This window comes from Nitrosomonas nitrosa (genome assembly GCF_003051105.1).
Lineage (GTDB): Bacteria > Pseudomonadota > Gammaproteobacteria > Burkholderiales > Nitrosomonadaceae > Nitrosomonas > Nitrosomonas nitrosa.
Window position 1 is genome coordinate 113,650 of sequence record NZ_QAOO01000006.1, and the last position, 54,341, is coordinate 167,990.

48 protein-coding genes, 2 tRNA genes, 1 other RNA gene and 1 pseudogene (1 of these 52 running past the window's edge) are annotated in these 54,341 nt (G+C 45.1%); 39 read left to right on the forward strand and 13 right to left on the reverse strand.

The features are described 5' to 3' along the window. From C8R30_RS04700 to C8R30_RS04735, 8 genes are all read right to left on the reverse strand, one after another. Nucleotides 1-89 carry the 5' end (the start) of a YggT family protein gene (locus C8R30_RS04700; RefSeq protein WP_338061143.1) on the reverse strand. The gene continues 487 nt to the left of window position 1, outside the view, so only the first 89 of its 576 coding nucleotides appear in the window; the start codon lies at nucleotides 87-89; the stop codon falls past the left edge of the window. 49 nt (nucleotides 90-138) lie between these two features. Then, nucleotides 139-951 (reverse strand): pyrroline-5-carboxylate reductase, encoded by an 813-nt coding sequence (gene proC, locus C8R30_RS04705; protein ID WP_107783362.1) that lies wholly within the window; start codon nucleotides 949-951, stop codon nucleotides 139-141. Between the two features lie 125 nt (nucleotides 952-1,076). Beyond that, nucleotides 1,077-1,358 carry a DUF2905 domain-containing protein gene (locus C8R30_RS04710; RefSeq protein WP_244888082.1) on the reverse strand — a complete coding sequence of 94 codons (282 nt, stop codon included), beginning with the start codon at nucleotides 1,356-1,358 and terminating at the stop codon, nucleotides 1,077-1,079. Between the two features lie 19 nt (nucleotides 1,359-1,377). Beyond that, on the reverse strand, nucleotides 1,378-2,193 hold the full coding sequence (gene mutM, locus C8R30_RS04715) for a bifunctional DNA-formamidopyrimidine glycosylase/DNA-(apurinic or apyrimidinic site) lyase (protein WP_090671056.1): 816 nt from the start codon (nucleotides 2,191-2,193) through the stop codon (nucleotides 1,378-1,380). Next, a complete protein-coding gene (locus C8R30_RS04720; RefSeq protein WP_107789662.1) occupies nucleotides 2,193-3,056 on the reverse strand; it encodes a DUF4340 domain-containing protein in 864 nt (287 codons plus the stop codon). Before C8R30_RS04720 ends, mutM begins: the two co-directional genes overlap by 1 nt. A gap of 3 nt (nucleotides 3,057-3,059) precedes the next feature. Next, a complete protein-coding gene (locus C8R30_RS04725; RefSeq protein WP_107789663.1) occupies nucleotides 3,060-4,415 on the reverse strand; it encodes a GldG family protein in 1,356 nt (451 codons plus the stop codon). Between the two features lie 39 nt (nucleotides 4,416-4,454). Then, complete coding sequence (locus C8R30_RS04730) at nucleotides 4,455-5,207, reverse strand: ABC transporter permease (RefSeq protein WP_338061144.1); 753 nt, start codon at nucleotides 5,205-5,207, stop codon at nucleotides 4,455-4,457. Nucleotides 5,208-5,213: 6 nt separating this feature from the next. Further along, complete coding sequence (locus tag C8R30_RS04735; RefSeq protein WP_258191933.1) at nucleotides 5,214-5,963, reverse strand: ABC transporter ATP-binding protein; 750 nt, start codon at nucleotides 5,961-5,963, stop codon at nucleotides 5,214-5,216. A gap of 413 nt (nucleotides 5,964-6,376) precedes the next feature. On the opposite strand from C8R30_RS04735, the gene C8R30_RS04740 reads away from it, so the two are divergent. The 20 genes and pseudogenes from C8R30_RS04740 to C8R30_RS04850 all read left to right on the forward strand — a co-directional run bounded on the left by C8R30_RS04740 (nucleotide 6,377) and on the right by C8R30_RS04850 (nucleotide 28,049). Then, entirely contained in the window at nucleotides 6,377-7,087 is a 711-nt protein-coding gene (locus C8R30_RS04740; RefSeq protein WP_090671067.1) for an OmpA family protein, read from the forward strand. Nucleotides 7,088-7,164: 77 nt separating this feature from the next. After that, nucleotides 7,165-8,487, forward strand: coding sequence for a TRZ/ATZ family hydrolase (locus C8R30_RS04745; protein ID WP_107789665.1), 1,323 nt, complete (start codon nucleotides 7,165-7,167; stop codon nucleotides 8,485-8,487). A 17-nt stretch (nucleotides 8,488-8,504) separates the two neighbouring features. Then, on the forward strand, nucleotides 8,505-9,209 hold the full coding sequence (gene ubiG, locus C8R30_RS04750; protein WP_107783367.1) for a bifunctional 2-polyprenyl-6-hydroxyphenol methylase/3-demethylubiquinol 3-O-methyltransferase UbiG: 705 nt from the start codon (nucleotides 8,505-8,507) through the stop codon (nucleotides 9,207-9,209). Nucleotides 9,210-9,239: 30 nt separating this feature from the next. Continuing rightward, nucleotides 9,240-9,887 carry an HAD family hydrolase gene (locus tag C8R30_RS04755; protein ID WP_090671077.1) on the forward strand — a complete coding sequence of 216 codons (648 nt, stop codon included), beginning with the start codon at nucleotides 9,240-9,242 and terminating at the stop codon, nucleotides 9,885-9,887. A 79-nt stretch (nucleotides 9,888-9,966) separates the two neighbouring features. Further along, nucleotides 9,967-10,327, forward strand: a transfer-messenger RNA (tmRNA) gene (gene ssrA / locus C8R30_RS04760). A gap of 730 nt (nucleotides 10,328-11,057) precedes the next feature. Next, nucleotides 11,058-11,348 carry a nucleotidyltransferase family protein gene (locus C8R30_RS04765; protein WP_107789666.1) on the forward strand — a complete coding sequence of 97 codons (291 nt, stop codon included), beginning with the start codon at nucleotides 11,058-11,060 and terminating at the stop codon, nucleotides 11,346-11,348. Next, a complete protein-coding gene (locus C8R30_RS04770) occupies nucleotides 11,341-11,697 on the forward strand; it encodes a HepT-like ribonuclease domain-containing protein (RefSeq protein ID WP_090671396.1) in 357 nt (118 codons plus the stop codon). Before C8R30_RS04765 ends, C8R30_RS04770 begins: the two co-directional genes overlap by 8 nt. 1,357 nt (nucleotides 11,698-13,054) lie before the next feature. Beyond that, a pseudogene (locus C8R30_RS04790) lies at nucleotides 13,055-16,156 on the forward strand (TonB-dependent receptor domain-containing protein); the annotation flags it as partial. Nucleotides 16,157-16,551: 395 nt separating this feature from the next. Further along, nucleotides 16,552-16,986, forward strand: a complete 435-nt coding sequence (gene gspG, locus C8R30_RS04795) for a type II secretion system major pseudopilin GspG (protein WP_090671406.1) — start codon at nucleotides 16,552-16,554, stop codon at nucleotides 16,984-16,986. Between the two features lie 6 nt (nucleotides 16,987-16,992). Then, nucleotides 16,993-18,177, forward strand: coding sequence for a type II secretion system F family protein (locus tag C8R30_RS04800; protein ID WP_090671409.1), 1,185 nt, complete (start codon nucleotides 16,993-16,995; stop codon nucleotides 18,175-18,177). Further along, entirely contained in the window at nucleotides 18,174-19,865 is a 1,692-nt protein-coding gene (locus C8R30_RS04805; RefSeq protein WP_107789668.1) for a GspE/PulE family protein, read from the forward strand. The genes C8R30_RS04800 and C8R30_RS04805 overlap by 4 nt, the downstream gene beginning before the upstream one ends. After that, nucleotides 19,846-20,685, forward strand: a complete 840-nt coding sequence (locus tag C8R30_RS04810) for a hypothetical protein (protein WP_258191935.1) — start codon at nucleotides 19,846-19,848, stop codon at nucleotides 20,683-20,685. Before C8R30_RS04805 ends, C8R30_RS04810 begins: the two co-directional genes overlap by 20 nt. Then, nucleotides 20,678-21,214 (forward strand): PilN domain-containing protein, encoded by a 537-nt coding sequence (locus tag C8R30_RS04815; protein WP_107783379.1) that lies wholly within the window; start codon nucleotides 20,678-20,680, stop codon nucleotides 21,212-21,214. Before C8R30_RS04810 ends, C8R30_RS04815 begins: the two co-directional genes overlap by 8 nt. Then, complete coding sequence (locus tag C8R30_RS04820) at nucleotides 21,196-21,750, forward strand: hypothetical protein (protein ID WP_107789669.1); 555 nt, start codon at nucleotides 21,196-21,198, stop codon at nucleotides 21,748-21,750. Before C8R30_RS04815 ends, C8R30_RS04820 begins: the two co-directional genes overlap by 19 nt. 1 nt (nucleotide 21,751) lies before the next feature. Continuing rightward, nucleotides 21,752-22,327, forward strand: a complete 576-nt coding sequence (locus C8R30_RS04825) for a hypothetical protein (RefSeq protein WP_107789670.1) — start codon at nucleotides 21,752-21,754, stop codon at nucleotides 22,325-22,327. Then, the gene (locus tag C8R30_RS04830) at nucleotides 22,327-24,582 is read left to right on the forward strand and encodes a secretin and TonB N-terminal domain-containing protein (protein WP_107789671.1); all 2,256 of its coding nucleotides are present in this window, start codon (nucleotides 22,327-22,329) and stop codon (nucleotides 24,580-24,582) included. Before C8R30_RS04825 ends, C8R30_RS04830 begins: the two co-directional genes overlap by 1 nt. Nucleotide 24,583: 1 nt before the next feature. Then, on the forward strand, nucleotides 24,584-25,090 hold the full coding sequence (locus C8R30_RS04835) for a type II secretion system protein (protein WP_090671430.1): 507 nt from the start codon (nucleotides 24,584-24,586) through the stop codon (nucleotides 25,088-25,090). Next, nucleotides 25,090-25,479 (forward strand): type II secretion system protein, encoded by a 390-nt coding sequence (locus tag C8R30_RS04840; protein ID WP_090671433.1) that lies wholly within the window; start codon nucleotides 25,090-25,092, stop codon nucleotides 25,477-25,479. The genes C8R30_RS04835 and C8R30_RS04840 overlap by 1 nt, the downstream gene beginning before the upstream one ends. Beyond that, nucleotides 25,473-26,129, forward strand: coding sequence for a type II secretion system protein (locus C8R30_RS04845; RefSeq protein ID WP_107783381.1), 657 nt, complete (start codon nucleotides 25,473-25,475; stop codon nucleotides 26,127-26,129). Before C8R30_RS04840 ends, C8R30_RS04845 begins: the two co-directional genes overlap by 7 nt. A 210-nt stretch (nucleotides 26,130-26,339) precedes the next feature. Next, nucleotides 26,340-28,049 carry a tetratricopeptide repeat protein gene (locus C8R30_RS04850; RefSeq protein WP_244888089.1) on the forward strand — a complete coding sequence of 570 codons (1,710 nt, stop codon included), beginning with the start codon at nucleotides 26,340-26,342 and terminating at the stop codon, nucleotides 28,047-28,049. A 22-nt stretch (nucleotides 28,050-28,071) separates the two neighbouring features. On the opposite strand, the gene C8R30_RS04855 is transcribed toward C8R30_RS04850, so the two are convergent. Together C8R30_RS04855 and C8R30_RS04860 are read right to left on the reverse strand one after the other, a co-directional pair. Then, nucleotides 28,072-29,256: a YfiM family lipoprotein gene (locus C8R30_RS04855; RefSeq protein WP_146162678.1), complete on the reverse strand. Its 1,185-nt coding sequence runs from the start codon at nucleotides 29,254-29,256 to the stop codon at nucleotides 28,072-28,074. A gap of 98 nt (nucleotides 29,257-29,354) precedes the next feature. Further along, the gene (locus tag C8R30_RS04860) at nucleotides 29,355-29,897 is read right to left on the reverse strand and encodes a Slp family lipoprotein (protein WP_090671444.1); all 543 of its coding nucleotides are present in this window, start codon (nucleotides 29,895-29,897) and stop codon (nucleotides 29,355-29,357) included. Between the two features lie 363 nt (nucleotides 29,898-30,260). Between C8R30_RS04860 and minC the strand changes: the two genes are divergently transcribed. The 10 genes from minC to ychF all read left to right on the forward strand — a co-directional run bounded on the left by minC (nucleotide 30,261) and on the right by ychF (nucleotide 37,801). Further along, entirely contained in the window at nucleotides 30,261-30,971 is a 711-nt protein-coding gene (gene minC, locus C8R30_RS04865; protein ID WP_258191936.1) for a septum site-determining protein MinC, read from the forward strand. 24 nt (nucleotides 30,972-30,995) lie between these two features. After that, on the forward strand, nucleotides 30,996-31,805 hold the full coding sequence (minD, locus tag C8R30_RS04870; RefSeq protein ID WP_107783385.1) for a septum site-determining protein MinD: 810 nt from the start codon (nucleotides 30,996-30,998) through the stop codon (nucleotides 31,803-31,805). Next, nucleotides 31,805-32,098, forward strand: coding sequence for a cell division topological specificity factor MinE (gene minE, locus C8R30_RS04875; RefSeq protein WP_090671455.1), 294 nt, complete (start codon nucleotides 31,805-31,807; stop codon nucleotides 32,096-32,098). The genes minD and minE overlap by 1 nt, the downstream gene beginning before the upstream one ends. 444 nt (nucleotides 32,099-32,542) lie before the next feature. Continuing rightward, nucleotides 32,543-33,181, forward strand: coding sequence for a lipoprotein insertase outer membrane protein LolB (gene lolB, locus C8R30_RS04880; protein ID WP_177182359.1), 639 nt, complete (start codon nucleotides 32,543-32,545; stop codon nucleotides 33,179-33,181). Nucleotides 33,182-33,224: 43 nt separating this feature from the next. Further along, nucleotides 33,225-34,067: a 4-(cytidine 5'-diphospho)-2-C-methyl-D-erythritol kinase gene (gene ispE / locus C8R30_RS04885; RefSeq protein WP_107783386.1), complete on the forward strand. Its 843-nt coding sequence runs from the start codon at nucleotides 33,225-33,227 to the stop codon at nucleotides 34,065-34,067. 6 nt (nucleotides 34,068-34,073) lie between these two features. Continuing rightward, nucleotides 34,074-34,148 (forward strand) — tRNA-Gln (locus C8R30_RS04890). A gap of 155 nt (nucleotides 34,149-34,303) precedes the next feature. Further along, nucleotides 34,304-35,254, forward strand: coding sequence for a ribose-phosphate pyrophosphokinase (locus C8R30_RS04895; RefSeq protein WP_090671464.1), 951 nt, complete (start codon nucleotides 34,304-34,306; stop codon nucleotides 35,252-35,254). Between the two features lie 69 nt (nucleotides 35,255-35,323). Beyond that, nucleotides 35,324-35,932, forward strand: a complete 609-nt coding sequence (locus C8R30_RS04900) for a 50S ribosomal protein L25/general stress protein Ctc (protein WP_090671467.1) — start codon at nucleotides 35,324-35,326, stop codon at nucleotides 35,930-35,932. A gap of 137 nt (nucleotides 35,933-36,069) precedes the next feature. Continuing rightward, nucleotides 36,070-36,648 carry an aminoacyl-tRNA hydrolase gene (gene pth / locus C8R30_RS04905; RefSeq protein WP_090671469.1) on the forward strand — a complete coding sequence of 193 codons (579 nt, stop codon included), beginning with the start codon at nucleotides 36,070-36,072 and terminating at the stop codon, nucleotides 36,646-36,648. A 61-nt stretch (nucleotides 36,649-36,709) separates the two neighbouring features. Beyond that, on the forward strand, nucleotides 36,710-37,801 hold the full coding sequence (ychF, locus tag C8R30_RS04910; protein ID WP_090671472.1) for a redox-regulated ATPase YchF: 1,092 nt from the start codon (nucleotides 36,710-36,712) through the stop codon (nucleotides 37,799-37,801). A gap of 83 nt (nucleotides 37,802-37,884) precedes the next feature. Here the strand turns inward: ychF and C8R30_RS04915 are convergent, their stop codons facing one another. The 3 genes from C8R30_RS04915 to dapF form a co-directional block, all read right to left on the reverse strand. Further along, nucleotides 37,885-38,631, reverse strand: a complete 747-nt coding sequence (locus tag C8R30_RS04915) for a DUF2490 domain-containing protein (protein WP_090671475.1) — start codon at nucleotides 38,629-38,631, stop codon at nucleotides 37,885-37,887. A 426-nt stretch (nucleotides 38,632-39,057) separates the two neighbouring features. Next, nucleotides 39,058-40,767, reverse strand: a complete 1,710-nt coding sequence (locus C8R30_RS04920) for an ABC transporter ATP-binding protein (RefSeq protein WP_090671478.1) — start codon at nucleotides 40,765-40,767, stop codon at nucleotides 39,058-39,060. A gap of 384 nt (nucleotides 40,768-41,151) precedes the next feature. Further along, a complete protein-coding gene (dapF, locus tag C8R30_RS04925) occupies nucleotides 41,152-42,009 on the reverse strand; it encodes a diaminopimelate epimerase (RefSeq protein WP_090671480.1) in 858 nt (285 codons plus the stop codon). 278 nt (nucleotides 42,010-42,287) lie between these two features. Between dapF and C8R30_RS04930 the strand changes: the two genes are divergently transcribed. The 9 genes from C8R30_RS04930 (at nucleotide 42,288) to C8R30_RS04970 (ending at nucleotide 54,271) form a co-directional block, all read left to right on the forward strand. After that, nucleotides 42,288-42,362, forward strand: a tRNA-Val gene (locus C8R30_RS04930). Between the two features lie 182 nt (nucleotides 42,363-42,544). Further along, a complete protein-coding gene (locus C8R30_RS04935; protein ID WP_090671487.1) occupies nucleotides 42,545-43,321 on the forward strand; it encodes a S1 family peptidase in 777 nt (258 codons plus the stop codon). 225 nt (nucleotides 43,322-43,546) lie between these two features. Continuing rightward, nucleotides 43,547-44,884, forward strand: a complete 1,338-nt coding sequence (locus tag C8R30_RS04940) for a TIGR03013 family XrtA/PEP-CTERM system glycosyltransferase (protein ID WP_181257822.1) — start codon at nucleotides 43,547-43,549, stop codon at nucleotides 44,882-44,884. Nucleotides 44,885-44,908: 24 nt separating this feature from the next. Next, entirely contained in the window at nucleotides 44,909-46,990 is a 2,082-nt protein-coding gene (gene prsK / locus C8R30_RS04945; protein ID WP_090672587.1) for an XrtA/PEP-CTERM system histidine kinase PrsK, read from the forward strand. Between the two features lie 174 nt (nucleotides 46,991-47,164). Next, nucleotides 47,165-48,523 carry a PEP-CTERM-box response regulator transcription factor gene (gene prsR / locus C8R30_RS04950; RefSeq protein ID WP_090672584.1) on the forward strand — a complete coding sequence of 453 codons (1,359 nt, stop codon included), beginning with the start codon at nucleotides 47,165-47,167 and terminating at the stop codon, nucleotides 48,521-48,523. 33 nt (nucleotides 48,524-48,556) lie between these two features. Next, complete coding sequence (locus tag C8R30_RS04955; protein ID WP_090672582.1) at nucleotides 48,557-50,134, forward strand: acyl-CoA ligase (AMP-forming), exosortase A system-associated; 1,578 nt, start codon at nucleotides 48,557-48,559, stop codon at nucleotides 50,132-50,134. Beyond that, nucleotides 50,131-51,375, forward strand: a complete 1,245-nt coding sequence (locus C8R30_RS04960; protein WP_090672578.1) for a pyridoxal-dependent decarboxylase, exosortase A system-associated — start codon at nucleotides 50,131-50,133, stop codon at nucleotides 51,373-51,375. Before C8R30_RS04955 ends, C8R30_RS04960 begins: the two co-directional genes overlap by 4 nt. Nucleotides 51,376-51,525: 150 nt before the next feature. Beyond that, nucleotides 51,526-53,379: an asparagine synthetase B family protein gene (locus C8R30_RS04965; RefSeq protein ID WP_090672575.1), complete on the forward strand. Its 1,854-nt coding sequence runs from the start codon at nucleotides 51,526-51,528 to the stop codon at nucleotides 53,377-53,379. 430 nt (nucleotides 53,380-53,809) lie between these two features. Then, nucleotides 53,810-54,271, forward strand: a complete 462-nt coding sequence (locus C8R30_RS04970; protein ID WP_107789673.1) for a PEP-CTERM/exosortase system-associated acyltransferase — start codon at nucleotides 53,810-53,812, stop codon at nucleotides 54,269-54,271. The last annotated feature ends 70 nt before the right edge of the window (nucleotides 54,272-54,341 follow it).

The following is a 54,341-nucleotide window of genomic DNA, read 5'->3' on the forward strand; positions in this document are numbered from 1 at the left end:
AATTGCATATAGAAGCGCAGCAAGAGTGCGAGGGAAAACAACCCCAGTACGGTGTCTATAAGAAATATCAATATTTGGCTTGACATCATCTGCTCTCCGAAAATGCTAACTAGACGTTAATGTGCTGCTGGTCAATGACTACTTCCCGCCCAATTCATCACCCATTTGTTGCGCGCGCTCGTAAGCGACATGCATCGCACGCATGATTGCGTTCTTCACCCCATCCTGTTCCATACTCAGCAATGCTTGCTCGGTCGTTCCTCCCTTTGAAGTTACTCGAGATCGTAGGGTTGCCACATCTTCGTCACTTTGACTGGCAAGCTGCGTTGCGCCAAAAAAAGTTTGCAGAGTCAACAGCTTCGCTTGTTCCTTGGTCAGACCCAACTCTGTACCCGCCTGCTGCATTGCTTCGATAAAATAAAAAATATAAGCAGGTCCACTCCCTGATACGGCAGTGACCGCATCCAAGAGCACTTCTTGCTCTACCCAAATGATCGATCCTACAGCACTTAGAATATTGGCCGCTTCTTCCTTTTGCTGGCTGTTCACTGTCGGCAATGCATAGAGACCCGTCATGCCTGCGCGGATCAATGAGGGTGTATTGGGCATGGCACGGACAATGCCTCCGTAATCGCCTAGCCAGCGCGATAGATCCGAGGTGCGTATCCCTGCGGCTATTGAAATTACCAATTGTCCATTAAGCAGTGGGGCAAGCTGACCCGCAACCGCAGAAAGTTGTTGCGGTTTAACCGCGAGCACGATGACGTTACTGCCATTGATTCCTTCCGGCAGCGCTGCAACCGCATTGACGCCAAGTTGTTGTTTAATTCTCGCGCGTGCATCGGAATCGATTTCCACCACCTGTACTTGTCCAGCAGGATAATCTTGCTGTAGCAATCCTCCGATAAGGGCGCATGCCATATTGCCCCCGCCAACAAACGTAATATTCATATTTTCCCCGTATCAGTATATTTTTTGGTGAACGGTTACTCCGTACCACTGCAACGCAGACTGTCTATCTGACACTGCATCGGCTGGTTTTCGCTCAGCTTGTTTGATTTTGGCAACGATCCTGCTTATCGTTTGAAAATGTTCACGATGATTGTTAGCACAATACTTACGATAATCATCGAAGTGATAGGAATAAAAACCTTCCCTCGCTCAGATTCGATACGGATGTCACCAGGCAATTTGCCAAACCAGTTCAATAACCAAGGTGCTAAATGCATTATTGCCCCTAAAACGAGCAATATTGCACCTGCAATCATGATCCACCGCGCCATAAAATCCATACTCTTTATAAAAATCCACGTTGTAAAAAAAATTGGAAAAAGATTTAGCGCTGTTCCGCGCTTCATCTTTACCGTTCCAGAAGATTCATTGCTGACATTCCGGACAATAGAAACTTGAGCGCTGACCCTGCCTCATTTTTTCAATTTTACTGCCACAACTGCGGCATGGCTGATTTGCTCGTCCGTATACCCAATACTGTTGCTGGAAATAGCCCGGATTGCCGTCACTCTTTACAAAATCCCGCAAACTGCTGCCGCCTGCCTCGATTGCTGTTTGCAGCGTTGTTTTGATGGCAGAAACCAATTTATCACATCGACTGAGACTTAATTTGCTGGCGAGCGTTCTAGGATGTACACCTGCATGAAACAAAGCTTCGTTTGCGTATATATTACCTATCCCTACCACGATACGGTTATTCATGAGCGCTTCCTTGATACTGGCATTACGTTGACGTAGCTTGGCATGCAAACATTTTCCGTCAAAAGCAGCGCACAATGGCTCATCTCCCAGTTGAGCTAGCAGCGGATGACGCATGATCTCTTCAGAGCTCCATAGAATCGCACCAAAACGACGTGGATCCCGGAACCGCAGAATAGCGCCATTCGCAAGCACCAAGTCAAAATGATCGTGTTTCTGGGCAGGGTGCTGCGCTAATACTAGCCGTAAACTGCCTGACATCCCCAAGTGAATGATCAGTGTGCCTGTGCTGCAAATGAACAGCAGATATTTCGCACGCCGTGCTATAGCAACAATTTCCTGTCCCACTAAAATATCTTTTAGATCATCCGGTATCGGCCAGCGCAAATGGGAATTTCTCACGACAACACAGTCGATATGCTGATTCAATAAATGCGGCACGATACCTTGCCGCGTCACTTCCACTTCAGGTAATTCGGGCATTATTCTGCAATTACCGCTTGCTCCCGATGCATGGTATACGGATCCAGCAAACGCTTGCCCAAACTAACTGGAAAATGATAGCGAACCCCTTCATCTACCCGTAATAAAGTCAATTCTGAGTCATTTTGCTCGGCTATCAGCTTAATCTTCCTGCCATCATGCAGCAGAATGCTGATTTCTCTTTCGTTTTCTTCAGGTTGACCAGAGGCCAGCGTCAAATAAATTGCTTGCGCGAATCGCCAAGCTTGCGCCCATTGATTGAGCTCGGTCTGGCTCAAGGAAGGCTCGGTTTGTTCTGGTATCAACTGCCAGCCTTCATCATGCTTAAGCCGCATGTTTGACAGAATGAACTCCACGGGCATTTCATCTTCTGCTAACAATTTCAAGCTTAACAGATCGGTTGGCAAAACCGACAACGAGGCGGCGTAGCGTGGCGAAACTAAAAATACCTGTTGCCGAGTTGCCAAATATTGTTCGTTGGTAATAGGCGCAAAATCTCCGAACTTGAATGGTTCTTGATCAATATGCAACTCGATCATGGGTTGCTGCAGACCGTAACGATCCAAATTTGCAAAAGGCAACAGATGCTGACTGGTGGCAGATAGGATTTCTAGAATTCGATCAATCTTGCTTTCGTTTACCCTTCCTTTTATCGGTTTGCTCATATACCAGCGATCAGCCGTTCTGTTCAACTCAATCGAACTGTCTTGTCTGTCAATCTGCAAATGTTGCACTGCCGCTACAGGGTAGGTCGAAATTCTATGGGTGGTCTCTTCCTGTAAAGAAGGTCTGATATACAGAAATGCCGCAAGCGCTAGGATTGTAACGAGCATGATCAGATTGAGCCATGAATGAGAATGCATTATTTACCTTCTCCTTCGAATCCACCAAATGAAGAAGCCGCTTATCAAAAATAGCGATGGAAGAACAATGAGAAAACCCATCACGATCATTGTTAAGGTGGATTCGTTTAATACTAACTGACTATCAATGGTTGGTCGGGGCTGGATCGTAATCAGATCCTCGTCACCGGCCAACCAATTGATCATGTTGATTCCAAAATCAATGTTGCCGCCATTGCCTAGATAGGTATTAGCAAGAAAATGCCCACTACCGATAACAATGACACGTTGCTCACGGTCCTCTAACGTTCGCTCCAGCGATACTGCCACACTGACGGGGCCAGCTACCTCTTCAGCTTCATCAAAGGTGACATCATCATCCAGCGAACCTGTCTCAACCCAACCTTCTGGTGCCACTTCCACGAGCGAGACGCCATACCACTCCTCACTTTCATTAAGGATGATCTGGCGAGCGAACGGAAATACCGTAATGAAATCAAAATTCTCGGTAATCACATGTTGCCCGTAAATCGTTCCTAGCGCAAAAGTAATCGGTGCTCTCAGTCGTTTAGCTTGAGGATCTAACACGATCCCGGGTGTGAAAGTGAGCCCTAGTTTTTCGGCCAGCGGTAACAACCCATACAAAGGTTCCTGATCAACCAGCCACAATAAATTGCCCCCTTGGTCGATATAATCAAGGAGCTTATCCACTTCACCGGGTAATAAATCAGTTTGAGGAGAAGCAATAACCAATACGCTCATATTAACGGGAATTTCTTGCGTGCTAGCAAGATTAAGTCCTTCGCCCTTAAATCCGGCTTCTGCTAATTTCTTGCCGAAATCTCCCATATCACGGTTGGCAATACCGTCAATCTTTCGTTCGCCATGCCCTGATAACATCATCAACTGCTTTTGATCGGATCGAGCCAGCCGCATCAAGGCGTTGGTAAATGCTTGCTCGTTGATGATCGTGAGATGCTCGCTCCGATCATTGAAGGTAAGCACCATTTCGCCATTCATTCTGATACCCGCCTCTTGTGCGAGAGTAGGTTGTTCGACAGGATCGATGAATTCAACGGTAAGATCGGGTTTGATTCGCTGATACACGGCGATAAAATCGTTGATGATTTTCCTGATATCGCCTAACTGAGCATCCTGAGTCGTAGCATATACTGTTACCTCTACCGGGCCATCCAATTTTTGTAAGATGTCCAGGCTTGCTTGACTCAAGCTATTACGGCTATTTTGACTGATATCCCACTGGAATCGAAACTCCATTGCCATATAGCCCATCAATCCCATCAATAGCAAGAGCAGTACTACAAACAAGCCATTTTGCAGCAACAGATGAACCCGTAATTTTCTATTCAACGCAGTCATTTCAGACAAATACACCCGATTTCTTTAGCAAACGCATACTCATCCATGAAGTCGTTCGCCATCCAGGCGACGAATGGTCAATATTAGGAAAGTCAAGATAAAAAGCACAAAAAACACCAGACTGAATGTATCAATCAAGCCCCGATTGAAGCTTTCGTAATGACGGAGTAACGAAAAATTTTGTATCACGGTATTGAAATCGCTGGCCACAATATCTGCGATCCATAAAGCGAGTAGCAGCCCTAAAGTTCCTAGCGCAGCAATGGCCGGGTGGGAAGTGAGGCTGGAAATATATAAACCGACCGCGACAAAACTTGCAGAAAGTAATATCAAGCCCACAGCATTGCTAACAAGTAAACCGAAATCCATGGTTCCTCCGGCAAGCAAGGAAAGCGACAAGATGACGGTAAGCAATGTGGTCAGTAAAAAAAACACCATCATGCCCAGGAATTTACCCAATACGATCGTTGTCATCGAAATCGGTGCGGAAATCAATAAAACCATGGTTCGGTTGCGCCATTCTTCAGCAATCAGTCGCATTGTCAGAAGAGGGGTAGCCATCAACAATACGATGGAGGCTACCGCAAACATCGGCACAATGATGACTTCAGTGGCACCGGGTGGATTGGCAATTTGCATAAGCTGCGATTGCAGTTCCAAAAAGGCGTCTAGCCGCCCAAGGAATACCCAGGTAATGATGAGTTGAATTAACGCGAGAAATGTCCATGCCAATGGTGAAACGAACAATAATTTCAGTTCTTTTCGGGCGATTACAAAGACTATTTTGCTCATTTCCAATTATTCGTTCTTCAGCGTATATTGCTCAAAAATTTGCTCAAGGTTGAGCGCCTTCTGTTTAAGCTCAGCTAACGCTGTGCTATATACCACTACGCCGTGATTCATAATTTTTACGCGATCGCATACGCTTTCGACCTCTGACAAATTATGGGTAGAAAGAATGATGCTACACGATTTGCCCAACTCTTTGATGAGATCGCGAATTTCTCGAATCTGGTTAGGGTCCAGTCCTACAGAAGGTTCGTCGAGAATGATAACTTCAGGGCGATGAATTATTGCTTGCGCAATCCCTACACGCTGTTGAAAACCTTTGGATAATGCACTGATTAGACGTTTCCCAATGCCTTCTAACCCACAGCGCCGTTTGACATCAATCAGCACATCATTGGTTTTGGAGAGGTCAACATTGTGTAGCCTCGCAGCAAATTGAAGATATTCATCAACAGTTAATTCTTTGTACAGGGGTGGATTTTCAGGTAAATAGCCTATGTGGCGTTTGGCGCCAAGAGGATTTTTAATCAAATCCACGCCGCAAATTTGCACACTGCCGCTGGTAGGCGCCAAATTTCCCGTCAGCATTTGCATGGTTGTGCTCTTACCCGCACCGTTGGGCCCTAGTAAGCCTAATACTTCACTCCGCTTTAGCTCCAAATCGACTTTACGCACAGCGCTGTGATTGCCAAAACGACGGCTTAGGTTATGCGCGGTAACCGTTACATCAGAAACAACTTCTTGCACGCGTGTACTCACATTTTCCAAAGATGATTCGCTATTAATCATTAAGTTAGGTTACACAAACACCCGCTAAGTTTATCGATCAGATTATTAACACTATTCTAGTCATCGAGGAACAAGTAGCAAAGCTCTTAACCCTGTATTTAGACCAAATTAAATTCTGCAATCAGGCAAAGCATGTTTTAAGAATAGTTTTCTGGAATAATGATAGTCTATTCTATCAGTCCGTCTCAATTGATTGACACAGTGTTGCAGAATAGCAACAAGCCTGTTTGACAAACATAAAAACATGAACGCATAATCCGCTCAAGCAATGCATTACATAAGAGTTAGATATCGATGAGTATCACGAGATCGCGTCAGCAACGATAAGATTTGTGGGGTTGATTGGTTTTGAGTGAAGCAAATTACGAAAAAAGGACAATAGCATGAAAAAGATAATATCGATCAATAAGTATCTGATAGGAGCGCTTGTTGTTTTGTCAGCTCTGTTATTTTCAACAATAGTAGCTGCCGAATTGCCGCATTATAAACAGGGTGAAAGTGATACTGAAAAAGTAAAAGCTTATAATGTCAACGACCGCGGTGAGGTATCTAGAAGCTCTGCTGATTTAGGCAATCACTGCTGGCGCACAAGAGAGTGGAATGAAGAAACAGCTACTTGTGAATGCGATCCAGATTTACCGAAATGCCAAATAGAAGAAAAGGTTGCAGACGCGCCTCCTGCCCCAGCGCCAGTGTTGACCGAGCCCGAAAAAATTTCCTTTTCTGCCGATGCGTTGTTCGACTTTGACAAAGCGGTGCTCAAACCCGAAGGGAAAATGGCTTTAGATATTTTTGCAGATAAGCTGCAAAGCATTAATTACGATCTCATTATTGCCGTTGGTTACGCTGACCGTATTGGTTCAGAAGAATATAACAAACAACTTTCAATGAGACGGGCCGAAGCTGTCAAGAATTATCTGGTAAACGCAAAAGGCATCAGTCCCGACCGTATTTTTACTGATGGCAAGGGAGAGGCCAATCCAGTAACAGGCAATAGCTGTGTTGGCGAAAGAAAAACCAAAGCGTTAATTGATTGTTTAGCACCTGACCGCCGTGTAGAAATCGAAGTGGCTGGTACGCGTGAAGGTAACTAACACGTTTTCAAAGCATCTTAATTGAGGAAAGCCCTGCTATTAAGCAGGGCTTTTTTTTTGTTAGCTTTATCGGAAAAATGCTTGATTCCCTCACCGCCGATACCATCATCGAAGCGCGCTGGATAATTCCAGTTGAGCCAGAAAAAACCATTCTGTCAGATCATGCGATTGTTATCAACCATGGTGTGATTCAAGCTATCCTGCCCATATCACAAGCCAGATCACAATTTATATCTCATAACCATATCGCGCTTAATCATCATGCGATTATCCCGGGGCTAATCAATTTACATACGCATGCAGCGATGACGCTTATGCGCGGCCTTGCCGATGATCTACCTTTAATGGAGTGGCTCAAATACCACATCTGGCCTGTAGAAACACGATATGTCAGTGCGGATTTTGTGCTGGATGGTACCCTGCTTGCTTGTGCCGAAATGCTTAAAGGGGGGGTAACTTGTTTTAATGATATGTACTTCTTTCCGGAAGTGACTGCAAAAGCGGTTATCGAATGCGGGATGCGTGCAGCAATCGGTTTGATCGTCATTGATTTTCCCTCTGCGTACGCAAATGATACTGACGATTACCTCTTCAAAGGTCTGTCGCTGCGCGACTGCTATTCACAGCACCCACAACTATCGTTCTGCCTTGCGCCGCACGCACCTTATAGCGTAAGCGATAAAGCATTAACAAAAATCGTGACGTACGCTGAACAGCTCGATTCGCCAGTACATATCCACTTACATGAAACCCATGATGAAATTTGCAGCAGTCTCGATACTTACGGAGTTCGCCCGATCGAACGTTTGCGCCAACTGGGCATGCTTGGCCCAAACCTGATCGCTGTGCATATGGTCCATCTAACAAAAGAAGAGGGCAATTTATTAAAAGAACAGAATTGCAGTATTGCCCATTGCCCTTCATCCAATCTAAAGCTTGCTAGTGGGATTGCCCGGATTGCTGATTTAGTTGCGCTGGGGATCAATGTCGGGATCGGTACCGACAGCGCTGCGAGCAACAATCGATTGGATATGTTCGAAGAAATGCGACTGGCCGCTTTACTTGCCAAAGCCCAAAGCGGCCAGGCAGACGCACTTTCAGCACATCAGGCGCTGCGCTTCGCCACCCTAAATGGTGCGATCGCGCTAGGGATAGATAAAATAACCGGTTCATTAGCAATCGGCAAAGCGGCGGATATCACTGCAGTCGATTTTTCGACACTCGCACTTTCACCTTGCTTCAATCCTGTTTCTCATCTTGTATATGCTGCTAGCCGAGAGCACGTCAGCCACGTATGGGTGAGGGGTAAGCTATTGCTGGATGATAGAGAACTTGTTACTCTGAATGAAAGAGAATTGATCAATCGAGCAACTCAATGGCAAAGACGTCTCAATAGCTAATAAAAGGTATAAATCGCATGGATAATGACGGTATCAACGCAGACCCAATGGAGCTGGAAAAATTCAGCCAGCTTGCCCATCGCTGGTGGGATCCCAATAGCGAATTCAAACCGCTACATGACATCAACCCTTTGCGGCTAAACTATATCGATCAGCTGGCTGGGTTGGAGGGAAAGAAAGTCCTGGATGTAGGCTGTGGCGGAGGCATATTATCAGAATCTATGGCAGCGCGTGGTGCCGATACAACTGGCATCGATCTGAGTGATAAGGCGCTAAAAGTAGCCAAGCTCCATCTACTCGAGAGCGGCAATCAAGTCGACTATCGCAAGATTACGGTCGAAATGCTCGCGCAAGAACTACCCCATCACTTCGATATCGTCACGTGCATGGAAATGCTCGAACATGTACCTGATCCTGCCAGTGTCATCCAAGCATGTGCTGACCTCACTAAACCAGGGGGGTGGGTCTTTTTCTCGACGATTAATCGCAATCCAAAATCCTACCTATACGCCATCATCGGTGCAGAGTATATCCTCAAATTGTTGCCACGCGGCACCCATGAATACGCAAAATTTCTCAAACCGTCAGAGCTCGCGCGCATGGCGCGTAATGCAGGACTAAGCGATGCAAAAATCATAGGCATGACCTATAACCCCATAACCAAAATATATGCGCTTGAACCGGATACCAGTGTTAACTACATAATGGCATTCCGAACCTAAGCGCCATCAAAAAATTCACCTTATATCATTGTGATCGAAGCTATTCTTTTTGATTTTGATGGCACTATCGCCGACACTGCGCCCGATCTCGGGTACGCGCTGAATCGCCAGCTCATTGCGCGAGGTTTTTCTCCTTTACCAATCGAGCAGATTCGCACTCAAGCTTCAGCTGGGTCACGTGGTTTGCTCAATCTCGGCTTCAACCTCAAGCCGGGTGATTCGGAATATGAAACGATGCGCGATGAATTTTTACGCTTTTATGCTGAACGTTTATGTCACGAGACTCGTTTGTTTCCAGGTATTGTTGCTGTGCTTGATCGATTGGAAGTCGACCATCTCCCTTGGGGAATTGTTACCAACAAGCCAGCACGCTTCACGCGTCCTCTCACACACGCACTCGGCCTCGAACAACGCGCTGCTTGCATCATCAGTGGTGATGAAACGACGAATACAAAACCTCATCCGGAACCCCTTCTTACTGCCTGTCGTCATATCAACGTTTCTCCCCAGAATTGCATCTATGTCGGTGACGATATTCGTGATGTCAAAGCCAGCCTGGCCGCTGGCATCAAACCCATAGTTGCGCGTTATGGCTATCTAGGAAGCGACGCGCCCCCCGAATCCTGGGGAGCGGACCACATCATTGACCGTCCTGAAGAGTTACTTAATTACCTCTAAGGCACATTTCAGATTCTGTTAGAATTGCACTTGAACTTTCGAGTAGCAAAGCTATCTTATGTTACAGATTACATTCCACGGGGGCGATCCGGCTTCGACGTGGGTTGCAAAGCAGTGCAGGGCATACCGAGGATCAGTCACCTCGTAAATCCATCTGAAAAACAATAGTCGCAAACGACGAAAATTACGCTTTAGCCGCTTAATCCGGCTAAACTCCACACCGGTGGGCCTCAACGCCGGGTCTGGCGACAGACAGTGGAGTCACTAACGAGGATCGTATTTTGCAGGGTTACTTTGCAAAATACTAAAAAATAGGTAACTCGCCTTTTATCAGCCTGCCAGTTGGCGGATAAATGGTTAAATTAAATAGCTAGGCTAAGTATGTAGAACTGTCTGTAGAGGGCTTGCGGACGCGGGTTCAATTCCCGCCGCCTCCACCAACACCAAAAACCAACCCTTCATCCGGTTGGTTTTTTTTCGCCTACTCCCGCGTGTTTACGTGGGTTCCCGCGGATTCTTGCGGACTTCGAGGTTTCAAGAAATCCCACAAATTCGCTCAATTTTTCTCTCTTCGCGTCATTATTCTCTCCACCTCTGGCCATCAGGCAAGTGCGAAGTCCACAAATTTGTACTTATTTAATAATATAAATCAAAGGATTACGCTCGAACTAATCAAGTGGTTTATTTTCAGCATTGGTAGGCGGAGGGAACTGTGGCATTGTGTTAATCTTTGTTGCTGGATATCTCGGTTATACGGGGGCAAAAAGATTCGACAAATGGCGCAGAACGGGTCGATAATCGCATGGGATAACTTTCGCTATAATTCTTATATTGGATGATCCTAAGCTCTGGCAAAATTTCTTAATTCAATTAAAAGGAATGAGTCATGTATAACCCTTCATTTGACGAATGGCTTCAGTTTGTGCCACGTCCTGAACCATTACCCGCAGGAAAACATTTTCACGTTTTTATCCAGTTATCGTTCAGTCAGCCGCCTATGGGTGTTACAACTCTATGATATCCTGCGCAATCTGGGAACCTACAGATGTACTACAGTACAGATGTAGCAAATGTTATATTATCGAATAGTTTTGAATGGATAAGTTGTGCCCGGCGGTTTCGGGCGTATTCGAAAGCTTGAAGGTGAATCCGTCCCTCGGAGGTTGAACGATGAACAGACAGCGTGCTCTTGAGCTGCTCAGCCGCAGCAAGCCGGAGTTGCAGGCCCGTTTCGGTGTGACCCGATTGGCGTTGTTCGGCTCTACCGCTCGCGATACGGCAATCAACGGCAGCGATGTCGATGTGCTGGTGGCCTTTGACGGACCTGCCACCTCCAAGCGTTATTTCGGTGTGCAGTTCTACCTGGAGGACCTTCTTGGCTGCCCGGTCGATCTGGTCACCGAAAAGGCTCTGCGCCCGGAGCTGCGCCCCTATATCGAACGGGAGCGGGTTAATGTCTGATGCCAGCCAACGTGAATGGTGTTTCTATCTCGACGATATGATCGACTTCGCCGGAAAGGTGCTGGCCTACACCGACGGACTCGACCAAGCTGGTTTCGTGGCGGGCGGACTCACCTATGATGCCACCCTGCGCAATCTGGAGCTGATTGGCGAAGCCGCAACCCACATCCCGGACGACATCCGTGCTGCCCATCCCGAAATCCCATGGCGAATGATCATTGCCACCCGCAACCGTCTCATTCATGGCTATCTCGGTATTGATGACGACACGCTCTGGAGCATCATACAGGATGATGTGCCCGGGCTACTGTCGATGCTCAAGGCGCTGAAGAACGAGGCGCAGTCATGAACCCCAGCGGTGTCAAAATCATCGACCGCGTCTCCCCCTGTCGAGGCGATCAAGCGACTCAATCCACCCGGTGAGTCATACCATAGAGTTTATCGAAACTCTACCCTATCTTTACGAAGCAAATCAAGGCGCTCGCTACAGATGATGAGCTCAAGAAACTTCAGGTCGAACTCAAAGTGACAGCGTTCGAGTTATATACTTTTTGGCTACCGCTGAGATTATTTACCTGGTACTTGCTTACCCCAAGAATGTGAAAGACAACTTTACCAACGCTGAAAAGGTTAAGCTGAAAAAATTGACCAAATTACTCAAAGATGAGGTTTGAGCATGAGTGTTTTTAACGAATTAAAAGCTTCTCTTCAGGAGGCTGTCGATATTAAACAAGGTGCGAAATCACCCTCTCGTTTCTTCTACGAGCTGGCGTCGCACTAAACTCTGACTATGCTGCCGACTTTCAAATGATAGTGGTGCGTCAGCACACGCCCGGGAACCATTTCACGCTAGAAATGCTGTCCTAGAACCACACCGTCAACGTCGCACAGTACTCTCAAAAAGCGCATGACAAATGATCATCTCTTGCTTTAGCTTTACTACGCATCAGTTTTTATTCGCTACCAATATTTTTAATGAGTTAGAAGATTTTTTTCATATCGCTAATAACCACCATCACCAAAGACCAACCCTTCATCCAGTTAGTTTTTTCGCCTATCGCCGTGTGTTTGCTCGGGTTTATGCGGATTACTGTGGACTTTGAGAACTCAAGTAATCCCGTAAATTCGCACATTTTTTCTCTCTTAGCGCCAATATTCACTCTCCACCCCTGGATCTTTTTGCTTGATCTATGCGACTTGCTGAGTTAGCGATTTAAACTGATTAAGAAACAGCGGATGGGCAAAAACCACTCAATCGTTGATAACTAAGGGGGCTGGCATGCCCCTGTTCATCCACCATCGTCCAGCAACGTTGTGTAGAGATCGGCTTCCCTGCAGGTGTCTACGGTCTCGGGTGCGTAAGAATCCGGGTTCCGTGCATCGAGCTGGAAGTGGTATCTAATCGGTAGTGCTACTCATGCAAGAGTCAACAATGGGGCTAACGCTTCACATCACGGCGATTAACAAAAATAGTGTGGAGAAAGCGGGGTGCTTTTTACATGACATTTTTATTGTCTGTCACATTCTCTTCATATTTCTTAAGTAGTATCTGAGCACTTTCGATCACCTGGGGTGTTTAGCCCGCAATTGATGATCTTCTCCAAACTTTAATGATAAATATCACATTGGCATTTTATCTGTATGTGCTGATGGAGAGCTGTAAACACTTTTCATACCTCTGCTAGTAATCAAGATACGAGTTGATAATGAGGCAATTTATTAATGCTGTTATTTTCTTTATTTTTGCGTTCGCGGTAACCGATTCGATTTGGGCAAGAAGCGATAACGCAAAATTTTCAATAAATTTGTTTCAGGAAGGATTGCCGGTAGCAGATGCAGAGATTTTGATAAGCAGTGATCAGCCTATCAGGGCCGATGCGCGTTTTATCGATAGCAGCGCCACTTCATATATTTGGCGTGCAAGTGATGGAGCGCCTATCACCACTAACACCAATGGCAGTATTGCCGGTAGGCTGCCGCCAGGAAACTATCAGGTTCGTATTAGAACCTTAAAGAACCAGCTGTTTGAGTTTGATTTGCCGTTGCGGCCGGCGGAAGATGTGCAAATTTTAGTGACGTTTTATCCTGATGACAGAAGCCCGTTGCTCAATATCGAAAGTTCGGAAGCCGGTATTCTGGCGGGAGCGGAGTCGCCCATTCCTGCTGTTGAATTAGTGGGGGAGGGGACGATATCCGCGCAAGTCGTGTCGGCAGAAACACAAAAACCGGTAAAGGATGTACAGATTTTCATCAGTGGTCTGAATCAACGATTAAGAACGGACGAGCAAGGCCGAGTGCAGATCAATGTTCCGGTAGGCAAATACAGTGTTTCTTTATTGCATGCGGCCTACAATAGCCAGACGCGAGACGATGTGGAAATAGATAAGGATGAATTGACTGAACTGTCTTTCAGTTTAACTCCGGCGGGTGTCGAGCTGGCGGAATATGTCGTACTGGAGCCCCATCTGGCAGGTACTTTGACAGCAGTGATCGAGGAGCAAAAAACATCTGCAGAGGTTGCCACGATCATGAGCGCTGAGCAATTTAGCCGAAGCGGGGATTCCGATGTGGCCTCCGCATTGAGAAGGGCTTCTGGGTTGACGTTGGTGGGTGGGCAGTTCGTGTTCATTCGTGGCTTGGGGGAACGATTTTCTTCGACTCTGGTAAATGGTGCCGCGATTCCAAGTCCTGATCCCACGCGCCGGGTGGTGCCGCTGGATCTGTTCCCAACCAGCGTACTAGAAAGTGTGCTGGTACAGAAAACCTATTCGCCCGATCGCCCTGGTGAATTTGCGGGTGGAACCATCGAGCTGCGCACTAGGGGTATTCCGGATGAATTTTTCTTTAACCTTAATGCACAGATTGGCGTGATCGATGGTTCAACCTTTGCCAAATCGTTGTCTTATAAAGGGGGCGATCTGGATTTTCTTGGCTTTGATGATGGCACGCGCGCTATACCAGACTCGATTGCCGATGTTACCGCGGGAGGAGCGCGGATCGATACGAAAACGATTTTTAATCCGAAAGGGTTGACGCCTGCCGAGCTTGAAAGATTGGGGGAGGATCTGTCAGATAACTGGGATGTCAAGCAAAAGAGCGGTACACCTAACGGCAATATCCAGGCGTCGATGGGCGATGTGTTCGAATTAGGTGATTTTAGGGCAGGCTATATTGCCGCCGCCGGCTGGCGTAGTGAATTCAGGAATCAGAATGAAATCAACCGTGCATTCATCTCCACCAATAGAGAAGATAATGCACTGACTAAAATACAGGAGTTCAATCTTAGAAGATCGATGCAGGAGATACAGTTGAATGGTTACTTCGCGGCCGATATTGAATACAAGGATAACCACCGATTGTTTACTAAAAATATGTTTCTGCGCCAATCGATCGATGAAGCAAGGATTGCTCAGGGGTTCACTGACACTGAGTTGACGGATATTCGAAGAACACGTCTTAGATTCTTTTCCAATCAATTGCTGATGCATCAATTTGGGGGATCGCATGTTTTTGATTGGGCAAAAAATTTAAAAGTCGATTGGTTGTATACCAATGCAACGGCAGATAGAGAAGAGCCTAAAATGCGCGATTATCGGTTTGATCAGATCAGCCCGGGCGGGGATGCTTTTGCGTTCTCCAGACGATCTGACAGTAACCAGACTTTGTTTGCAGATCTAAAAGATAAGGATCAAAGCTGGCGTACCGATGTCAAGCTACCAATAGAGTTTTCACCCGACTATAAATTTTCGGTAGAAAGTGGCTTTATAACCCAAAATAAATCGCGAGTTTCCAGTATTCAGCGTTTCACCTATATCCCTGTCGGGCCAGATGCGAGAAATCCGGCTATCCTTGCCTTGCCATCACTGGAGTCCATTTTACAACCAGCCTATATTGGCCCGAATGGTTTCCAGATTCGCGATACGACCCGCCCCACCGATAGTTTTACTGCAACACAGGATTTGTTTTCTTACTATGGCAAGTTGGATGCCAATTTCTTCGAAACACTCAGAATATCGGGTGGCTTACGCTGGGAAGATAATAATCAGCGTGTGGAAACATTTCAATCGGTGGCCAATATGAATGCGCCCATTGTTTCAAAAATCAACCGAATCGATATGCTACCCTCCGTATCTGCAACCTGGTCGATCTCAGAAAAACAGCAATTCAGGACAGGGTTTAGTCAGACGATTTCCAGGCCGGATTTCAGGGAGTTGTCACCTGCGCCTTTTACGGACCAGAACACCAATCAGGAGACTATCGGTAATCCAGATCTGAAGCAGACTGCTATTACTAGTTACGATGCACGTTGGGAATATTATCTGTCACCGAACGAGACGGTGCTGGCCGGCTTTTTTTGGAAAGATTTAACGCTCCCGATCGAAGTGGTCGCCGTGCCGGGCAACGCGGGGTTACTGACTTTTCAGAACGCAGATAAGGCGCGTGTATATGGGGCGGAATTCGAATTAATAAAAAATCTAGGGTTTATTCACCCGCGGCTCGAGCATTTTACGATCGGCGGTAACTATACTTGGTCAACTTCAAGCGTTCAGCTCAACGAGCAAAATCTACAAGCTCAGACTACAGCCAATAGACCGCTACAGGGGCATTCGAGGCATATCATCAATTTTCAACTGGGCTATGACAACCCACAGTGGGGAACACAGGCTACGCTCTTATATAATGTGGCTAGTCAGCGTATCGAATCGGTGGGGTTGCTCGGCGCACCCGACAAATTTGAACAGCCCTTCAATCAACTTGATTTCGTGCTAAGCCAGAATGTCAATAAGTGGCTATCCATGCGCTTGACCATGAGGAATTTAATGGATGATAAATTTGTCGTGAAACAAGGTGATGAAGTCACCCGCGAATTCAGAAGAGGGCGTGAATTTGCATTGGGGGTCCGCATCAATTTCTAGGTGATGTCATCGGTGAACCGTAAGATATACAATGTCTTGGATAAAGCAAACCTCTATCGAGAGCGTGTTGGTTAGCATTTCTTTTTTTGGGGAGAGGATTGATTGCTTGCCAAAGCTTGACCCGATACGAGTGACGCCTTACCATGATTAATAGTCAAGATGGGGAAATTATAAAAGCAGTATGATTTTCCTATAAATCACTACGCCATGAATTCCTGAATGGCATATCATGAATGCTGCGAGTGTGTTTCACAAATCCCAAAAGTATATTTGTTGAGAGGTTGAAAATGGAGCGTTGCTGTGCGCAGTTACACGTAAATGCAGAGCGTGGATTTACGTTGCTTGAATTACTGGTGGTGATGGTCATCATCGGGTTGTTGGCCGCTTATGTGGGTCCTAGATATTTTTCACAGGTAGGAAAATCAGAAGTCAAGATGGCGCAAGCTCAGATTGATTCGCTTGAAAAAGCATTACATCAGTATCGTTTGGATGTGGGAAGTTATCCCACAACCGAGCAGGGGCTCAATGCGTTGGTCGCGCGCCCGGGCAACGAGCCGAAATGGCAAGGTCCCTATCTCGGTAAAACACCTCCTGCCGATCCTTGGGGGCGGCCTTATCAATATAGATACCCGGGTGAGCAAGCAGAGTTCGATCTGTTTTCATTAGGCAAAGACGGTCAACCGGGAGGTGCGGGAGAAGCTGCCGATATCACTAATTGGTAAACAGTGATGCGTTATACCGTAAAAGCAGTACTCGCTAAACAAGGCACAGTGCTGCTGCAGTTGGATGCGGCCAACGAAGAGGAGGTACGCAGCCAGATTGCTGCCCAGGGCGGGATGGTATTGAGCATCCAGCGAAACTTCGCGGGTTGGTTGCCTAGATCTAGAACACGTTTCCCGCTCACCCATTTCAGCCATGAACTCCTTTCTCTTTTAACGGCAGGTCTGAGCTTGGTAGAAAGCATCGAAACGCTCATTGAAAAAGAAGAAGATGGCGGGGTGCGTAAGATCATAGAAGAAATGCTTGCGCGCTTATACGAGGGGATGACATTCTCGCATGCGCTGGAAGCATATCCTCAAGCATTTCCCCCACTTTATATCGCAACGATCAGAGCAAGTGAGCGAACAGGTGATTTAACCGAAGCCCTGACGCGGTTTATCGCTTATCAGACGCAAATGGATTTGGCGCGGAAAAAAATGGTAGGCGCTTCCATTTATCCGGTGTTGTTGTTAGTGCTTGGAATGCTGGTATCCGTTTTTTTGTTACTTTTCGTGGTACCTAAGTTCAGCGCCATTTATGAAGATATCGGTGCAGATTTACCTTGGATGTCGCTCATGTTGATCAAATGGGGGCGGCTAGTGCATGAAAGTGGCTGGATGTTAGCTGGAAGTGCGGCTGTAATTTTTTCATTACTTGTGTATGGGTTTACACGTGCTGCGTTTCGTGCCCGACTGCTGCAAGGTTTATGGCGAATTCCGGCAATCGGCGAGCGCATGCGGATTTATCAGCTTGCGCGCTTCTATAAAACGCTGGGGATGCTGCAGCGTGGCGGTATTCCGATAACGAAAGCGCTGGAAATGGTAAGCGATCTTTTACAAGCTCATTTCCGGCCGCGGGTCATCATGGCGGCAACCCTTATTCGTGAAGGTAAAACCATTTCCAGCGCCATGCAAATTGCTGAGCTGACAACGGCAGTCGGTAACCGGATGCTACGGGTAGGTGAACGAACGGGTCTCATGGGAGAAATGATGGAGCGTATCGGCAATTTCCATGATGAAGAAATCGCCCGTTGGGTCGAATGGATGACTAAACTGGTCGAGCCATTATTGATGGCAGTTATCGGTACCGTGATCGGTGGTATCATCATTTTGATGTATATGCCTATTTTTGAACTAGCGGGAAGTATCAATTGATCGAAGCTAGCTTACCGTCATCAACAAAACCTGTGATTGATTTACAGCAGCTTGCACAGGCGCGTCAGCAGGCTGTGATCCAGAAAGCGCCTGTCATCAAGATACTGGAAGATATTGGCAATTACTCACCCAATGAATTGATCGAAGAGTTGGGTCAGTTGTTGCGGATGCCCGTGCTAAAAATGGAAGATTTACACGAGTTGCAGCCAGCTTTCGATATTTTGTCGTTTGCAGAAGCGGTCAAACAGGAGTGTGCGCTATTTCGAAGAGCGCATGAATACATACTCGCAGTATCTGACCCTTTCAAATCTTATTTGTACGCATGGGCAGATGAGTATATTCCAGTGAGTGCGACATGGTATCTGGTCCATCCGGCTGATTTATCTGCTTTCTTTACTCAGCAGGAAAAAAACATGCGGGCGATGGACAATGTTTTGCCGACTGAGCAATATGGAATGACAGAGGCAGGCATCGAAGATCTGTCATTAAAGACAATTCATGAAGGAACGAGTAAAGTCGTCAGGCTGGTGCATTCCACTTTATATGATGCGCATAAATCGCAAGCCAGTGATATTCATCTAGAAACTGTACCTGGTGCGCTGGCGATTAAGTATCGGATCGATGGTGTATTGACCATGATCGGGGTCATGCAGGGCGCTGATTTGGCGGAACAGGTTATTTCGCGAATTAAGGTCATGTCCGATCTTGATATTGCCGAGCGCCGTATTCCGCAGGATGGCCGCTTCAAAGTTTCGATTCAAGGGCGAGAAATTGATTTCCGCGTCTCGATTATGCCAAGTATTTTTGGTGAAGATGCGGTACTGCGGATTCTTGACCGTCAAGCGCTCACTGATCATGTTGAAGGATTAACGCTCAATCAGCTTGGCTTCGGCCAATCAGCCATTGCCAGTATACGCCGGTTGAGTTCGGAGCCTTATGGTATGTTGCTGGTGACTGGACCGACGGGAAGTGGCAAGACCACTTCACTATATGCGGCTATCTCGGAAGTGAATCGTGGTGATGACAAAATTATCACCATTGAGGATCCTATCGAATATCAGTTGCCAGGGGTGCTGCAGATCCCTGTCAACGAAAAAAAAGGCCTCACTTTTGCACGCGGCTTACGTTCAATTTTGCGGCATGATCCCGATAAAATTATGGTGGGTGAAATCCGTGATGCCGAAACAGCGCAAATTGCTATCCAGGCAGCGTTGACTGGCCACTTGGTATTTACCACGGTGCACGCCAATAACGTTTTTGACGTGATCGGTAGATTTTCTCATATGGGTGTCGATCCCTATAGTTTCGTTTCAGCGCTGAACGGTATCGTTGCGCAGCGGCTGGTTCGCCAGTTGTGTCCTCATTGCGTTGTTGAAGAGCAACCGGATGATCAATTAATTGCCGAATCGGGTATCCCCCTTGAAGAGACAGCAAATTATCAGTTTCGGGTTGGCAAAGGATGCGGGCAATGCCGGGGGAGTGGCTATCGAGGACGGAGTGCAATTGCTGAGATTTTGTTGCTCAATGACGAAATCCGAGAATTGATCATCGCACAGGCGACAATCCGTCGTATCAAAGAAGCTGCCCGACAAAACGGTACCCGGTTTCTACGTGAAGCAGCTCTGGAGATGGTAAAAGCAGGACAAACTAGTTTGTTGGAGGCTAACCGTGTCACGATTGTGGCGTGATCAAATTCAGATTTTTTTTGCACCCGGTCGAGTGGATATGGTCAGAACATTCCGCGGAATAAAACCCAAGCAATCGCCTAAAATAGCGACCAATTCAGTTTCTCAGCAGGATGCAGTTGCATGGAATGCTACTTTGCGTCAGTTGGAACAAATGGTGGAAATGGAAAATGCTTCATCAAGCTTGGCGGGTGCGGAGATGTCCGTGACGCTCTCAAACCATTTCGTGCGCTATGCGGTTGTTCCACCTCAACCGGAAATTACGGAACCTGCAGAATTGCTGGCTTTTGCTCACTTCCATATGCGCGAAGTATATGGAGAGCGTGTCGAAAATTGGATGGTGAGTTTGAGTGAGGGAGGGCCAGATAAGGGAGTGGTGAGCGCAGCGATTGAGCGCGATCTTTACCAAGCACTGGAGGCGCTCTCATTGCGTCATCGAATCAAGCTGAAGCAGATCGAACCCTACCTGACTGTAGCTTTCGATCAATGGTGTACATCATTTGACGATAAGCGATTATGGTTTGTTGTCATTGAGCCGGGAAGATTGTGCATTGTTCTGATTTCCAATGGTAATTGGCAGTCAATCCGGAATCAACGAGTCGTACGCACACTAGAAGACGAATTATTTGCTTCACTTGAGCAAGAGGTTATTTTATCCGGTCATCGAGAGCCGGTTGAACGAGTGTATTTATGCGCGCCAGAACATGCGAATTTGGCATTACCGGCCGATCGAGAGTGGCAGTTTGTCTTTTTGCCGAATAGTAAAATACCCGCACCTCGACATTTTCCTTCTATATTGGCAAGGAGAACGGATTATGCATAGCCTAAAACTTAAGTTTCCTTACGCGGGACAGCGAACCAGTGCGGTTGATTATCTATTGCTCGGATTGGGAATTTTTGCCCTGATCGTTTGTATTCATCAGATGAAATCGGTCATGGAGGAAATCGCATATTGGGAATCGCGCATAGCGCGTTTTGAGCAACAGCAGCAACATAGAAAAACGCCCAGAACACCGATTGCGCGAGTCACTCAAGAAACTCAGCAAGAGCTCAAACAGGCTGCTGAGGTTTTAAGGCAAATCAATTTGCCGTGGGAAGCATTGTTTGACTCGCTGGAGTATGCAATGAGTAAAGATATTGCGTTATTATCCGTGCAGCCCAATATAGCCAGTCGTTCGATACGAATCACCGGTGAAGCGAGAAATCTTGCGGGATTGACTGATTTTGTAGAAGCAATGGAGCGCGAGACTATTTTTGAGAACGTACATTTACTTAGCTATAAAGTGAAACAAGAAAATCCCTATCGCCCCCTTGCCTTTACTTTGACTTCTGCATGGATCGATCTGCTTTAGAAAGACTATTGGTCCAGGCGCGCTGGCAAGCATCGAAGCTGACAACAATAGGAAAAATAGGCGCGGGCTTGCTCATGCTCGCCTTTGTCTTTTTTATGGCGGCTATTTCACCCCAAAATGAGGAGCTTGAGAAACTTGCAAAAAAAGCCGCATCGTTGCAGCAGCAAACTCGCCTTAAATCTGGTGAAAGCGTTAGGCTGGATGATAATCAGGCTTTACAGGTTTTTTATGATTTCTTTCCTAATATCGACTCATCACCTTATTGGATCAAGGAGTTAGACAGGGTAGCTAAGAAAAGGGGGGTTGAGCTAACTGGTAGCGAATATCGATTAATACAAGATAAAGAATCGAAACTTGTGCGCTACGAGATGATTTTGCCTGTGCGTGGCAGCTATCCACAAATACGCGCTTTTATAGCTGATGCATTGGAAGCGGTTCCAGCGATCGCTTTGGTTGATGTCATCATCAAACGTGAAGATATCAAAGCCGGGAAGCTGGATGTTCGTCTTAGTATGAATCTTTATTTACACAACTGAAATGGATAAGCGCGCGACTCGCATTCGCCGATTGGTTTTAGGTGTTGCTTTATTGGCAACATTGCTTGCCGTGATAGGGCTGGAAGAGAGTGATCTCGAATTGGAGGAAGTTACAGTACAACCGATTTTACCTACTCGATCCGATTCGGCTAACGCGCGTAGTAAAAAAAGTGATGCAGGACCGTTGCTTGTAGAACAACTTGGGCAACGAACTTTTAGCGCAGAAGCGGATGATATCTTTGCGGCGGCTTCCTGGGAACCGAAGCGGCCCATTGCGAGTGTTTCTCAGTCTTTTTTTGCGTCCAGACAGAATACGCCGCCCCCTGTCGCTGCACCACCGCCCGCTCCGGTAGCGCCTCCACTGCAATTCAAGTACGTTGGCAAAGTGATTGAGGGTAATCGAACGAGCGTGTTTCTTTCTATTGCAGAAAATAACTATGTCGCCAAAGAAGGTGAACGTATCGATGCTAACTACCGGCTCGATCGTATACGCGACGATGTGATCGAGTTCACTTATTTACCGCTAGGTATCAAACAGACGCTTTTTATCAATAACGATAACCGTGGAAGGCTTTAATGAAATTAGTCAGAAATGTCTTCGCTATCTTGCTGCTGGCATTATTAACGAGCTGTGCGACTTATTCTACCCGTAACCAAGCGTTTACGGAGGGTAAACAATTGATTGCCCGGGGACAATTGGATGCGGGTTTGAAAAAACTCGAACAAGCAGCTTATGAAGAGCCTGAAAACAAGGAGATTCGGGCAGTCCTTACACGCGAGCGGGAGGCAATTATCGGTCAAATGTTGATCGATGCGGAAAATGACCGATTGGCGGGAGAGCTCGATCTGGCCGAACAAAAGTATCGCCATGTCCTGGAGATCAACGCTCATAATGAACGGGCAAAAGCAGGCTTGGAAGCGCTCAACCTAGAACGATATCAGCAAGGCATAATCAATCGGGCAAAGGAATTGCTTGCACAAAATGATGTGGAAGGTGCGGAAGCCGCTGTAAGAGCAGTTTTGCAAGAAAACCCGTTACATGAGGGTGCGCGCCAGTTAGTCAAACTGATTAACGAATATATCGTACGTACTGAAGATCCTGGATTGGCGCTCGTTTCGGCTTTTCATGATCCCATTACCATGGAATTTCGCGATACGAGCCTGAAATCTGTCTTCGAGCTCATTTCGCGTACTGCAGGGATTAATTTTATTTTTGACCGAAATGTTCAGCAGGAAGCTAAAACATCGATTTTTGTGCGAGATAATCCGATAGAAGACGTACTGAAATTGTTGTTAATGACCAATCAGCTTGCTTACAAGATTCTGAATAACAATACACTGTTGATTTATCCAGATACGCCTGCCAAGCAAAAAGAATATCAAGAGCTGGTGGTGCGCAGTTTTCATGTGGTGAATACCGATGTCAAGCAGATGGTTGCGATGATTAGAGGGTTGGTCAAGGCAAAAGATATTTACGTTAATGAAAAACTTAACCTTTTCGTGATAAGAGATACGTTGGAAGCGATACGTTTGGTAGAGCGCCTGGTCGCTATTAATGATTTTCCTGATCCAGAGGTCATGCTGGATGTCGAAGTGCTGGAGATTAATCGCAATCGACTCATGGATCTCGGGCCTAGATTGCCACAGAGTGTCTCCTTCAGTGGTGTGCCGGGTGCTGGGGCTGCAAATGTGGCATTGGATCAGATTGGATTTGGGTTGAGTCATTTTGCTGTCAATAATCAAGTTGTTATTGATCTTAAAAAGAATCTTACTGTCAATGATATTCTTGCCAATCCGCGTATACGGGTTAAAAATCGCGAGAAAGCAAAAATTCTTCTGGGCGATAGAATTCCTATTTTTCAATCGAATGCGACAGCGACCGGCGTGGTATCTCAGAATGTCACCTACATTGATGTGGGGCTGAAATTAGAGGTCGAGCCCGTTATTTCATTTAACAGCGAAGTATCCATAAAAGTCTCACTAGAAGTGAGCACGCTCGGCGCTAGAGAAACGCAGGGCAATGCAACCGCTTTTAGAATTGGCACACGCAGTGCAGAGACGTTGTTGTCGTCAAGGGATGGTGAGACACAAATATTGGCAGGTCTCATTCAGGACAGCGATCGGCGGGCTTTTGCCGGTATTCCGGGTTTAATTGATTTGCCTGTATTGGGTAGATTATTCACGAACCAGAATTTTAATCGGGAAAGGACGGAAGTCGTTTTGCTGGTTACGCCACGGATTGTGCGTAATGTTACACAACCGACCAAGCTGGAAAGTGAATTTCACTCTGGCACGGCTAACGCAGCAGGTCGCCTACCTGTAACCATTCGGAAAACGGCGCCGCAATCGCTTGCTATGGCGCCTTCAGGCCCCGCATCCAATATTCGTTCTGTCTTTGGAGGTGCAGCGCAGCCTGCTTTTCCATCTGAGGATGCGGATTTAGCACCCAACCCATTTGCTGCAGCGGCTGCACAATCTAGTGGGGCGACGCCAACACTGAGTTTGTTGGCGCCGTCTACGGTGGGTATGGATCGTGAATTTACGGCTACAGTAAGACTCGTTACTCAAAATACTCGCTTAACGAGTGAGCTAAATCTGACCTATGATAAAGACATGCTTGAAGTACTGGATGGTGGCGAGAAATCGGGAACGCGCACGATCAAGCTTGGCAGGGAAGAACCAAGTGGGATGACGGCGGTCATACGTTTCAAAGCAATTAGTGCAAATCCTGGCAGTACCGAAATCGCAATTCAAAGTATGGCGACGCAAGATGAGAATGGCAACCCCGTAGAAGTCAATTTACCCCCCGCCGTGAGTATAGAAATTCAGTAGTATGCAAAAGAGAAATACCGGATTATTAGTATCGGTTTGTCATGGATTTACCTTGGTTGAGTTAATGGTTGTCGTGGCCATCGTAGCGATACTGGCTTCTGCTGTTATGCCTTTTCGTGAAATTGCAATCAAACGCGAGAAGGAACAAGAATTGCGCCTTGCTCTGCGTCAAATTCGTACAGCTATTGATGCATACAAACAAGCTACTGATGAGGGATTAGTGGAAAAGAAAGCGGATGAATCAGGTTATCCGCGTAAGTTGGAAGATTTGGTGGAAGGGGTGCCCAATATCAAAGATCCTAAAAAGAGCACAATTTATTTTTTGCGGCGTTTGCCTCGCGATCCAATGGTAACGGATTTCGATGAAGATTTGCCGAGTGCCGATACCTGGGGAAAGCGTAGCTATGAGAGCCCGCCCGACAATCCTGAAGAGGGAGATGATGTTTTTGATGTTTATTCGCGTTCCGATCGTGTGGGGTTAAACGGCGTGCCCTATAGTCACTGGTAATGAGTATATTAGAAATTCGCCGGCGAACTGGGTTTACGCTCATCGAATTGTTGGTCGTGATGGCTGTTATTGCCACCTTGCTGAGCATCGTATCGCCAAGATATTTTAATTCGGTCGATCGGGCCAAAGAAGCGGTACTACGACAAAATCTAAGTATCATGCGTGATGCTATCGATAAATTCTATGCGGATACAGGTGCTTATCCATCCAGTTTGGAACAATTGGTGGAGGAACGGTACATTCGTGCTATTCCGATTGATCCGATGACAGACAGCGCTTTCACTTGGATTGAAGTGCCTCCTCCTGACGAAGAGTTAGAGGGTACCTATGATGTGCGCAGTAGTTCAGACAGACAAGCGCTAGACGGAACGTTTTACGATAAATGGTAATATGCGAAGGAGGCGCTTGCCAAGAGCGCGGTTATATCTATCTATGGACATTATTTGCAGTTGCGCTGGCGGGTGTTACGCTAGCAGGTGTTGGCCCGATGTGGCAAATTGAATCTCAACGGCAGAAGGAAGTGGAACTTTTATTTGTGGGCGATCAATTTAGACGTGCGATCGAATCGTATTACAATCACTCAACCGGAAAAGCGAAACGGTATCCAGAGTCACTTGAACAATTATTGGAGGACCGAAGTGCCTTGGTGATCAAGCGTCATCTAAGAAAAATATTTTACGATCCCATGACTAATAGTTTGGAATGGGGATTGATCGAGCAGCCTGAAACAGGTATTACAGGCATCTATAGTCTGTCACCCAAGGTGCCTATCAAACGAGCCAATTTTCCTGAGCAATACTCAGCTTTTTCAGAAGCTAAAAGCTACAAGGATTGGAAGTTCGTTCATGCTGCTGAGTCAACTACGGATACCGGGAAGCAACGATCCCCTTCCTCTCAGTCAGGAACTTCCGGTACTGCGTCAACCAACCCTTTTTCTGGCAACCCTGCTTCATCGGGGGCGAATCCTTTCTCGCAAAACCAAAACCAGTCACCTGCAAGTGGCGCTAACCCCTTTTCGCGTGGCTCAGCAACAGAGTGAAATGTCGCGCTCTTTGGGGTGGAGTCGTTTGATTGAAGGCAAGCTTCGTATGTTTGTTGAATTCCAGTGTAATAGTATTAATCGCCTGTTGTCAGGGAAAAAACGATATTCAGCACGTGTCAAGTTGGCTAAATATACCGTACTATAAGAACTGGTTTTATTTTTGTTAGTCTTAATGTTTTTATTGGCTCGATTTAGATGAATTTTAGAATGTATTGGATATGGTTACTCCTTGCACTGGCAGGCTGTATGCAACTTCCCAAGGTTGAAGGCCCACAGGGTGCAGATTTCGCTGGAAAAACTCAAAAAGGGCAGTCTCTTGTACCCAAGCAGGAATTAACGAGTGAAATATTGTTTGATTTTTTACTCGGTGAAACGGCATTGCAACGAGATAATCTCGATGTCGCGGTAGAAAGCTATACGAGGCTTGCAAAGAAAACGCGCGATCCCCGCATAGCAGAGCGCGCAACCGATATCGCACTGCGTGCACGTCGGTCTGATGAAGCGGAGCAGGCGGTGGTCTTGTGGATCGAGCTGGAACCTGATGCAATCAATGCACGACAGGCAGCAGCAGCGCTATTTGTAAGTATTGGTAAATTAGAGAAGGCACGTCCGCACCTTGAGAAATTACTGTCTTCAGACAGGAGTGCTGCTGATAAAGGTTTTATGCATCTAAGCAGGCTGCTGTCGCGCCATAGCGATAAAAATGCAACATTAAAGCTGATGCGGCAACTCGCAACACCTTATCCTGATTTGCCCGAAGCGCATTTTGCCGTTTCTCAGGCTGCATGGGCTGCTAATCAGCTTGAGCTTGCGCTCAAAGCAATGAAGCGGGCATTAGCTTTGCGTCCTGACTGGGAGATAGCCGCAATTCATCAAGGCCGTATCTTGCAGAAGATTGCTAACGCTGAAGCAATGGCTTTTTATGAAAATTACCTGGCAAAATACCCTAAAGCAAATGACATGCGCATTGCCTACGTTCGCATGCTGATGTCAGAGAAAAACTTCGCTTCGGCTCGAGATCAATTCGAGAAGTTGATGGTAGAGAACCCCTTTAATGCTGATATAGCGCTTGCCGTTGGTCTATTATCGCTCGAATTGAATGATATCGCCGGGGCGGAGGAAAATTTTAAAAAGGCATTGGATTTGGGTTATGAGGACCCTGATAATATTTATTTTAATTTGGGACGTATTTATGAAGTCACCCAGCAAACTGAAAAGGCAATGGAATTTTACCGCCAAGTCAGCGGGGGTGAACGATATTTGCTGGCTCAAATTCGTTACGCAGTTTTACTCCTTAGGAAAGAAGGGATAGGTTCTGCACGTCATCATTTGCATCAATTGTCCCCTGAGAATGATCAGCAATATGCGCAGTTAATACTGGCTGAAGCGCAACTGCTGAGAGAAGTAAACGCTCATGATGAAGTTTTCAATTTATTGGATAAAGGTTTGTCGAAGATCCCGGATCATCCTGATCTGCTATACGATCGCGCTTTGGCAGCGGATAAAATCGGGATGTTTGATATTACGGAAAGGGATTTGCGTAAGTTAATTGAGCTGAGACCGGATAACGCACATGCTTATAATGCATTAGGCTATAGTCTGGCAGAGCGTGGTTTGCGTTTACCAGAAGCATTGGCACTGATTAAGAAAGCAGTCGAACTAGCACCTGATGATCCTTATATTATGGATAGTTTAGGTTGGGTCTATTACCGGATGGGAAAATTAAATGAAGGGTTGAATTATTTGAATTTAGCCTTTGCATCTCGACCTGACCCAGAGATTGCTGCACATTTGGGCGAAGTGCTTTGGGCCAAAGGTGCAAGAGAGGATGCTGAAAAAATTTGGCGTTCTGCACTCGAGGCGAACCCAGGTAATGAAGTATTGTTGGATACCATGAAACGCTTAATGCAAGAGTGATGATGTGATATAGCTAATTTCTTTAATTGAGTATTTTAAGTGCATTAACGCGTTGTTCGATTTTTTTAATCATGTGCTGATAGCGGAGAGTGTCGGTTCCTCCAAAACGTCGAGTAAACTCTGATTCAGACAAATGCTCAGGAAGATCAGACCAATAGGGCATCAGATCAGTATCTTTAAGTGCATTTGAGCTCATCATCACTTGCAGCCTGTGCGCAGAGGCAGGGCTGGCAGTTGCTTGTTCGGCAAAGCGTATGCCAGCTTGATTTGCGGCGATATCATTAAACGAAAAGCCGCTACCTGAACGCGAATCTTCTATTTCTTTATAAATACCAATCGCATCGGAAAGTATTGTGTCCGCATAGGCTGTGATGGCTGCCGATGCCATGAAATGCTTGGCAAAATCCCTTCGCCCATCAAGCGTGATATTAAGTCTGGCAGGATGAGGCCAATTGCTTGTTTCGGGAGAAAGCAGCTTAAAAGGGAGGCCCAGTACATGAAATGTTATCGCGAGTATGGCAGCACGATTTTCCTCTGCAGGGTTGTTCTCATTGGTAGATCGACGGGCGGCAAGTTGCATTGCCGATGTCAGGTATTCAGAAAGTGGAATGGCGGTTCTATTTCTAAAGTGCTCGTTATTAACTAACATGAGATGGTAGCGAAGCACGCTTTCTCTCTCTTGTTGGTTAATTATTGGCACCGCATTTGCTAAATCGCTCGTTTTTTCAAAGACCTCGCCATCCCACCGATAAATAATGCTGAGACCTTCCGGGGATATACTGATATGTTGAAGCATGTCCAATCCCGCATTGAATTCCGAATAATTATGTTGTAACCAATAAAGAAATTGTTGTGTGAGTAAACGTGTCAGAAATTCTGGAATGAAAATATTTCCAATTCGTAGTGACTGTGGGGAAGGAAAATGATTGGTTTCTGTGAAAGCAACCTCAAGATTTAGGTAGCCACTTAGCCAATCATTGGGTAGGGGGTACGTCAGCTGGAGGAGCGCCCCGCCATCTGTCAATGACGTTTGTGCACGACCATTGGCGAAAAGATGGGTCAGATAGTTGATGGCAATATCGATATCTTCTGGAAGAATGTTGGCGATCGTTATTTTCCCCGGATAAGCATCCCGGCGATGCTTATCAATGATGTGCTTGAAACGTTCTATATGCTCGGGTGCAATGTTGGCACTCCTTTCAATCAATGGCTTATTTTCAATGGTTAGATACAGTATGGTTACAAGTGAAGAAATAAATAGTAATGAACAGATTGCTGCAAACCGAATAAATTTACCCAACTTTTTTACCACCAATAACGATAGGGTCCGTAGTAACCTCTGAAAAAGTAAGGATTGCCATAATAAGGATAAGGCGGGTAGCCATATCTACCGGGTCCATAATAGTTATATCGGTAATGCTTTGGCCACAAGTAAATGGCGGTAGCGGCAATAAGCGGAACACGTATAGTTTTATTGCCAATGGTGCGTTCTATGTCCCCTTTCAGTGTGCCAGCAACTGTAATTTCGGTATCTTTGGCATAAACAGCGGGATCTAGAAATTCGCTGCTTTCTATGACGAATCGACCTTCATTCTTTTTAGCGATCTGTGGATAACCTTTGTAATCGAGCGGATAAAATAAAACTTGTACTAAGCTGAAATCTTTTTCATTTTCCACATCTATGATGATTCCACCCCAGCGGACAGGGACGTTCTTGTAGGCCTCGATGTTTTGGCTTGCTGCTTGATAGGGTACAGCAGTAACTGGGAAATCTCTTACTGCTGGCGGTAAGCTGGTGCATCCACTCATAAGAAGAAATAGAGTGAACAATAATAAAGGTGATTTCATATGACCTCCTCTCATGGCCATGGCTCTTTTTCCTGAAGGAAAATCGCGGCAAGCCAATGCAATCGTAATAACCTATTTGACAAAGAATGGTCGGGATAATTTCAATGTAAGTGGTTGTGGTACGCTTTTGGCCACATACCCGTTTTAACATTTGATATGTGCTGAATGGAAAAAAACTAATAAGCTAAAGTTAAATACTTCGAATATTGAGTAAAATTATTTGCACCTTCCGATTGAAAGGTATAATAACCGTTTTGCTATCAACTTAATTAAATTGATAATGACATTATCTTCTCTTATTGTTGTAGCCCGCTGATTTTACTGATGTCAATAGATCCCGAGAAAATGCATGGAGCCCAGTCTGTGCTGGAAATTAAAAGTAGCACTTTTTTTGTGCCGGTAATGGTTCTGTACAGTAATGATTTGGTATTGATTGAACAAAAGCTGCAGCAAAAAGTATCGCGAGCGCCGGAGTTTTTCAGTAACTCGCCTATCGTATTCGATCTGCAAGAATTGAACAATAAACATCAAGAAATAGATGTCATAAAATTAGTGGAGGTGATTCGCAAAAATGGCCTGTTTCCTATCGGAGTGCGAGGAGGTAATGAATGTCAAGTGGTACAAGCAAATTCGATTTATATCCCTGAAGATACGACTCGCGGAAATCAGAGCATAACAACAGAAACACCTAAAATATCTACTTCTGTTCCTGAATCCCAACCCAAGACTAAGGAAGAGATCGTCAACAATACCGCAACATTGATTACCCAGCCCGTTCGCTCGGGCCAGCGTATTTATGTATCTGGTGATTTGATTATATTGACGCAAGTTAGCGCAGGAGCTGAGATCATGGCTGAGGGTAATATTCATGTTTACAACACGCTAAGAGGAAGAGCACTTGCGGGGGTTCAGGGTAATACTGATGCAAGAATTTTTTGTTTTGATTTGCAGGCCGAGCTTATTTCAATAGCAGGGGACTATAAAACGAGTGAGGACCTTAAAGAAGTTGCTCGAAAGAAACCCGTGCAGATCTATTTGCAGAACCATGCTTTGATCGTAAAAGAATTAATATAGGATATTTCAGCTAAGGAGAATCAATTGGCAAGAATTATTGTCGTTACATCGGGCAAAGGAGGGGTGGGCAAGACGACCACAAGTGCTGCAATTGCCATGGGACTGGCAAAGAGAGGGCACAAGACAGTTGTGATCGATTTTGATGTGGGTTTACGTAATCTTGATCTCATCATGGGTTGTGAGCGGCGAGTTGTTTATGATTTTATTAATGTTATTAACGGAGAGGCCAATCTTAATCAAGCGTTAATACGTGATAAGAACTGCAATTTACTTTATATTCTGCCAGCGTCACAAACGCGTGATAAAGATGCATTAAGTTTGGAGGGCGTAGGAAGAGTTTTGGAAGAACTCTCCAAGGATTTTAAGTATATCGTATGTGATTCACCTGCAGGTATTGAGAAAGGAGCCAATCTGGCCATGTATTATGCAGATGATGCATTTGTCGTGACCAATCCAGAAGTATCTTCTGTCAGAGATTCGGATCGCATGCTGGGAATACTGGCGAGCAAGTCTCGCAGAGCTGAACTGGGAATGGAGCCTATTAAAGAGTATTTGTTACTGACGCGGTATGATCCAGATCGAGTAGAATCGGGAGAGATGCTTAGTTTGGATGATGTGCAAGAAATATTGTCCTTACATTTGTTAGGCATCATTCCAGAATCGAAATCCGTTCTCAATGCTTCTAACTCAGGTATTCCTGTAATTTTGGATGAAAAAAGCGATGCGGGCCAGGCTTATGCTGATGTTGTGGCTCGTTATCTTGGCGAAAAAAGACCCCACCGTTTTATCGAGAGTAAGAAAGGGTTCTTCAGGAAGCTTTTTGGAGGGAAATAATGAGTCTACTAGATTATTTTAGATCATCTAAATCCAAAACAGCCTCTGTTGCAAAAGAAAGATTGCAGATTCTCGTCGCACATGAGCGTTATTATCGCAATAAACCTTCTTATTTGCCGCAATTACAAGAAGAATTACTGGCCGTGATTCGTAAGTATGTCAATGTGGAGCAGGATGCTATTTCAGTAAAATTTGAGCAAGATGAAAATCAAGAAACGCTTGAGCTGAATATTGTATTACCTGATGCTCAGGGCAGTAAAAGTGCAGCAGAAATTGCCAAAAGTAGTCTTTGATTAATTAGATTTGACTGCGACGAGCCGGGCGTCTCAATGTGCTTATCTCAAATTAGCAATTTGAGATAAATAAGAAAACGATAGTGAATTGTTGAGTCTATAGGCCATATATCGATTTTGTGATGGAGAAATGGGCCGTATGAACGGTAAGCGTTATTTATTCCCTAATTTGTCTTGTCCGTTGGAGTGAGGAGTATGTGTTGTATAATGCCACAGACAGCAAACAGCGTGTTGTCGGTTATGGCTTCTCGTTATAAGAGTTGGTCATGCAGAATCTTTTACTTCGCGCTCAAATGGGACCAGTACGCGCTACACTCTATCCGATGGTGATTTCTAGGAGGCTGTCCGAAAATAGGTTGATCTACGCCGGACAGCCTCCTAGATAGTGAATGCTGTCCTATCTTTTCAATTCTGTTAGCAAGCAACGTAGGTTGGATTCCATTGGTGAATGTTGTTATCAATAATCATAGGTTGGTTGCTTTATGGCGACTATTCTTCTGTGTGCTTCCAATATTTGCGGGTTGCGCTGCGTTGGAAAAAAGAGAAGCTGTCGTCACTACCCTTATTATTCGCCCGACTGAAGACGCGGCGAGTACAGAGGCGACTAATTTTAGCTTGATTGGGCGAGTTCTCGTCAAGACGGACAGGCAGGGGTTTTCTGGAGGAGTACATTGGCAGCATAGTGATATTAGTGATGAGATCCTACTTTTTTCTCCGTTAGGACAGACAGTTGCTCAGATTAATCGTGATCTGGAAGGAGTAAGACTGATTACATCTGAGCAAAAAGCTTATCATGCAGCTAGTGTGGAAGATTTGACGGAAGAAGTGTTAGGTTGGCGTTTACCGTTGGCAGGGTTGCAATTTTGGATCTTGGGTACACATTCCCCGCTGACTTTTTCTGAGATAGATTTGGATAAAAATGGCCGCACAGTGGCAATTAGGCAGGATGGCTGGCAAATTGTTTTTTTAGATTATTTTTCTCAACAAACTACAAAGGATCGTTATTTTCCAAGAGTAATGGAGCTTAGTCGAATCGATTTGAAATTCAGATTGGTCATCGATAATTGGAAAGTCGAAGATTAGTATTTTTTGGAATCTTGAGAACATACAACGAACCGACAAAATCATGCAAACTTATCCTGCGCCCGCCAAACTTAATTTATTTTTACACGTGACTGGGCAAAGAGAGGATGGTTATCATCTGCTACAAACGGTTTTTAGATTTCTAGATTTTTCAGATCGACTTAGCTTTGTTTTAAGAGAGGATGCCGTTGTTAAGTTGCATACTCCAATTGCGGATGTGCCTGTAGAGAAAAACTTGTGTATTCGGGCTGCGCGTTTGTTACAGCAGAAAAGCAACACCCCTATGGGCGTAGAAATTTCGCTTGAAAAACATATTCCAATGGGAGGCGGATTAGGTGGAGGTAGCTCGGATGCAGCAACGACTTTGTTGGTGCTTAACCGATTATGGCATCTGAATTATAGCAAGAAAGAATTGATAGAATTGGGGCTGCAATTGGGGGCAGACGTACCTGTATTCATTTTTGGTGAAAATGCATTTGCCGAAGGCATTGGAGAGCAACTTACCTCAATCGATCTGCCACCGGCATGGTATTTAGTGTTGATACCATCGGTGCATGTGTCGACAGCAGAGATTTTTTCAAGTAGGGAATTGACACGAAATACAATTCCTATCACAATACCGCCCTTTTCCATCTGGCAGGGACGTAATGATCTTGAATCGGTGGTTTGCCGGATGTATCCTGTTGTGGCAAGATATCTTGCTTGGCTTAAGCAGCAGAAGGATGCCAGTTTGGTTGCCATGAGCGGATCGGGTGGATGTGTATTTGCTGAATTTGCGAATGAACAGACCGCTAGAAATGCATTTCAGCAGCTACCTGATGGTATGAGGGGTTTTGTTGCAGCAGGATTAGCTTATCATCCATTACGAAATTTTTTGGAAGAGTAATGAATTTGGGGAGTCGCCAAGCGGTAAGGCACCGGATTTTGATTCCGGCATTCGTAGGTTCGATTCCTACCTCCCCAGCCAGTATCAATTCAAGGAACAACAAGATCAATTTGAGTAATTTGATTCTTGACCGCAGGGCAGCACATAAAATTACCATGATTTAGCAAGCTTTCAATGGCCAGAATAAGTGTCTGTGTTACCCAGTTACCTAATTAGACAAAGCGAAGGATAGCCTCATGTCTTACGATAGCTTAATGGTGTTTACGGGTACAGCCAATCCGCAACTTGCGCTGGATGTAGTCAAGTATCTTAATATTCATCTGGGACGAGCGACAGTAGCTCGCTTCAGCGATGGTGAGATCATGGTTGAGATTCTTGAAAATGTACGTGGTAAGGATGTATTCGTGTTGCAATCCACATGTGCGCCGACCAATGATAGTTTGATGGAAATATTGGTGATTGTGGATGCATTGAAACGGGCTTCGGCAGGACGGGTTACAGCAGCGATCCCTTATTTTGGCTATGCGCGGCAAGATAGAAGGCCACGCTCGGCACGCGTACCGATTACAGCCAAAGTGATTGCCAATATGCTTACGTCCGTGGGAGTCGATCGCTTGCTGACAATGGATTTGCATTCGGATCAAATTCAAGGGTTCTTTGATATTCCTGTAGATAACATTTATGGCATGCCGATCTTACTCGGCGATATCTGGAAGCATAATTATCAGGATTTGATCGTAGTATCTCCCGATGTCGGAGGCGTTGTTCGTGCAAGACATTTGGCTAAGCGTCTAGAATGTGATCTGGCGATTATTGATAAGAGGCGCCCTAAACCAAATGAATCGAAGGTTATGAATATCATTGGTGAAGTGGAAGGGCGAACCTGTGTCATTATCGATGACATGGTGGATACGGCCAATACCTTGTGTGAGGCTGCCAAGGCCTTAAAAGAAGAAGGTGCAGTGAGTGTTGTGGCTTATTCCACGCATGCGGTTTTGTCAGGCAGGGCCGTTGAACGTATTGCAAATTCGCATCTCGATAAACTGGTTGTGACAGATACTATTCCACTTCGGCAGGACGCTAAAATGTGTGAACGTATTTGTCAATTGAGTGTGGCGAATTTATTGGGCGAGACCATGCTGCGAATAAGCAATGAGAGCTCGTTGAGCTCTTTGTTTATGGAGTAAATGGAAGTTATTTTCGATTTATTTTTTTGATTTATCTGGTCGCGGATAAATCTTGTTCGGGAGGATTAAATGCAGATTGAAATTGATGCAAATAAACGTAAATTGCAGGGAAAGGGTGCGAGCCGCCGCCTGCGTGCAGTAGGTAAGGTGCCGGGCGTAGTGTATGGTGGAGAGGGCGCCGCGCAATCCATAGAATTGGATCATAATAATCTATTTCATAAGCTTAGGTTGGAAGCGTTCCATGCGTCGGTTTTGTCGTTAAGCGTTGATGGTATTAAGGAACAAGTATTATTGCGCGACGTGCAGATGCATCCGTATAAACCGCAAGTGCTTCATGTTGATTTTCAGCGTATTGATAAGAACAAGAAGATACACATGAAAGTGCCTTTACACTTCATTAACGCTGATGTCTCGCCCGGAGTGAAGCTTTCGGGTGGAACGATAAGTCATGTGTTGACCGAAGTAGATGTATTGTGCTTGCCTAAAGATCTGCCTGAATTCATCACGGTTGACTTATCGGAAATGACTGCTGGCAGTACTTTGCATTTGAGTGACCTTAAAATGCCGGAAAATGTAGAGATTTCCTCGTTGGTTAAGGGGGGTGACGATTTGCCGGTGGCTACTATTGTCGTTCAAAGAACAGGCTCGGCGGAAGAAAGTGCGGAAGGCGCCCAATAAACACTACCTCGGCAAAATGGATCAGCGATACAGCAGTATCAATGTACTGCTGTATTTCTTCTTGCAAGATTAAAAATTGAACAAAGTGACACCTAAGCAGGCTATTCGCTGGGTGTAACATTCGAAACAAGCATGCAATGAAACTCATCGTAGGACTCGGCAATCCTGGAGAGAAATATGCGGCGACTCGCCATAATGTTGGGTTCCACTGGATAAGTCGATTGGCGGAAGAACTGAATGTCCAATTCAAATCAGAGAGTAAGTTTCATGGTTTGTGTACGGTAGCGACGCAGGCTAATGAACAAATATGGTTGCTTAAACCGCAAACATATATGAATGCAAGTGGTATGGCAGTGGCAGCGATAGCGCGTTTTTATAAAATCACACCTGAACAGATGCTCGTTATACATGATGAGCTGGATTTGCCACCTGGTGCTGCAAAATTGAAATTCAGTGGAGGTGCGGGTGGTCATAATGGCCTCAAGGATATTATCGCGCACCTCGCTACCCAAGATTTCTGGCGCCTGAGAATTGGGATAGGTCATCCAGGAAATAAACATGCTGTTGTGGATTATGTATTGCATCCACCCAAACAAGATGAGGCTAGTTTGATTGATGAAGCTATTCAACGGAGCCTTACGATTTGGCCGCTTATTATCAGTGGCGATTACACGGCTGCAATGCATAAATTGCATACTAAACCGAGAGCGCTGTAACGTTCTATTTCTTGATTGGTGAATTTTCATACCTTTTCCAGTACTCAACGAGAACTAAATTATGAGCCTGAAATGTGGCATTGTTGGCCTGCCAAACGTCGGTAAATCGACGCTTTTTAATGCGCTGACGAAAGCAGGGATCGCTGCTGAGAATTATCCATTTTGCACGATCGATCCTAATGTGGGTGTTGTGGAAGTGCCCGATCAACGGCTCAAGGCATTGAGTGAGATTGTAAATCCTCTGAAAATTCAGCCGGCTATCGTGGAGTTTGTCGATATTGCGGGCCTTGTAGCGGGTGCATCAAAAGGGGAAGGACTAGGCAATAAATTTCTTGCAAATATCCGTGAAACAGACGGTATTGTTCATATGGTACGTTGTTTTGATAATGACAACGTGGTTCATGTGGCAGGTAGAATCGACCCCATCTCAGATATCGAGGTGATCCACACAGAACTTGCACTTGCAGATCTAGCCACAGTCGAAAAAGCGTTGCAGAGAGAAGCCAAGGTTGCTAAGTCGGGCAATAAAGAGAGTATCCGCATTATGGCAGTGCTAGAAAAATTACATACTCACCTTGATCAGGGTTTGCCCGCACGCAGCTTAATTTTAGAGAAGGAACAGCAACCCCTCTTAAAATCGCTTTGCCTGTTGACGGCCAAGCCTACTATTTATGTGGCTAACGTTGCGGATAATGGTTTTGATAATAACCCGCTATTGCAAAGTGTGCATGACTATGCTGCGCGAGAAGGCTCACCCGTTGTGGCCATTTGCGCATCGCTTGAAGCAGAGATCGCAGATTTATCTGACGAAGACAAACAAGTTTTTTTGGCTGATATTCATCTGGATGAGCCCGGTTTGAATCGCTTGATTCGCGCGGCATATCACCTGCTCGGACTGCAAACTTATTTTACTGCAGGTGTTAAGGAAGTAAGAGCATGGACGATACATAAAGGGTATACCGCACCTCAGGCAGCCGGTGTGATCCATACAGATTTTGAACGCGGTTTTATTCGTGCTGAAGTCATTTCATATGATGATTTCATTGCATACCGCGGTGAGCAAGGTGCAAAAGAAGCAGGAAAAATGCGCCTTGAAGGAAAGGAATATATTGTCAGCGATGGGGATATAATCCACTTCCGCTTTAATGTATAGCCTTTATTTTTGATAGATCGATTCGTGAGTTTATCTCTCAGGAGCCTAAAATATTCTGGCTCCTGAGGCAGATAAAGAGCTTCCTAAAAATTTAAAAACACATTGACGCCTACAATGTGAATCATCTGATCAGGGCGTGCATTATGAGGCCTGTTGATGTATTGGTTCAGATAGCCAACCTCACCTGTTACGGTCGGGTTAAATTTCCAAGCTAACCCTACGAACCCACGGTTCTGATCGAAGCCATTAGTAATCCAACCTTTGTGCGGCGTATTCATCGCAATGAATATCTCGTCTTGTACGATAAAACTAAGCTTTGGAGAGATAAAGGGCATAGGGATCGCCAGTTTTATTAATTGGCGGAATCGGTAGGCTACATCATTTGGACCGGGATCTGGTACCATCTGGTCAAAAAAACGCTGTTCAAAGCGGCTGCGCCATGAGAATTTACCAAACGATAACTCCTCATTCCAAGTAACTTGCTGCCATAGTCGATGCTCGTCATAAGGGTGCCTGCCGGAGATGGGTTCAGCTGTTGGGGCCCATGCGTAGCCGGCCCAGATGGTTACTTTGTCGTTGATCGCATAGCCTATACCGGGACGTATCAAAGACTGAGTAAATTGTGTGGAATCATTACCAAAACGCCCTTGCCCTTCAAGCCAAAGCCTCCAATTTTTCAAATTTTCGTTACCTGTTACGTTACCCAAATTGATATTGGCCATAACTTGGCCCCAAGTTTGAAAATCTGACGCAACCTCTTCCGCTATGACAGGAGGTGATAACAAGCCAAAGGCAGCAATTGCCGTAAAAAGTTTTAATTTTTTGATCATATATTTTCCCTTGAATTGATAGAAGTCTTAAGTTTATTGCGTATTTAAAAAGCGAGATACACCCTATCTGAACAACTCCTTAAAGTGGTCAGATAAGTCTCGTCTCGCAGTTTTCGATTTGACTACTAAATCAGATAATGCTTTTTAAACATAATGCTATGGATAAATAGCCTACCACAGTAGATGTCAAGAAAATGTCAAGAAAGTATTTGAAGTGATGTGATTGGGTTGATTGACGTAAAAGACAGATCGTGCTTGCTATATGCTTAACATTGATTATCGCGTGGGTTTAAATTGCCAGAGGAGTGGGTTACAGCATGTGGGAAGGGAAGAGTGTGCTTAATAAGGGTCACCTGGAGAGAGGATGACAAGTTCATCGTTTTATTCGTAAATCTTATGAGTATATTTAACAGAGTTTTTATTAATTTATTCAGTGGCTTGCAAATTTATTTTATGTGTCAGCAGCTCTGCCTGTCCATTGGAAAGAATAAAGACGCGATCCGCTGCGTTGATAACAGCGGGTTGGTGTGACACTGCCACAATGGTGTAATCTTGTGTCAGTTGCTGTAAGGTTTGGCAAATTGTTTTCTCACTTTCGGGATCGAGTGCGCTGGTCGGTTCATCGAGCAGTAGCAGTGAGGGTTGATGTGCGAGCGCACGCGCAATCGCTATACGTTGTCGCTGGCCGCCAGAAAGCATACCACCGCGTTCACCTACTACTGTTTGTAACCCATCGGGAAAACTACTGACAAAATTCCACGCACCTGCTTGCCGCAACGCGCGTTCTGCATCAGCGTAGCTAAGCGAGGGCGCACCAACGAGAACGTTATTAAGAATGGTATCATGGAGCAGTACCGTATCTTGAGAAACGTAGCCAATGAGATGACGCCATTGACGGAGATCAATGTTATGAAGTGCGACGCCGTCGATGAGGATTTCGCCAGATTTTGGCTCAGCCAGTCCGCATAATAAATCAAGTAGTGTGCTCTTGCCTACACCGGAAGAGCCAATTACCGCTGTAAATGATTTGACAGGGATATCAATATTGAGATCTTTGAAAATAGATTTTCGGTCATAATCAAAAGCGATATGGCGCAGACTAATACCTTGTTGAAGTGTGGGTTGTAGTGTGCCGGATGTTCTTTCTGCCGCGGCGCGGGCTTCATCAGCCGCCGTACGGAGCGCCCAGTAAGCGCTTTCTTGAACAGTCAATTGTTGGTAACGGCGCTGGGTTTTATTGAGCAACCCAAGGATACGTGTTAATAAGAATACCATCACCATCACTTCCGGTAAGGAGAGATTCCAAACTACGAGAGCGAGGTACAGCCCGCTGGCTGTCAGTGCTGCGAGTATCGGCTCCTGTAAAGCAAGCAATGCGGCTCTACTAATCACTTCTTTGCGCGTGGCTTTTTCGAGTTGCAATGATTGGTCATGCAAAATAGCATCGGCGACATTATCCCGCGCCATAGCCTTTAATGACTTTACTGAACCCAGCACATCAGATAAGTAGCTCAATAAATGACGGAGCAGATGGGTTTGCTTGGTCCCCGCCCGACGCGTGGCCCGTACGAGTCGATGCAGGACGATAAACAAGATGACACCAATAAGGAGCGAAGCGACGGTTGCTTGCCAGGATATAAATAAGGCAACAATCACATGTACGAGTACCTGGACGGATAATGCGAGTACATTGACGCTGTGCTCAAAGCCATTGGCTGCGCGGTATGCTTCTGTGGCCACCGAATTGGCTAGTGCGCCAACAGGCTGGCGCAAATAATATTGCCAGCGACTGGCCAAAAGCGCTTCAATTAGATTTAAGCGCAATGTTGTTGCAACGTGTGCAACGGTATAACCAACCTGCCGGTTTGTGAGTAGCAGGATCGCGCCTTTAATAAACATGCCACCCACGATGATTAACAAGATAGTATCGATAGTTGGTTCGACACCGATAAGTTGGAGGTTTTGTACCATGAAACGTCCGATACTAGACTCATCCGTTTCCCCAACTGCAACTGAAAGAAGGGGTAATAACGCAGTCAAACTGAGCGCTTCAGCAACACCTGCAAGTAGCAACGCAACTAGCACAAAGGCACTGCGTCGTGGGAAAACCATAATATAGGTAATGAGTGTGCGCATGACGATTTTCTGTTTTACCTATCAGGTGAAATTGACCACTGATTAACTAAAAAAACAAGTAATTGGAAGAGTTGAGCTTGATTTGCCGGATATCTTTATTGATTTGTCCGAAATAATTTACTGGCAATGACGAATGCTAAGTAGCGCAGAATATTAATTTTTAGCAATAACAGTTGTTAACGGTCACGGACTCGCGAGGGACTTTCCAATATATTTTACGTTATTATTTCGTAATAGTAATTTGTTTCTCCAATCTTTACTTGTAATTTTCTTTTGATTTCTGAGTGATCACCAAGTGAATGTATGAAATAGCCGGGTTACGTGCTAATGAAATAGAAATGAGAGAAATAAAAATATAAAAAAAGCAGGCAAAACTTTTCTTTTCTACAATGAAGTAGATGTGTGTTCCCCAGATGGTAGTCCGATTGTTCCTTCAAAAACTGTAGTGGCTGGTCCTGTCATTAAGACGGGTTGCTTTTCTCCATTCCACTGTATCCTTAAATCACCACCGCGTGTACTGACTGTTACGTCAGAAGCAAGTAGACCCCGTTCTATGCCGCAAACCACTGCGGCGCAAGCGCCTGTGCCACATGCAAAGGTTTCACCTGCACCGCGCTCATAAACTCGCAATTTAATGTGGTGGCGGTCTATGATTTGCATGAAACCAGCATTTACACGTTGAGGAAAGCGCGGATGTGACTCGATTTGTGCGCCCATAGTTCCTACCGACGCATCCTCAATACTAGGTACGATCATGACAGCATGCGGGTTGCCCATAGAGACTGCGCTAATTTCCATTTGCTCGCCATTAATATCGAGAAGATAGATCGAAGAACGTTTATCTGCGATAAAGGGAATATCTGATGGGTTGAAGCGTGGTATTCCCATATTGACAGTCACATCAAGATTCGATTCCAGCTTTGGAAAAATTAAACCACTGGCCGTTTCGATGCAGATTTCTTTTTTTTTGCTTAGCCCGTGATCGTGAACAAAGCGTACGAAACAGCGTGCGCCATTTCCACATTGTTCTACTTCACTGCCATCAGCATTGAAAATTCGGTAACGAAAATCCGCATTACTGCTCGCTTTTTCAACTATTAGCACTTGATCGCAACCGACTCCAAAATGTCGATCTGCCAGGAAACGAATATTTTCACGAGTCAGGGATATCGATTGATTGATAGCATCAATGACGATGAAATCATTGCCGAGGCCGTGCATTTTAGTGAATTTAAATTGCATATTGTTTTTTGCTGCTTAGGTTTGGTAAGAAAATAACACGGATTGCACTATCATTTATAGCTGATCACCGACGCGATGTCTTTATAATTAATTCAGTCCGATAGGATTGATTTTTAGGGATGAGAAATTTCAAAATTATTTGAATCAAATTCCTGAGTGATCATCAGGTGAATTTATGAAATAGCCGGGCTAAAAGTATACTTTTTTCGCATTCTAAGATGAGTAATGTGTACATTGACCGCTATATTTGTATTGTGTTCTAATCCATTTGTTTTATAAGGCGGTTAACTCAGCGGTAGAGTGTCACCTTCACACGGTGGAAGTCATTGGTTCGATTCCAGTACCGCCTACCAGTAGAATAATCTCATATACTCTCTGATATTTTGATTTCATCTCTTCTTGATCTGGGATTCGTGCCTGTGTGACTGATGCTATAGTATTGAGTAAATGGTAGCTTGGCAATAATCAATAATTTGACATAAGCAAAAGCATATCTATGAAGCGCATTTGTAGTCCTGAGTTATTTTGGTGGGTGATGAGTAAAAAAACGATGTGGGGTAATTTCATTGTTGGGATTGGAATATTCTGTTTTTCCCAACTTGGCTTCGCCGATCTCGTTACAACGATTGAACAGATCAAGCCATCGATTGTGGGTGTAGGAACGTTTCAAAAGATGCGTTCACCCTCAGTCAACTTTCTAGGAACTGGTTTTGTTGTAAACAATGGACGGTATGTCGTGACCAATGCCCATGTTGTACCTGAGTCATTGGATTCGGCTAGGAATGAAGCGCTCATCGTGCTTACCGGTAAGGGTGATAAACCAGAGCTTAGAAATGCTACAATTTCAGCTCTCGATAAAGAGCACGATCTAGTTTTACTTCAAATTGAGGGTACACCCTTGCCCGCATTGAAGCTAGGCGATGCAGAGTCGATTCGTGAAGGACAAGCTTTGGCATTTACCGGGTTTCCGATAGGCATGGTACTGGGTTTTTATCCGGTGACCCATCGAACCATTATTTCTTCTATCACACCGATTATTTTGCCGGTGCATAATGTTAAACAGCTTGATCCCGCCAAAATTAGGCAACTGCAGAGAACGACCTTTAAAGTATTTCAACTCGACGGAACGGCTTATCCAGGCAGCAGTGGTAGTCCGCTGTATGATCCGGATACTGGGGAAGTATACGGTGTTGTAAATATGGTGTTCGTTAAAGGGAAGAAAGAGTCAGCACTCAGTAATCCAAGTGGCATTAGCTATGCGATACCGGGCAATTTCATTCGAGACTTATTAAATCGAAATCAACATGAATGAAGCTATTTTGGGCGCCACACATTTTACGCATTAATCGATTAGTATAAAAAACGGCCGGTTTATCGATGATTGGAATTTTCACAGTTAAGGTAATATCGATCAAATATAAAAGTTCATATCAGTCGAAATTCTATTGTTTAAACGATCTTAACCGGGGTATGCGTTTTGATTCGCGTTTATAATCACTATATCTCTAGATTTACCATATTACTTGTTGGTATCGAGATGTGCTTGCTAATGAGCATTTTTTTTGTGGGGGCAGGTATTCGCTTCCTATATCTCGACACTCCCTTCACGGAGCTACTTTCTTCTCAGCTTCCTGGTGCTATCACATTTACTTTCATCATGATTGGATGCATGGCTGCAATGGGAATGTACCAGCTAGATTCAAAATTGGATCTTGAGTCTACATTGTTGCGCTTAATGCCCTCTTTGGCGTTGGGTTTCGCAATTATGACCCTGATTTTTTACCTATTCCCAGATCTTTATCTTGGCCGTGGCTTGTTGGCAATCGTGATATTGCTTGCATTGTTATTGATTCTGATTACACGAATGGTTTTTTTTCGTTGGCCAGGATTAGAAGTTTTTCGGTCACGGGCGATTGTGCTTGGAACAGGAAGTGGGGCAGTAGAATTATTGAATTTAACAGAAGATAGCTCGATCTTACGTAATCTTAATATTGTTGGTTTTGTTCCTTTTTACGGGGAGGATCGCCGTGTGCCTGCTTCTGTCGTGCTGCCTAAACAGAGTTCTTTGGCGTCTCTAGTGAATCAGTATGACGCGAGTGAAATCATTATCGCGACACAAGAGCGCCGGGGAGGAGGATTCCCAATTCAGGAGCTATTGGAATGTAAGATGCATGGGGTAAAAGTAACCGATGTGGCGACTTTTTTTGAGCGTGAGCGTGGTTATATTCGGATGGATTCTCTATATCCAAGCTGGTTAGTGTTCGGTGGGGGGTTTGATCAGAGTTTTTTTAGAACCACAGTTAAACGTATGTTTGATTTGTTTGCAAGCTTACTTATTCTACTTGTTTCGTTGCCCGTTATCTTGCTAACGATAGTGCTGATCTTAATTGAAGATGGTCGGCCAATTTTTTATCGACAGGAAAGAGTCGGTAAAGGAGGCAAGACTTTTATGGTAATTAAGTTTCGCAGCATGCGAAACAACGCAGAAAAAGAAGGCCTGCCCCAATGGGCAGCAACAAACGATCCCCGTATCACTCGATTAGGTAAAATTATACGTAAGTTGAGGATAGATGAGTTGCCTCAAATCATCAATGTGCTAAAGGGAGAAATGAGTCTGGTGGGGCCGCGCCCTGAAAGACCTTATTTCGTTGATATGCTGACAGCAAAGGTGCCCTACTACAATGTGCGGCATAGTGTCAAGCCCGGGATAACAGGGTGGGCTCAGGTGCGTTATCCGTATGGTTCTTCGGTAGAAGATGCGATCGAGAAACTCCAATATGATCTATATTATGTGAAAAATCACAGTCTTTTTCTTGATCTCATCATTCTCATCGATACCGTGAGCGTGGTTCTTTTGGGTAAAGGTGGGCGGTAATATTCTGGCAGTTGCCAGGAGTTTATGGTGACTCTATTCGTTGCAGCCAGCTATATTTCTGCTGCGATAGCTTATTTTTTCTTATTTTTTCTGTTGCTGACCAGTTGGCGTGGACGTCTTTATGGTTTGCTATTGGCTATTGCCTGCTTACTCTCAGCATTCTGGGCGGCGGCCATCGCGAGCCAGTCACACTGGGGTTACCCTTCGGTATTCGTTATAGAAATCCTGGAGATATTGCGCAATGGTGGATGGTCTGTTTTTCTAATAACATTACTCGGGCCATTTCAGCATAGAGACAATCCCTCTGCGCCTTATCGAATGAGAAGGTCAGTCCTCATCATTGGACTGGTTTATCTCGTTTTTTTGAGTATTGCCATTTTTTATAGCGATCAACTCAAGCTTGAGTTTGCGACTTCAGGTCGGTTTGCTTTTTCTAGTGGGTTTTTTTCAAGCGTGATCATGGCTTTGATTGGCATGATTCTTGTCGAGCAGTATTACAGAAACACCTCTCGCGAGCAACGCTGGGGTATCAAATTTATTTGTCTTGGTATAGGCGGGCTATTTGTCTACGATTTTTACTTGTACAGCGATGCATTGCTATTTAAGAAAATAAACATGGATATATGGATTGCGCGGGGATGGGTTAATACCCTGATTGTTCCCTTGATAGCGCTTTCGGCCGCACGTAATCCGAAGTGGTCTGTGGGCATCGCTTTGTCACGGCATATTCTGTTTTATTCTTCTGCCTTGTTTGGGGCGGCAATTTATCTGCTTGTAATGGCTGCCGTTGGTTATTATCTCAGGCTTTTCGGTGGGACATGGGGGACGGTTCTACAATTGACGTTCTTATTCGGTGCCGTCGTCCTGCTGATTATATTGCTCTTTTCTGGAACGACCCGTTCCTGGCTCAAGGTATTTATTAGTAAGCATTTTTATAGCTATAACTATGATTACCGTGAAGAATGGCTGCGATTTACACGTACCCTCTCCGAAGGAGAACTCGAGTTGAGATCGCGAGCGATCAAGGCGCTGGCTCAATTAGTAGAAAGCCCAGCGGGGGGATTGTGGTTTAAGCAGGAAAATGGAAACTACAGCCCGACTGCGGGATGGAATATTACACCTCCAAATAATGCCGTTGTGGCAAAGGGGAGCGAGTTTTGTCTCTTCTTAGAGGAGAAGGCATGGGTTATTGATTTGCAAGAATACGCATCAGAACCGGTGAAATATTCTACGCTTATATTACCTCCCTGGTTGCCCGCCATTCCAAAAGCGCAATTGGTCGTACCGCTGATTCTGCATCATGAATTGCTTGGATTCGTCGTGTTAATTGAACCCAGAAGCGCAATTAACTTGAATTGGGAGGTAAGGGATTTGCTGAAAGTTGCGGGTACTCAGGCGGCCAGTTATCTCGTGCAGGATGAAACAGCCAGTGCGCTTTCGATAGCGCGTCAGTTCGAATCTTTTAGCCGTATGTCGACGTTTGTCGTGCATGATATCAAGAATCTGATTTTTCAATTATCTTTGATGCTCTCGAATGCTGAAAAGCATAAGGATAAGCCGGAATTCCAGAAGGATATGATTGAGACAGTAGCGCTCTCTATCAACAAAATGAAACGATTGCTTGAAAAGCTGAGTAGTGGCAATCAAGCGGAAAAGCCCGAGGTTTTTTACCTGGATAAGCTGTTGTGGCAGATTGTAGAGAGAAAAAACATCAATGAGCCGAAACCTGTGTTGGAAGTGTTTGACCCCGGCTTGATTGTGAAAGCGGATTACTCTCGTCTTGAAAGGGTAATTGGCCACCTTATCCAGAATGCAATTGAGGCAACGCCAAAAGGGGGCCAAATTTGGGTGCGCCTGTTAAAAAAAGACCACTCTGCTGTGATAGAGATCGAAGATACAGGGCATGGCATGAGTGAACAATTTATTCAAGAGAAACTATTTAAACCCTTTGAATCAACCAAAACTGCCGGTATGGGTATCGGTGTTTTTGAAAGTAAAGAGTATATTAATGAGCTTGGAGGGCAGCTTGCAGTTGATAGTCAGGTGTCAGTTGGCACTACATTCGCTATAAGTTTGCCAATTTATCAAAAGAGCTTGCGAAATTAGAGGAAAGTTAATACGTATCGCTTGAATTCAATCAAGTTTCTTAGCCATATTTGTAGATCGCGGGCTGACTGGGTTTGATATGATACGCAAATGAGTGTTTCCAACAATACTTGTTATCAATATAACTTTCTGTTTTGTTCAATAATAATCTGGTAACCGGATCGGGATATAGAAATGAAAGCAAGTGAAGATCCCAAAAAATTACTCGTGATCGAAGATGATCCTGGCTTGCAGAAACAGTTACGCTGGAGTTTCGACAATTATGATGTGTATGTTGCCGCGGATCGAGAAAGCGCGCTTGCGCAAGTTCGCAGGTATGAGCCGGCTGTGGTGACAATGGATCTTGGGTTACCGCCTGATCCAGATGGTGCATCGGAAGGATTGGCAACCTTGCAGCAGATACTTGCTCTTGCGCCAGACACAAAAGTAATCGTGTTAACGGGAAATCAGAATCATGCAAATGCGCTCAAGGCAATTGAGTTAGGCGCTTATGATTTTCATCAAAAACCTTACGATCCGCAAATGCTGGGTTTAATTGTTGACAGAGCGTTTTATTTGCATAGTTTGCAACGTGAAAACCGTAATATGCAGTTGACTCATTGGGATTCTCCGATTTCAGGCATTATTACACGTGATCCCGACATGATTAAAATGTGTCGCAATATTGAAAGGGTTGCGACATCGGATGTGACAGTCATGTTGCTTGGTGAAAGCGGTACAGGGAAAGAAGTGCTGGCGCGCGCGTTACACCAGATGAGTGACCGAAAGGAAGGGCGTTTTGTCGCGATAAATTGTGCCGCAATTCCTGAAAATTTGCTGGAAAGTGAATTGTTTGGCTACGAAAAAGGTGCTTTTACCGGCGCGGTGAAACAAACGCCTGGCAAGATTGAGTCGGCTAAAGGGGGCACTTTCTTTCTTGATGAGGTAGGTGATTTGCCTTTCCAATTGCAGGCAAAGCTACTCCGATTTCTTCAGGAAAGAGTGATTGAGCGGATTGGTGGACGGGATGAAATACCGGTAGACGTACGTGTTGTCTGTGCAACCCATCAGAATCTGAAAAAGTTGATTGAAGAAGGCCGCTTTCGCGAAGATCTGTTTTATCGGTTAGGTGAGATTGTTATTAAAATTCCGCCGTTACGAAGTCGAATAGGCGACGCTATTTTATTGGCGCATCATTTTAAAAATAAGTTTTGTGCGAAAGAGGCGCGGCAATCAATGAGTTTCAACCAAGAAGCGTTGGCTGCTATTGAAGCTCATCAGTGGCCAGGTAATGTTCGTGAAATGGAAAATTGCATAAAGCGTGCTGTGATTATGGCCGAAGGTCCTCAAATCACTGCGAGCGACTTGGGGCTGCAAGATTCCGAAATACCGATGGAACCGATGAATCTGCGAGAGGTGCGCGATAGAGAGGAATGCAAGGCGCTAGTAAGGGCGCTTGCAAAAGTGGATGGCAATATTGCAAAAGCGGCGGAACTGCTAGGGGTAAGTCGACCGACTCTGTATGATTTGATGAATCGGCATGGCTTAAAGTAATCAATTCTAACTTTTTATAAAATTTTTTTAAAAATGCCTCACTTATTTCATGAGCTGATTTTTAATACTGCCAATCGTGGTATAGATAATGATGCGCTCGTTTATCAAGGCAATCGGTTAAGTTACACAGCTTTGGCGCATGAAGTCGAGCTTGTGGCAAGCGCATTGCTGGCTTGCGGATTAGAAAGAAGCGAGCGCCTCGCAGTTTATCTTGAAAAAAGGTTCGAAACAGTGACAGCTCTGTTCGGCACTTCTGCCGCGGGTGGCGTCTTTGTTCCAATCAACCCTCTGTTTAAAGCTGAGCAAGTTGCGTATATCCTTAAAGATTGCAATGTCAGAGTATTGGTGACATCTATTGATCGTCTGAATTTATTGGTATCGGTATTACCTGAATGCCATGATCTTCGTACTGTCATCTGCGTGGGCGCGACCGATAATCTGCCGGCCATCGAGGGGGTGCATATCCTGTCCTGGGCAGAAGCAACAGCGATCAGGGGATCTCGGATTGCAAATCGTTGCATAGACAATGACATGGCTGCAATTCTATATACATCAGGTAGCACGGGTAAACCTAAGGGAGTTGTGCTTTCCCATCGCAATCTAGTCACTGGGGCAAAGAGTGTTTCCCAGTACCTGGGAAATAATCAATACGATCGGATACTTTCTGTGCTCCCTCTTAGTTTTGACTATGGATTGAGCCAACTGACAACCGCTTTCTATGTTGGTGCAACCAGTGTTTTAATGAATTATTTGCTACCACGCGATATTATTAATGAGATCATACAAGAAAAAATCAGTGGTTTAGCTGCTGTTCCGCCATTGTGGATTCAGCTTGCGCAGTTAAACTGGGATCAAGTATCTACACTCCGCTATATTACGAATTCAGGAGGTGCCATGCCTCGTGCAACGCTTGATCAACTGCGCCGCGTCCTTCCCAAAACCAGCGTATTTCTTATGTATGGTTTAACCGAAGCGTTTCGCTCCACTTTTTTGCCACCTGAAGAAGTGGATAGACGTCCGGATTCCATCGGTAAAGCAATACCCAATGTCGAAGTGCTCGTTTTGCGTGAAGATGGCTCTCACTGTGCGCCTGGTGAGCCAGGCGAATTAGTGCATCGAGGACCATTGGTTTCCATGGGTTATTGGAATGACGCCGAGAAAACTTCTCAAAGCTTCAGAGCGCTTACTCCTCGCCAATCAGGCTTAACCATTCCTGAGATGGCAGTGTGGTCAGGTGATACCGTTCGCATGGATGAGGATGGATTCTTGTATTTTATAGGCCGCCGCGATGACATGATCAAAACATCGGGTTATCGGGTTAGTCCTACTGAGATCGAAGAAATCATTTATTCGACAGAATATGTCGCGGAAACAGCGGCCTTTGGTGTGCCGCATCCGGTACTGGGGCAGGCAATCGTCGTAGTGGCAATGCCTCTCAATGGAATAGAGTTAGATTCGGAGAAATTGATGTCAGCCTGTAAACATCATTTACCTGCTTTTATGGTACCCAGCCTGATAAAGTTACAACAAGATCCCTTGCCGCGCAACCCTAACGGTAAAATTGATCGTAAGCGTTTAGCCCAAGAACTGCAACACACTTTTACATCATGAGAAACCCATCGGCCACGCGTCCGCAACATGCGCTCATGACGCAATTTCCGGTTCTTGACCACTGCTTGCAGATTGGGGGTATTCCTTTGTCGCGACTGGCAGAGCGCGTTGGTCGAACCCCTTTTTATGCTTATGATAGGCAATTGATTACTGAACGTATTAGTTTGTTGCGTCGTGCGTTGCCTGAAGAGATTTACATCCACTATGCAATGAAAGCTAACCCAATGCCTGCTGTTGTTCAGCATCTGGCGCATCTTGTTGACGGTATAGATGTTGCCTCTGCTGGGGAGCTGAAAGTTGCACTTGATACCGTGATGCCTCCCGAAAAAATTAGTTTTGCGGGTCCTGGCAAGACCGAACTCGAGCTGTCTTGTGCCGTTGCTGCCGGTATTGTTATTAATGTCGAATCTGAAAAAGAATTGGATCGTATCGCAGCACTCGCAAAGCAAATGGGTATTTGCCCTAAAGTCGCTGTTCGAGTGAACCCTGATTTTGAACTTAAATCTTCTGGTATGAAAATGGGAGGGGGCGCAAAGCAGTTTGGTGTTGATGTGGAGCGTGTACCTGCAATGCTCGCTAGAATAGAGAAGCTTGGATTAAACTTCGAGGGGCTGCATATTTTCAGCGGCTCACAGAATCTTAAAGTGGATGCTATCCAAGACGCGCACGAAAAAACATTACAATTGGGCTTAAGGCTAGCGCAAAACTTGGACCACCCCATTCCAGTATTGAATATGGGAGGGGGTTTCGGTGTTCCTTATTTCCCGGGCGAAACGCCACTGGATGTGGCTGCGGTGGGGAACAATTTGCAGCAGTTGATTTCAGATTTCAAACATAAGCTGCCTAACACTCGTTTCGTGATTGAGCTGGGACGCTTTATCGTTGCTGAAGCCGGTGTTTACGTATGCCGAGTACTTGATAAAAAACTGTCACGTGGACAGATATTTTTAGTAACAGATGGCGGCTTGCACCATCATTTGGCGGCTTCCGGTAATTTTGGTCAGGTGATTCGAAAAAATTATCCAGTGACCATAGGCAATAAAGTTGGGATCTCTGCGACAGAGGCCGTGTCGGTAGTCGGACCATTATGCACGCCACTCGATTTACTTGCTGATCAGATGGAGTTACCTAAGGCAGAAATCGGTGACCTTGTCGTCATTTTCCAATCTGGCGCCTATGGTTTGACGGCGAGCCCAACCGCCTTCCTTAGCCACCCTGCTCCAATAGAAGTACTAGTCTGATTCTGCTGGCTATTTAGCCTAATTGCGCTAATCGTTTTCTGAGCCTTATTTAGGGAGGCGTGGTGTGCTTTGGGTATCGATTTTGAATTTTGCCGGGAATAGTCAGAGTTGACCTTTTATCTTCGATAATCATTAATAAAGGAAAGCAATATGAGTGGATTGTGCGGATGGATCGGGTATGGTGGTGCTGATGATCAGATTCAGCCTATTATTGAACGGATGACCATGCCGCTTATTCGATTCGATGGTAGCCCTGCCCAATCTTTAATCGGAAATCGAGTTGCACTAGCGCTTGCGGCGAGCAACCGATATGCACATACATACCGGAAAGAGGGTTTGTTCGTTGGTTTATGGGGTTATGCTAAGTTCAGTAACACCAGCGTCGAGCTGAATCGGCTTGTAGGTAGGGAAGGCATCGCGAAAGTGATAGCGGATCAGTGGCCGTTAAAAAGAGAAGCCGTATTAGCGGATCTTTCAGGTGAATTTGTTTGCTGTATCTTAAATGATCATTTGCAAGAAGCGGTGCTGGCAGTTGACCGGATGGGTACGCGGCCGCTTTATTATCAGCAGTCACAGCAGGTTTTGTTGTTCGGGTCATCAGCAGATAGCATTGTCATGCATCCCTTCGGGGTGTCAGAAGTCGATCCACAGGGTTTGTATAGTTATGTCTTTTTTCACATGATCCCTGGACCAGATACGATATATCTTGGCCAAAAGCGTTTGCTTCCGGGTGAATATCTGATCTATAGGAACGGACGTATCGAGGTCAAGAAATACTGGCAGGTGCAATTCAAAGAAAAAGAGAAAAGACCTTTTGCCGAACTGAAGGAAGAGTTTTTAGCTTTGCTACACTCAAGTATACGCGAGACGGTGGAAGGCCAGAAAGTAGGTACTTTTCTGAGCGGTGGCACCGATAGCTCGACGATTGCGGGCATACTCAGTCAGGTAAGTGGTCAGCCGGCTAAAACGTACTCTATCGGATTCGAGGCGGCTGGTTATGATGAAATGGGGTACGCGCGCATTGCTGCGCAGCATTTTGCAACGCAGCATCATGAATATTATGTGACACCCGAAGACGTTGTGGCTGCCATTCCACAAATTGCGAGTATCTTTGATCAGCCCTTTGGCAATGCATCAGCCATACCGGCTTTTTATTGTGCGCAAATGGCTAAAGCGGATGGCCTCGATAAATTGCTCGGTGGTGACGGGGGTGACGAGTTGTTTGGTGGCAACGAACGATATGCAAAACAATATATATTTTCATTTTACGAAAAGCTGCCCTTGGTTTTGCGGGAGAAATTCATTACGCCACTTACACTAAAGGTCCCAGCGAATATTGTCCCCGGGATCATAAGAAAAATGCGTAGTTATGTTGAGCAAGCCACGGTGCCGATGCCCGAGCGCATGGAGACTTATAATCTGTTGATACGCTATCACCCTGAGAATGTTTTTACGGGCGAATTCTTAGCTAGCATCGATGCAGCTTATCCTTTGACGTTACTACGTAAGATTTACTATCAAACGCATGCGGACAGCTTAGTAAATCGCATGCTTGCTTCTGATTGGAAGTTTACGCTGGCAGATAATGATTTACCTAAAGTGATCAAGGCATGTGAGTTAGCGGGGATGAATGTCGCATTTCCTCTGCTAAATAGTGAGATGGTGGATTTTTCTGCTCATCTTGAGCCGCAGCTTAAACTCAAAGGAACCAAACTGCGCTATTTCTTTAAAGAGGCATTGCGTGGTTTTTTGCCCGACGAAATTATAGCCAAAAAGAAACATGGTTTTGGCCTTCCAGTTGGTATATGGCTACAGCAGCACAAAACGCTGCAGGCGCAGGCCGCAGATAGCTTGAATGATTTGAGATCTCGTAAAATCGTTAGGCCTGATTTTATTGATAAATTGCTTGGGCAGCATTTGCATGAGCATCCAAGCTACCATGGAACAATGGTATGGTTGTTAATGATGATGGAATATTGGTACAAACAGCGAGTAAGTTGTTAAGCTTGAATTGTAGAGAGTATTTTATGCCAATTAATTCTTTTGCTCGATTATTTTTTTACTAAATATATATTTTTTCATGATTTCATGATATTTTCTAAATAGATGTATCGTATTCTGGCGGCAAGATAATTGATAATAAAAACAAAGATATTTTTGTATTTCCGTTATACACGATAAGTGGGATGATTTAGATGAAGTAGGCAAGGTTGTGTACGCTTTCTTTGTCTTATTTTTTAACCTGATACTTTGAGCACTACAAAAGCTAACACACGTTTCTAGGTTTTTAGCGAATACTGATTATTTTGAAATTGAAGGTAAACCTCAAATCAGTTCATTGATTTGGGGGACGCATTGATCTGTAAAATAAAGGCTCTTAATTTCTAACCATATTGTCGGGAAATTTTAATCAACTCGCTTGCCAAGGATTATCATGAATGATATTGCTGCAGCATTTCATGAGTACTTTGAGATTGTAACTGCTGATACGCCAGAATTGAGAAAAGAAGTTTTTAGCTTGCGATATCGAATACTCTGTGTAAAGGAATGTATATCAGGATTTGAAGCAGAAAAATATCCCGATGAATTGGAAAGGGATGAATATGATGATCATTCAATCCATCTGCTTTTAAAGCATAAAGCATCAGACTCATTTATAGGTACGGCACGTTTAATATTATCCGATATCTCTAGTAAGAATGGGAAGTTTCCTGTAGAGCTACATACGCAATTTTATCCAATGTACTCAAATATGAGTGTAGATCGGCAGCATACCGTTGAGATTTCCCGATTCGCGATCTTGAGCGATTTTTTTAGACGAAAAGATGATCTTAATTTGACGGTAGGCAAGGTAGCCAAACAACCTAACATCACGGTAAATTTGTTCTCCTCTTGAGTTAATCAAAGCGACCGAGTGCGTGTTGAGTTAGAAGTCATACGAAGGTAGTCGAAGACCAGTCGGGTAT

Coding starts and splice junctions, on each gene's coding strand:
- mutM (WP_090671056.1), bottom strand. CDS start 2,193: ATGCCCGAATTACCTGAAGTGGAAGTGACGCGGCAAGGTATCGTGCCG.
- C8R30_RS04935 (WP_090671487.1), top strand. CDS start 42,545: ATGAGTAAAAAAACGATGTGGGGTAATTTCATTGTTGGGATTGGAATA.
- gspG (WP_090671406.1), top strand. CDS start 16,552: ATGGAGCGTTGCTGTGCGCAGTTACACGTAAATGCAGAGCGTGGATTT.
- C8R30_RS04730 (WP_338061144.1), bottom strand. CDS start 5,207: ATGAGCAAAATAGTCTTTGTAATCGCCCGAAAAGAACTGAAATTATTG.
- C8R30_RS04745 (WP_107789665.1), top strand. CDS start 7,165: ATGCTTGATTCCCTCACCGCCGATACCATCATCGAAGCGCGCTGGATA.
- C8R30_RS04940 (WP_181257822.1), top strand. CDS start 43,547: ATGTGCTTGCTAATGAGCATTTTTTTTGTGGGGGCAGGTATTCGCTTC.
- C8R30_RS04900 (WP_090671467.1), top strand. CDS start 35,324: ATGCAGATTGAAATTGATGCAAATAAACGTAAATTGCAGGGAAAGGGT.
- C8R30_RS04815 (WP_107783379.1), top strand. CDS start 20,678: ATGCATAGCCTAAAACTTAAGTTTCCTTACGCGGGACAGCGAACCAGT.
- C8R30_RS04915 (WP_090671475.1), bottom strand. CDS start 38,631: ATGATCAAAAAATTAAAACTTTTTACGGCAATTGCTGCCTTTGGCTTG.
- pth (WP_090671469.1), top strand. CDS start 36,070: ATGAAACTCATCGTAGGACTCGGCAATCCTGGAGAGAAATATGCGGCG.
- C8R30_RS04850 (WP_244888089.1), top strand. CDS start 26,340: ATGTATTGGATATGGTTACTCCTTGCACTGGCAGGCTGTATGCAACTT.
- prsR (WP_090672584.1), top strand. CDS start 47,165: ATGAAAGCAAGTGAAGATCCCAAAAAATTACTCGTGATCGAAGATGAT.
- C8R30_RS04840 (WP_090671433.1), top strand. CDS start 25,090: ATGAGTATATTAGAAATTCGCCGGCGAACTGGGTTTACGCTCATCGAA.
- C8R30_RS04725 (WP_107789663.1), bottom strand. CDS start 4,415: ATGACTGCGTTGAATAGAAAATTACGGGTTCATCTGTTGCTGCAAAAT.
- C8R30_RS04970 (WP_107789673.1), top strand. CDS start 53,810: ATGAATGATATTGCTGCAGCATTTCATGAGTACTTTGAGATTGTAACT.
- C8R30_RS04835 (WP_090671430.1), top strand. CDS start 24,584: ATGCAAAAGAGAAATACCGGATTATTAGTATCGGTTTGTCATGGATTT.
- C8R30_RS04895 (WP_090671464.1), top strand. CDS start 34,304: ATGTCTTACGATAGCTTAATGGTGTTTACGGGTACAGCCAATCCGCAA.
- prsK (WP_090672587.1), top strand. CDS start 44,909: ATGGTGACTCTATTCGTTGCAGCCAGCTATATTTCTGCTGCGATAGCT.
- C8R30_RS04740 (WP_090671067.1), top strand. CDS start 6,377: ATGAAAAAGATAATATCGATCAATAAGTATCTGATAGGAGCGCTTGTT.
- dapF (WP_090671480.1), bottom strand. CDS start 42,009: ATGCAATTTAAATTCACTAAAATGCACGGCCTCGGCAATGATTTCATC.
- C8R30_RS04820 (WP_107789669.1), top strand. CDS start 21,196: ATGGATCGATCTGCTTTAGAAAGACTATTGGTCCAGGCGCGCTGGCAA.
- C8R30_RS04710 (WP_244888082.1), bottom strand. CDS start 1,358: ATGAAGCGCGGAACAGCGCTAAATCTTTTTCCAATTTTTTTTACAACG.
- C8R30_RS04920 (WP_090671478.1), bottom strand. CDS start 40,767: ATGCGCACACTCATTACCTATATTATGGTTTTCCCACGACGCAGTGCC.
- C8R30_RS04800 (WP_090671409.1), top strand. CDS start 16,993: ATGCGTTATACCGTAAAAGCAGTACTCGCTAAACAAGGCACAGTGCTG.
- ubiG (WP_107783367.1), top strand. CDS start 8,505: ATGGATAATGACGGTATCAACGCAGACCCAATGGAGCTGGAAAAATTC.
- C8R30_RS04825 (WP_107789670.1), top strand. CDS start 21,752: ATGGATAAGCGCGCGACTCGCATTCGCCGATTGGTTTTAGGTGTTGCT.
- ispE (WP_107783386.1), top strand. CDS start 33,225: ATGCAAACTTATCCTGCGCCCGCCAAACTTAATTTATTTTTACACGTG.
- C8R30_RS04720 (WP_107789662.1), bottom strand. CDS start 3,056: ATGCATTCTCATTCATGGCTCAATCTGATCATGCTCGTTACAATCCTA.
- C8R30_RS04860 (WP_090671444.1), bottom strand. CDS start 29,897: ATGAAATCACCTTTATTATTGTTCACTCTATTTCTTCTTATGAGTGGA.
- C8R30_RS04845 (WP_107783381.1), top strand. CDS start 25,473: ATGGTAATATGCGAAGGAGGCGCTTGCCAAGAGCGCGGTTATATCTAT.
- C8R30_RS04830 (WP_107789671.1), top strand. CDS start 22,327: ATGAAATTAGTCAGAAATGTCTTCGCTATCTTGCTGCTGGCATTATTA.
- C8R30_RS04765 (WP_107789666.1), top strand. CDS start 11,058: ATGAACAGACAGCGTGCTCTTGAGCTGCTCAGCCGCAGCAAGCCGGAG.
- C8R30_RS04965 (WP_090672575.1), top strand. CDS start 51,526: ATGAGTGGATTGTGCGGATGGATCGGGTATGGTGGTGCTGATGATCAG.
- C8R30_RS04960 (WP_090672578.1), top strand. CDS start 50,131: ATGAGAAACCCATCGGCCACGCGTCCGCAACATGCGCTCATGACGCAA.
- C8R30_RS04770 (WP_090671396.1), top strand. CDS start 11,341: ATGTCTGATGCCAGCCAACGTGAATGGTGTTTCTATCTCGACGATATG.
- ychF (WP_090671472.1), top strand. CDS start 36,710: ATGAGCCTGAAATGTGGCATTGTTGGCCTGCCAAACGTCGGTAAATCG.
- minE (WP_090671455.1), top strand. CDS start 31,805: ATGAGTCTACTAGATTATTTTAGATCATCTAAATCCAAAACAGCCTCT.
- C8R30_RS04955 (WP_090672582.1), top strand. CDS start 48,557: ATGCCTCACTTATTTCATGAGCTGATTTTTAATACTGCCAATCGTGGT.
- proC (WP_107783362.1), bottom strand. CDS start 951: ATGAATATTACGTTTGTTGGCGGGGGCAATATGGCATGCGCCCTTATC.